We start from the raw sequence: 57,037 nt of genomic DNA, 5'->3' as shown, positions 1-57,037 counted from the left end.
CAGCTTGCCCATTTCTTCCAGGAGCGTGTCGAAGTCGGCACCGTCCTGTGCCATCTCTTCCGAGATTTCGTTGAAGCGAGTGATCTTTTCATAGATCTCGCCAACACCTTCCTGGACGTTGCCCAGGACGGTCTTTTCTTCATTCAGTGGGGGTTCCTGCAGCAGGATGCCTACCGAGTAGCCCGGTGAAAGACGCGCTTCACCGTTGGAGGGAGTATCGATCCCCGCCATGATCTTTAGGATCGTTGACTTACCAGCACCGTTGGGTCCCACGACGCCAATTTTGGCACCGGGGAAGAACGACATGCTGACATTGTCAAGGATGACTTTGTCGCCAACGGCCTTGCGAGCCTTGGTCATCGTGTAAATGAATTCCGCCATGTTCTTAAGGCTAGTCTGTTGCGGGGGTCATTTCCGAATCCACACACCACTATTTTGGGTTGGTGGTGCCCGGATTCACACGAAACCCTCAAACACCACCAGAACACGCGTCTTCAGGCCGCTTCCCCATCCTCGCTTTGCCAGCTCGCTTCAGTGTCGGACGAACGTGACGGGTGCTGCACACGCTCCATTTCGCCGGTATCTGTCCGTACACGGTTGAAGGAACTCGTTCCAAAACGCAGATCGTGACCAATTGAATAAGCCTCGATATCTGCGCTATTCCCTCGCGAGCCATCTGCTCGTTCGAATTCTCGGATCTGCAACTTTCCGAAAATCATTACATGGTCGCCTTGCCCCAGGGATTCCATGGAATTCTCTCCCAGGGCACGGAACGCCGAAACCGCATACCAATTGGTCGGCCCGTCGACCCACTGCCCTGTTTCAAGATCGCGTTTTCGCTCATGCGTCGCTACTCGGAATTTCAAGATAGAAACGCCCTTGGGCGTAATGCTGAGTTGAGGTTCCGTTCCGACAATTCCGCGGATTGTCACAAGATCGCTCATTGGACTGCCTCCTATTGGATACAAATGGCAGAAGCCTTTTCTGCCATTGAATCCGATGATGGCGCACCGCAAGATCCGGTCGGACGCAAAGTCAACGGCCTGTGGATAAATCTTTAGCCCATTGAGGTTTGAATGCGCCTTTCAATAGCATGGCGGCTATGACGATTCCTGGCAAGATCCAGCCGGACCAACCCATGATTGATGCTTTTGTTGCGTCCAAAGGAACTCCCATCACCATAAACAGTGAAACCAATCCCACGCTGGCGTTGAAGGCTCCATGCGCCAAAGCCGCTGGCCATACGGAATCACTGTAGGTACGCAACCAGCCAAGGAAGGCGCCAAATACGGTACACATGCCGCACATAGCCATGACTCCCCACGTGCCCGTAGCCATCGGATAGTTGTAGCCCAGAAGCACCAATGGTGCATGCCAGATCCCCCAGACGACGCCGGATACAAGAATTGATACAAGTTGCCCATAAGGCTGCAGGCGAATCCAAAGCCATCCCCGCCAACCAATCTCCTCTCCTAAAGCAAACAAGGAATTCATGAGGCCAGCGACAACTATCAACCCCGCCTGTCCGAGAAGGTAGATTGTCGGGCCTTCCTGGCCGGAGACAACGCGCAGTACGGTGAAATTCTGCAGATCACCAGGGAAGACCCCTAGCCATGTTCCGATGAAGGGCGCTTGAAGTATGAGCCCGAGCGGAATCACATAGGACAGCACCAGTGCGATGGCAAACTTCCCCGGACGCTTGATTGGCCAGAGCCCAACCTCGGAGGTGAAGCTCGTTAGCCGGCGTTCGACAATGGCAATCACTAGAGCAGCGATGGTCGGGGTAAACATCATTGCCATGGCGATTCCTGGAAGCTTGGCATCATTTATGCCTTCTCCCATCCAAAGCGGCAACGCTACGGCCCAAGCTAAAACCACGCTTAGCACACAGAAGCACACGATGCTCAACACGCTACCGATTCTCAATTTCGGCAACTTAACTACTCCTAATCAGATGATGATCTACATTCGTTTCTCCAGCCTATCGGCCTCAAGTCGTATTTTTGGTGATCAATGAGCTAAACTATTTTCGGTTATGCCTCCGTAGCTCAGCTGGATAGAGCAAGAGCCTTCTAATCTCTAGGTCGCCGGTTCGAATCCGGCCGGGGGTACGAAATAAACCGCCGTTCACTTGGTAATACAAGTGAACGGCGGTTTTCGCATCTATCCAGATCTAGGAATTTGACCAGTGTTAGGCCTCATTTCTAGCTTGAGGCCCTTTCCGGCCGAGCCTGTCAGCCAGCCCTCGTCCTATTTGCCGGCCACTAAATAAGCACCCGCCCAAGAAAGTTCCTTCCAGCGCGTTGTACCCATGCATCCCGCCGCCCCCGAATCCAGAAGCTTCACCGGCCGCATAAAGCCCGTCAAGAACTGTTCCGTCGTATTTGAGGACTCGCCCAGATAGGTCTGTCTGCAGTCCGCCTAATGACTTTCGCGTCAGAATGTGCAGCTTCACAGCTATCAATGGCCCCGCCGCAGGATCGAGTATCCTGTGCGGAGCAACTGCTCGGGTCAAACGGTCTCCGATGTACTTTCGGGCATTGCGGATAGATTGAATTTGGCGATCTTTGCTAAATGGATTTTCAGTTTGCGAATCACGAACCATTAGTTGCTGGTGAAGCCGCATCGGATCAATATGTGCTTCCGGCGCGATTGCATTCATCTTCGTCACGAGCTCCTCGACGGTAGTCGCTGAAACGAAATCCGCACCTTTGTTCAAGAAATCCGTGACCGGCCCCGGAGCACCCTTGCCAAAGAACCGGTCCTTGATAACTCCGGCTTTATCCCGATTAGTCAGATCTGGATTTTGCTCCGACCCTGACAGCGCAAACTCCTTCTCGATAATTCGCTGATTCAGCACGAACCATGAATAGTCGTACTTTCGCGCAGTGGGATCGGTGCGCAGGTATTTCAACGTGCCCAAAGTGTCGTGCCCCGGAAGGCAAGGAGGACGAAGGCGGTTCCCTTCGGCATCGAACCACATCGGGCTTGGACCGGGCAAAATTCTAATTCCATGAGCGGGCCAAATTGGGTTCCAATTCTGGATTCCCTCTGTGTAATGCCACATTCGATCGCGGTTAACAAGACGCGCCCCCACCTCCTGCGAGAGTTCAATGCCGCTGCCGTCAACATAATTCGGAACGCCGGTAATCATGCGCCCCGGCGCGATGCCGAGCCTGTCGGGCCAGAGTTTCCGAACCAGGTCCTGATTTCCGCCTATTCCCCCGGTTGCAATCACCACTGCTTCAGCCGAAAACTCGAACTCCGAAACCACGTTTCTTGACGACTGTTGCCCGCGTGGAGCGTCATCAGGCGACAAGACCTCACCGCGAACGCCGGTAACTGAACCGTCAGTGGTCACCAATCCAGTAACCCTGTGGCGGTTGAGCAACTCGGCATGTCCCGTTTGCAGTCCGTCGAGCACCCTATTCACAAATGGCATCGATACCCCGGTGCCAGTTCCCCAGGCGATGTGAAATCTGGGTACAGAATTCCCATGCCCTTCGGCGCGACCATCGCCGCGCTCTGCCCAGCCCACAACTGGAGTCAGATCTATGCCTTTTTGCTTGATCCAGGACCGTTTTTCAGTAGCTGCGAACTCCACGTAGGCTTTGGCCCAACGTTGCGCCCACAGGTCCTCATCGTCCAACCGGTCAAATTGTGCACTATGCTGCCAATCCGACCAGGCAAGGTCAAAAGAATCACGAACTCCCAAGCGGCGCTGTTCAGGAGTATCAACGAGAAACAGTCCCCCAAAAGACCAGTAAGCCTGGCCGCCGAGATTACCCCTGTTTTCCTGATCCAGGATTCGGACTCTCAGTCCTGCATCAAGTGCCTCGGACGCTGCAACCAGCCCGGCCAATCCAGCACCCACGATGATCACTCCGCATTGTTCGGAACTCAACTTCACGATCCCACCTCTGCACGCAAGAAATTTACGAGTTTTCATCTCGAGCGTACTTCCCGGTGGGCAATGCCACCATACCCGTATTTTCCGCAAAGAAATCTGCTGACTAGCGAGAACTTTCGTTCTTCACCACCGTTTCTCTTCCTGGTCCGGCCGTCGAATCTGTGAATGTCATGATCGTGAGCCGTGCAGCGGCGCATAATCACTCAGAATCCCGACTGAACAGTAACTTATCCCCCTAATTTGAGATAAACTCTAGGAATTGTAGAAATCGAAAGGGACAGTGCCCGATGACCCAACTGGTCGCCCACCTCGCGCGACAGAGAATCACGGAACGCACCAGCATCAATCTAATATTCCTTCTTGCAGGATTATCTTTTGCGACTTGGGCAGGCCGCCTCTCCATTATCGACGCTGTTTTCGATTTCTCTGGCTTGAACCTCGGATCGTTCTTGATTTGCAGCACCATCGGAACTTTGCTCGGAATCTCCCTTATTCCGTCGGTGAGCAAATTCGTTCCAACACGCCGCCTGTTGTGCTGTTTGCCCATCGGATTAGCAGCATGCTTGGTCGTACTGGGCATAGCCATTTCGATAACCGAGGAAGCCACTCTTGCCTACGTAGCCCTGTTCTTTTACGGGCTTACTTTTGGCTGTTTGGACATCATGATGAACGTCAGCGGCGCACAGGTTGAACGTCGTGTCGGCCGCAGCATCATGCCTTCCCTTCATGGGTTCTTCAGCCTGGGAACCCTAATTGGCGCCGGGGTGGCAACAGCAACCATTTCCTTGAATATCTCGAGCCTTTGGCACTTCTCGTTTGTCGCGGTCATCATTCTTCTTCTCGCTTACGTTGCCCATCGAGGTATTACCTGCTGGGAAAACGAAAATTTGGTTCCAATCAACAAGGATGTCCCCCAGAACCGAATTCAATCAACGCACAAAATGGGACTCTTGCTGCTGCTTGGCATAATGGTCGCCGGTTTAAGTTTCAGCGAGGGTGCGGCCAATGATTGGATTGCCGTTACTTCGGTTGACGGGCACGGTTTCAAGCATCAAATTGGCGCGCTCATGTTCACCTTGTTCGTCGCAGCAATGACGCTGGGACGCTTTGTCGGCGGTCGCCTTGTGGACCGCTTCGGCACGAAAAATACACTCCTGATCATGGGAATTATCGGCCTTCTCGGCGTCGGCTTGTTCATCACCGGCACAAGTCCCTCCCTAGTAGGCCTCGGTGCAGCATTGTGGGGCCTCGGTAGCTCGCTCGGCTTCCCCTTGGGCATGAGCATCGCTGCTTCCCGCGGAGAACGCCTGGGTCCAAAAGCGGTGAGCATCGTCAGTGCGTTTGGATATGGAGCAATGCTTGGCGGTCCACCATTTATTGGTTTCGTCGTCGATACCTTGAAGTTGCCTCAGGCCTTATGGATTTGCGCGGTAGTTCTGATTATTTCGTTGTCCTTGACGCCGGCGGTAACCCGCAACCGGAAGCCGTCCGACAAGACGTCCTAGACGGGCAGAACCGCACGCTCCTTGATGTTTCGCATGACTATGGTGCTCGTCAATTTTTCCACGCCCGGTAGATCAACTAGGACCTCGTCGTATACACGCTGGTAATGCGGCAGATCCTTGGCAAAGACTCGCAATAGGAAGTCTGGCTCGCCGAAAAGGCGCTGCGCATCAACTATTAGCTCTTCCCTCTCTACTGCTAATTCAAAATGCTTAAGCTGCGCTCTGTCTTTCAACGTGACGAAAACCAGGGCCTCGAATCCCAGTCCAACCTTCTCCGGGTCAATCACCGCTTGGTAGCCGCTGATGACTCCCCTGCGCTCAAGATCTTTGATCCGGCGATGGCAGGGAGCCACCGATAGCCCAACTTTTGCAGCTACCGCGGTAGCGCTCATCCGTCCGTCATTCTGCAACTCGGCCAAGATCGCACGGTCTAGTTCATCCATGAAATCAGACTACAGCACAAATAATTTGCGCCATTTAACGCCAGAGCAATTTTTTCTTGCCGAAGGGCCGGGTATCCCCAAAGAATCGGCAAGCACATTTCACGATTTTTTCCTTACTGTTATCAGAGCACAGGTTTCTAGATTTGGAGAAGCAATGGATCTCTCGCAGTTCACCGGGTTCCTCTTGGTATCGGTGACGTTGGCGTGCACGCCCGGCGCCGACTGGGCGTACATCATTTCCTCTGCACTGGGCAAAACCAGCTATCGCCCAGCCGTATGGGGATTGCTCTCGGGATACCTGGTTCATACTGCATTGCTGGTGTGCGGAATTGCGGCCCTGGTCGCGAGTTCCCCGTCACTTCTCCTCTGGCTCACGGCAGCCGGATCGGTCTATCTGCTGTGGCTAGGCATTGCGACCCTGCGTTCCTGCAGGAACGCCAGGTTCTTTGATGCCAATGCTCCATCTACCTCCGAAATTGAAGCACTCGATGGCGATTACCCTCGGAGCAATCCCGAACCTACCGATAGCACCGTCGCGCTGTTGGACAAGGTCCGTCATCGATCGCTACGCGGCCAATTCCTCAAGGGCCTGCTCACCAGCGGCACTAACCCCAAGGCACTACTGCTGTATGTGGCCCTCATCCCGCAGTACCTGGATTCATCCCTGGATCTTCCGCTCTCCCTGCAAACCGGCGCTCTTGGGCTTACTCATTTCGCGGTATCGATCCTCGTGTACTTCTCCGTTGCATTGGCTGCCAGGGTGCTGCTTCGCTCCCGGCCCATGGCGGCACGCATCGTAACCATGTGCTCCGGAACCATAATGATCCTCTTGGCCCTGGGCTTGGTCTACGAACAATTCTTCGTTGCATAAGAATTTATTGAACACTGATCAAGACAATTGAACGGTGATCAAGTATGCTCTTAATCGATGGCTCTTCGGTCATCTGTAACGCAAGCATGAATGGCTGTCCGATCATGGAGCCCGCCGTTCAAGCTACGAACCTTGCGCTGGAGCACTCGTGGAACTACCCCCAATTCGATTTGAGAATGTCACTGTCCGCTTTGAAGAGCGCGATGTCCTCAAAGATGTGCGCTTGACTCTCAACGAACAGCGCATCGGCATTATCGGGGCAAACGGTGCTGGGAAGAGTACGCTCTCCCGGCTCATCAATGGCCTCGTTTTGCCTACTGAAGGATCCGTGCACGTTGGCGACCTGAACACTCGGAATCATGCAAAGCAGATCCGCCGCGATGTGGGTTTTGTCTTCCAGAATCCAGCAAATCAAATCATCATGCCGCTGGTCTATGAAGACATTGCGTTCGGACTGAAGAATTTGCAAATTCCCAAAGCAGAGCGCCAATTGCGCGTGCATGAGACACTGGCAGAGCTCAACATCTCGCATCTGGCAGATCGCGAAAGCCACACTCTTTCCGGCGGCGAGCAGCAAATGGTCGCACTCGCTTCCGTCCTTGCCATGCGGCCACGAACCATTGTTTTCGATGAACCCACTACGATGCTGGATCTGCGCAATCGACTTGCTTTCCAACGCGAAATTGCCAAGCTGGCACAACGTGCAATTGTGGTGACGCACGATTTAGAAATACTTGAAGATTTCGACCGCGTTCTCGTGGTCACCGACGGAGCTATCGAATTCGATGGACGACCGGAAGAAGCAATCGCCCATTACCGCCAATGGAGCCACGCATGATCGCGTCCAAGAATACTTCGTATCTAGCGCGTGTTAAGCCGGGATGGAAATTCGGGACATTGCTGGTTCTGAGCATCGGGCTTTACTTGATTAGCTCGTGGCAGGTCTTGCTGCCCCTGTTCATTCTCAGTGCGATACTGCTGCTTTCGGCTAGGGTCGACCTCAAGCAGCTGCGCATGCCACTGTTCTCATTGGCCATGATTCTCGGCATCGTCTTCATTCTTCTCGGCCTGCAAACCGATTGGGCCAACGCCGTGGTCTCGGTCCTGCGGCTGCTGACCATGTGCCTGATGGCCTACGCCGTCAGCCTCACCACAAGCTTTGACGCGATGCTCGAGCTCTTCCAACAGGTTGCCTCTCCATTACGATTCCTTGGAGCTAATCCAGCGCAAATCGCATTGGGATTGTCCATGACAATACGGTTCATTCCGGAGTTGAAAAAGGTATACCTCGAAGTCCGCGAAGCCCAGCATGCTCGGGGTCTGGGCAACAGTCCGTTGGCCGTGAGTGTCCCATTAGTTATCAGATCACTAAAAATCGCTGACGAGACGGCCGAAGCGTTAGACGCCCGCGGCTACGATTCAGCACCTTACCGACGCTAAGCGCATCAGCTACTTCCATCTCGCTCGCACTTCCAAGGAAACACAATGCCAACTCGCACCGACTCAACTTCGCAAACTCGCAATACGGTATACGTCGCAGTCTTTGCCGCCATGATCGCGGCCATGGGGCTCCTTCCCCCTATTACATTGGGGATCATCCCGGTACCCATTACCCTGCAAACCCTGGGTGTCATGCTGGCCGGCGCCTTATTGGGACCTTGGCGAGGTTCGTTGGCCTCACTGGTTGTCGTAGTCCTGTCTTTGGCAGGGCTGCCCTTGTTGGCTGGTGGGCGTGGTGGGCTTGGAGTCCTGTTCGGGCCGACCGGCGGATATCTCATTGGATGGATTTTCGGCTCACTCGTTATTGGAGCCCTCTTCAAATACTGGGTTCTGCGCAACGAAAACAAGGTCGCCCGATTCATGTCCGGACTGGCCTCGGCTCTCGTTGGCGGAATCGTCGTCATCTATCTGTTTGGCGTTCCGTGGACCGCTGCTGTTACCGGGCTTGATCTGGGCACATCCTTGCTGGGGTCTCTCGGATTCCTGCCCGGGGACGTCCTCAAAGCCGTAGTCGCCACCCTGGTGGCCCTGACCGTGCACCGTAGCTACCGCGGGTTGATGAAGTAGCTCGATGGAACTGTGGCAGGCACTGGCAAGGTGGGCCAATCAACGACCGGATCATCTTGCCCTGCTCACGGTTGAAAGCCGGCTGACTTATGCGCAGTTGGCCAGCAGAAGCGGTGCTCTGGCCAAGCGGCTAGAATCCGTTCCAGGCAATCGGATCGCTGTGCACACCAGCGATCCGATTGAGATGGCCATCGCTTTTTATGCGATCGCGCGCAGTGGCAAGACATTGGTGGTGATTGACCCTGCTTGGCCCGGAAATCTGGCCACTTCCATGGCAACCGCTCTTCAATGCGATTTCGTGCTTGAATCGACGGTTCCGCGGCCTTTGCCCGGCGTCCCAAGATTCGCCTTGCCGCCCGAGCCACCCGAGCCCGGTGAATACATTGCGCCCGCGACCAAGACTCATTGCGCTGAAGACCTGCTGATCATTTGTACTTCTGGAAGCTCATCGCGTCCCAAGGCTGTGCTCCGGAGTGCTGCATCGTGGGAAGCGTCCCTGAGTGCCGGTGCCACGATCTTGGGCGCTTCGCCAGATGATTCCACTCTTTGCCCGAGTCCCATTTCCCACGGTCTGGGCCTCTACGCGATGGTCGAGTCCCTGCATACTGGCGGCACCTTCGTGGCTTCCGGAAAATGGGATCAAAAGGGCGTTGCATCATTGCTGGCGCGCGTCAGCTGCACCCGTATCGTCAGCGTACCGACAATTCTAGGCAAGGTGCTGGCCCTGGATGACCCGGCACGGTTCTCCAGCCTGCGATTGGTCATCAGCGGAGGGGAATCCCTGGACCAGGAGACCATGCAAACTCTTCACCAGATGGCTCCCTCGGCGCGCTGCGTTGAATATTTCGGGAGCAGCGAGCACAGCCTCATCGCGTATCGCGAGCGACTGGCCAACCATCCGCGAACTCCCTATTTCGACGGTCAGCTGTTTCCCGGGGTGCAGGCTCACACCCATGAGGCAACGCCGGGTTCAGGCTTTGGCTCGCTCTATATCGATAGCCCGTTCAACGCCAAGGGGTACGACCTTAGCTCGGACTCTGTCATCGCTCGGTGCGGCACAGCAATCGGCATTGGTGATCAGGCGAAGCTCCTGGGTTCAAATCGCATCGTCCTGTCCCGTCGCAACGACGGGATGATGAATCTCAACGGAAACAATATCCACCCGGGCGAAGTGGGCGCAGCGCTTAATGCCGAGGGGCTGGCCAATGCCGTAGTGCGGATCGATGCATCGAGCGCACCAGCCAGGTTGCTGGCCTACACGGTTTCGCCACCCCGCAATCCGTCCGCTCTTCTCACCGGCCTGCAGAAGCATTTGCCCCAGTACAAGATCCCGCACCAAATCATCTACTTGCGATCGTGGCCCGAGACCTTCAGCGGAAAATTGAATGCCTCGGCTTTGGACTTCCAGGATCTGGACATTGAACGGAGCGACTGGCTCAGATGAATGACGCCTTCATTATCAATGCAGCACGCACGCCCATCGTTAGAGCAGGCAAGGAGTATTCCCGCATTACCGCAGACCAACTGCTGGCTCGGGTGATCAACGCGCTAATAGATCGAAGCGGCATCTCCCCTGCGGATGTAGACCACGTATTTGCCGGCAATGCGGCGGGACCGGGCGGAAATATAGCGCGAGTGTCTGCTTTGGCGTCGGTGCTGCCCAAGACCGTCAGCGCGACCAGCATCGATGCCCAATGCGCCAGTGGACTGGACGCAATTGCCGCCGCTGCGCGGATGATACGTTGCGGTGAAGCGCATGTCGTGGTGGCCGGTGGCGTGGAGTCGGTGAGTACCGCGCCATGGCGGGTTGAAAAGCAAACCTCCGTAATCCAGCCTCCGCGCCTCTACTCGCGTGCCCGATTCACTCCAGAGCGAGACCCGGACCCCGAAATGGGCGAAGCTGCGGAGAATATTGCCCAGTCCTACGGCATTGCACAAGAGCGGCAAGATTCTTTCGCATTGCAGAGCCACCAACGTGCGCTGCGCGCTCAAGCGGCTGGACTCTTTGATCGCGAGCTTGTCACCGTGGATACAAGCAACGGGCAAGTAGCGGCCGACACCTGCCCCAGGCCCGGACTGACACTTCGCAAGCTCGCTGCGCTCAAGCCGGCATTCCTACCCGGTGGCACCGTGACTGCGGGAAACTCCTGCCCGATTAACGATGGTGCAGCCGCGGTAATCTTGGTGAGCGAACAAATGCGCCAGAGACTGAACCCAACCTTCGCAATGCGCTACCTTGCTTCTGCTTCAGGTGCTTGCGATCCCGGCATTCTCGGCATGGCGGCGGTACCGGCGTACCGCAAGCTCATCGGCCTGCTGCCATCCGCTGCTGCTTCCAGCACTCCACTGATCGAGTTCAACGAAGCCTTTGCGGTCCAGGCCCTGGCATGCCTCGATGAGCTAGGGATCACCGAGGTGACGGTGAACCAGGGTGGCGGGGCCTTGGCGTTGGGACACCCCTACGGTGCTAGCGGCGCGATTCTTGCGACTCGGCTGTTCTGGCAGGCCAACCAGGCACGGATACCTGGGCAAAGGGCGATCGCGCTCATGGCCGCCGCGGGTGGCACCGGAAGCGCGGTTGCTTTCGAGTCAGTACCGCATTGAGCCCTTGGGGCATTGGCCTAGATGTTGAACCCCAAGGCCTGCATCTGATTCCGGCCGTCGACAAGGTTCTTCAGCACTTCATCAATCTGCGCTTCGAGTAGATCGGTCAGCGGGCAGGCAGGCGTCGTCAACGTCAGGTCGATTTCCAGGACTGAATCGCCGTCGAAACACCGTCCGTAAAGCAGGCCCAGGCCAACAATGTTGACTCCCAGCTCGAGGTCATTCACGTCCTTGGGTGCTTCGTCGATTTCTGCGATCGGCCACGTTGCGCTCTCATGTGCACCATTTGCGGCTTCGGACATGCGCTGCTCCCCGATTCTGCCCCGGGTACCCCTTTCGCTTTCGGCTCTTCCACGAGATACCTGAAGGAATGCAGGCCCCTCGGGCGTTAACGAACAGAACCGCTCACCCCCGTAGGGAGCAAGCGGTTCTGCTTGAAACAGCCTAAATTAGATGTTGAAGCCCAGGGCTCGCATCTGATCGCGACCGTCATCGGTGATTCGTTCTGGGCCCCAAGGCGGCATCCAGACCCAGTTCAAACGGTGGTCGTCCACAACGCTCTCCAGCGCCTGGCCGACCTGCTCTTCGATAATATCGGTGAGCGGGCAAGCGGCGGTTGTCAGCGTGAGGTCCAGCAAGAGTACGCCGTCATCCGCGTACTTCAGGCCGTACAGCAAACCCAGGTCGACAATATTGACACCCAGTTCAGGGTCAATGACGTCCTTGAGCGCTTCCTCAACGTCTTCCAGAGGAGTCGTAGCGGCTCCCGTGCTCTGTTCGGTCGATTCGCTCATGATTGTAACCTTAGGCCTTGACGTTCAGGTAACGGTCGTAGCCTTCTTCTTCCAGACGGTCAGCCAGTTCCGGGCCGCCCTGTTCTGCAACTCGGCCATCCACGAACACGTGCACGAATTCTGGCTTGATGTAGCGCAGGATGCGGGTGTAGTGGGTGATGAGCAGGGTGCCCATTTCGTTCTCGTCCTGTGCGCGGTTAACGCCCTCGGAGACAACCTTCAGAGCGTCGACGTCCAGGCCGGAGTCGGTCTCGTCCAGAACTGCGAACTTGGGCTTGAACAGTTCCAGCTGCAGGATCTCGACGCGCTTCTTCTCGCCACCGGAGAAGCCTTCGTTGACGTTACGGCCAGCGAAGTCGGCATCGATCTTCAGCTTGCTCATAGCTTCCTTGACGTCCTTGGTCCAAGTACGAAGCTTTGGAGCTTCGCCGTCGATGGCGGTCTTGGCGGTACGCAGGAAGTTGGTCATGGTTACGCCTGGTACCTCTACCGGGTACTGCATAGCCAGGAACAGGCCAGCCTTGGCGCGCTCGTCGACGCTCATCTCCAGGACATCTTCACCATCGAGGGTGATGGAGCCGGAGGTGACGTTGTAGCGCGGGTGGCCAGCGATGGTCGAAGCCAAGGTCGACTTGCCCGAGCCGTTAGGGCCCATGATTGCGTGGGTTTCGCCGGTCTTGATGGTCAGGGTTACACCCTTGAGAATTTCCTTCTCGCCCTGCTCGGTGTCAATCGAGACGTGCAGGTCCTTGATTTCCAGAGTAGACATACGTCGTTCCGTTTCTTTCTAAAAAGCGCTAAGGCTAAAAAGCTGGTGAAGCGAGCACTACCTAGTTCTCGGTAGCAGCCAATTCTTCTTCGATGGTGTCGGTCAGTCGCTCCTGCAGAGCCTCATCGCCGATCTGCTGAACGATTTCGTTCAGGAATCCGCGAACTACCAAGCGGCGTGCGGTCTTTTCATCGATGCCGCGAGCCATCAGGTAGAAGAGGTGCTCATCGTCGAAGCGGCCGGTGGTCGATGCGTGGCCAGCACCATCGATCAGACCGGTTTCGATTTCAAGGTTCGGAACCGAATCAGCGCGGGCGCCATCGGTCAGAACCAGGTTGCGGTTGGCTTCGTAGGAGTCGGTACCAACAGCAGCCTTCTGGATCAGCACATCGCCAACCCACACGGTGTGTGCGTCCTTGCCCTGCAGCGCACCCTTGTACAGCACGTTCGACTTGCAGTTGGCCACAGCGTGGTCAACGAACAAGCGGTGCTCCAGGTGCTGGCCGGCATCTGCGAAGTACAAGCCGTAGAGCTCGATCTCAGCGCGTTCGCCGGTGAAGCGAGCCGACGGGTTCACGCGAACCAGGTCGCCACCGAAGGAAACAACAATGTGCTTGAACGAAGCGCCAGCAGCTACCAGCGCCTGCTGCGAGGAAGCGTGAACGGCGTCATCTTCCCAAGCCTGCAGGGAGATCACGGTCAAGCGGGCGTTGGCCTGGACGTCGAACTCGACGTTCTGTGCCAGCACTGCCGAACCGACGTGGTCCAGCACAACAGTAGCCTCGGAATTTTCCTCGGCAACAACGATGAGGTGCTGAGCCGCCGCTGCCAGCGACTCGCCGGTGATGCGCAGGGTTGCGTTGGCACCTTCGGCGTTCTTCGGGATCGTCACAACGTGGGTCTCGGAAGCGAACTTCCAAGCGTTGGCCGACACGCGGTCATCCGGGGTATGCGCAACACCGTTCAGCGCGTCGCCAGCCGGAACAACCGACAGCTTGGCGATTCCGTTGCCGGCGAGCTCTATCTTGGGAGCCGCGCCGGTGAGGTCATCGCTGTGCAGGCCCTTCAGGCGCTTGAGCGGGGTGAAGCGCCAGTCCTCTTCACGACCGGTCAGCTTGGCGAAGTCATCTACATTGGTGCTGGTCAGTCGACCGGCACGCGATGAATCGGGAATTCCAACTCCGCCGCCGTGGCTGTGCGCCTTGGTGGAGGCACCGGCCAGCGGCGAGCTGTCGTTGTCGTTGATCGGCGAAAGGTCTTCGCCCTCTTCGGTGAAACCAGGAATCGATGGTGCGCCGATGCGCGCCTTCTCTGCTGGGATATGGGTGGTGGTCTCCGACATTCTTAGCCGACCGATCCTTCCATCTGAAGTTCAATAAGGCGGTTCAGTTCCAGCGCGTACTCCATAGGCAGCTCGCGTGCGATTGGCTCAACGAAGCCGCGCACGATCATTGCCATGGCCTCGTCCTCGGCCATGCCGCGGGACATCAGGTAGAACAGCTGCTCTTCGGAAACGCGCGAGACGGTCGCCTCGTGGCCCATGGTTACGTCGTCCTCGCGGACGTCGATGTACGGGTAGGTATCCGAACGCGAGATCTGGTCGACCAGCAACGCGTCGCAGACCACCGAGTTCTTGGTGCCCTTGGCGCCTTCCTGGACCTGGACCAGGCCGCGGTAAGCCGAGCGGCCACCGTTACGAGCCACCGACTTGGCCACAATGGCCGAAGAGGTGTTCGGAGCGATGTGGACCATCTTGGATCCGGTGTCCTGGTGCTGGCCCTCGCCGGCGAAGGCGATGGACAGGGTCTCACCCTTGGCGCGTTCGCCAACGAGGTAAACGGCTGGGTACTTCATGGTGACCTTCGAGCCGATGTTGCCATCGACCCATTCCATGGTGGCGCCTTCTTCGCAGACGGCACGCTTGGTCACCAGGTTGTAGACGTTGTTCGACCAGTTCTGGATCGTGGTGTAGCGAACGCGGGCGTCCTTCTTCACGATGATTTCCACAACGGCAGAGTGCAGCGAATCCGACTGGTAGATCGGTGCGGTGCAACCCTCGATGTAGTGAACGTAGGAGCCCTCATCAGCGATGATCAGGGTGCGTTCGAACTGGCCCATGTTTTCCGTGTTGATGCGGAAGTAAGCCTGCAGCGGGATCTCCACGTGTACGCCCTTCGGGACGTACACGAACGAGCCGCCGGACCACACGGCAGTGTTCAGCGAAGCGAACTTGTTGTCGCCCGCTGGAATGACCGAGCCGAAGTACTCCTGGAAGATCTCCGGGTGTTCCTTCAGTCCAGTGTCGGTGTCAAGGAAGATGACGCCCTGGGCTTCAAGGTCTTCACGCAGCTGGTGGTAAACAACCTCGGACTCGTACTGGGCGGCAACGCCAGACACCAGACGCTGCTTTTCAGCCTCTGGAATACCCAACTTGTCGTAGGTGTTCTTGATGTCTTCTGGAAGTTCTTCCCAGGAGGTCGCCTGCTTCTCGGTGGAACGCACGAAGTACTTGATGTTGTCGAAATCAATACCCGAGAGGTCTGGACCCCAGGTAGGCATTGGCTTGCGATCGAAGTACTTCAGCGCCTTCTGGCGACGCTCCAGCATCCATTCTGGCTCGGACTTCAGGGCGGAAATATTCGCCACTACGTCCTTGTCGACGCCACGGCGCGCATTTGCACCCGCGTCGTTCTTGTCTGACCAGCCGTATTCGTAATTGCCGATTCCGTGGAGTTCGGGGTTCTTCTCCAGAATTTCGGAAATTACACCCGGGTCGGCAGACTCCTGTGCAATCTGATCCGTCATCGCGGCCTCTCCTGCTTCGTGAACTGAATTCGAGTTCTTTTCTCAGCGCGCATTGGCGCCTTTTCACGCCCCACAGGGATGTGGGTCGTGCACACGTGTCCTCCACCGGCCAAGGTCGACAGTCGTCGGACGTCGACGCCTAGCAAGCGGGCGAACATTTCCGTTTCCATGTCGCAAAACACTGGAAACTCTCGTGCCAAGTCTTGTATCGGGCAGTGTCCCTGGCATAGCTGCACGCTATGCATCAGGGCAGTTGCCACTTTGGTATCCACTTTTCGGGTGTATCCCACGAATCCATCTGCACTGAGCAAATTGCCCAGCACCTCGGCTCGTGCTTCCAGCCCTTCAACGCCGACCAGCGCCTTGGCGTATCGGTCTTCCATTGATGCGAAGCGGTTACGCGCAAACTTGCGAATCGCGTCCTCTCCGGCCGCATCGCCGAGCATCTTCAATGCGTCGGAAGCAATCTCCAGGTAATCGTTGCCCAACTTCGTCTGCCCGCGGTGCGAAAGCACGTAGCGACGCGACGGACGTCCAGCACCGGTTTTCTGGTTGGCTACCAGTTTCACCTCTACGAGTCCCGATTTTGAGAGCGCGTCGAGGTGACGGCGGACCGCAGCAGGCGTGAAGCCCAGCTTGCTTCCAAGCTCGGCAGCACTGACCGGCCCGTCCTCGAGTACTGCATACAGGACGCGGTCGCGCGTACGCTCCTCGGTATCCCCAACTGCGCCAACTGTCGCGGCAGTGGAGCCACTAGCTGATTCTGAATTTGATGAATACACAACACAATCATGCGTAAATTTTTGCTCTAGGTCTAGTAAGGAAGGACTTACTAAGGACATGCTTGCCCGACTAGTGCGTTACTTGAATCGAACCTCTGACACTCCCATTGTCCCGCCCACCTCAACGGAACTCGAGGGTTGGTGACAAAACACTCAGCTCAGCCAGTTCGACATGTCGTAGAATGTTTCAGTGTCTTCTGTAACTCCCAGCCTTGTCATCAACGAGCTGGCTAAAGATTTAGGTCCAGTCCCCGCCTTGGACAATCGCATGTTGCGAGTCCTGGAGTCGGTGTCTCTAAAAGCTTATCCGGGTCAGGTCACCACGCTTTTAGGAGCTAACGGAGCCGGCAAATCCACGACCCTCGCTTGTGCCCAGGGGCTGCTTCAGCCCGAAGGCGGAACCGTCGAACTCCTGGGCCAGAACCCCTTCGGCGACAATCCCGAATTGCGTTCCCGCGTCGGAGTCATGCTCCAAGACGGAGGGTTGCCACCCTCAATGCGACCGGTTCCGCTCTTGAGACACGTCGCTTCCCTCTATCAGAAGCCCATTGATATTGATGCGTTGATCACACGGTTGGATCTCGAATCATTTGGCACCCGCACGATCCGCCGTCTCTCTGGTGGCCAGAAGCAGCGCGTCGCCTTGGCCCTGGCGCTGGCCGGAGATCCGGAAGTGCTCTTCCTCGATGAACCAAGTGCTGGGCTGGATCCGCAGTCCCGCCAGGTAGTCTTCGACCTCATTGCCGAACTTCGCGATGCAGGAAAGGCCATCATCCTCACCACCCACCTCATGGATGACGCGCAACGCCTCAGCGACTACGTCTACATCATCGACAAGGGCTGCACCGTGGCGCAAGGCACTGTGGCCGAGCTGACGGCCCGCGCTGCCGAAGACCAGGACACCCGCCCGGTGTCCTTCTCCGCCCCAGCAGGGCTGCGCCTACCTGAACCACCGGCAGGATTGCACCTGGAGGAGACCGGAGCCGGCCAATACCGGCTCGACGGGGTCAACTCCCCCGAACACTTGAACTGGCTAACCCATTGGTGGCTCCAGGAGGGCATTTTGCCAACCGAGCTCAACTTGCAGTCACGAAGCCTCGAAGACGTTTTCCTTGAAATCGCACAGAAGGAGGGAAGGGCATGAGCCAAACACAGGCACGCTCCAATGCTGTCTCGCCACTGCGCCGAATCCTGAACCAGGGTAAATACGAATCCATCCAGATGCTCAGCAATGGCGAACAGCTCATTCTCGCTGTTGTCATGCCGCTCATTGCGCTCTTCGTGCTCACCCTGACCGATCTGGTCAAGGATGTCGCAGACCGCAGCATTGATGCCGCCGTTCCTGGCGTCTTGGCCTTGTGCGTCATTTCGACGGCTTTCACCGGGCAGGGAATTGGCACCGGATTTGACCGCCGCTATGGCGTGCTGACCATGTTCTCCACTACGCCGCTGGGGAAAACCGGACTGATTTTCGGCAAGGTCATTGCCGTGCTGTCGGTCCTGCTGATCCAGGTCGTCTTAATCTGCTCTGTCTCCTTGTTGTTCCTGGACTGGCATCCGAACCCTTGGGGCATTGCTCCGGCTATACTCTTCCTGCTCTTGGGCGCAGCCGCGTTTACCGCGCTAGGCCTGCTGATTGCCGGCACCGTCCGCCCTGAAGCGACGTTGGCGATCACCAACCTTGCCTGGATCGTGCTGGCCGGTGCCGGCGGTGTCCTCTACCCCTTGAGCATGGCCCCTGATTGGGCCCAGCCAACCCTGAATGCGCTGCCATCGGCAGCGCTGGGCGATGCCATGCGCGATGCCCTGATCCACGGCCAGTTCAGCATTGCTGGCCTTATCTTCTTGATCCTTTGGTCAGCAGTTGGCTCCTTTGCAGCCATCAAGCTGTTCAAATGGAGCTGACCACCACCCAAATTCCGAAAAGGGAGATTTCAATGTCTTCAGCCCAAGCCACCCAGAGCTGGGCCGATAAACTGCCCACGAAGGTCACTCGCCTCGTGCATGGTCTCGCGATCGCATCCCTGATCTCGCAGATTGGCATTATCGTCACCGGTGGAGCCGTACGCTTGACGAATTCGGGCCTCGGCTGCTCCCACTGGCCCAATTGCGTTCCCGGTTCGATGACCCCTGTCCCGGAAATGGGCATCCATGGAATCATCGAGTTCGGCAACCGCCTGCTGACCTTTGTCCTGCTGGTCATCGCTGTCGCGTTCCTGATCTCCATCTGGAAGATGCGCCCTACCCACCGCACCCTGTTCAAGCTGTCCATCGGCTTGCTCGCCGGCATCGCGTTGCAGGCACTCATCGGAGCCATCACCGTGTGGACCGGACTGAACGCTTGGGTCGTTTCGGTGCACTTCCTGATTTCCGGCGCACTGGTCATCATGGCAACATTCCAGGTGAACCGCACCGCCAAGGAACTGAAGAACCGCAAGTGCGATCAGAGCAGCAAGTCGATCCGCCAGCTCTCCTTCGCCGCATGGATCTTCTCCCTGCTCGCAGTGGCATTCGGAACTATCGTGACCGGCACCGGACCGCATGCAGGCGATGCCGATGCCCCGCGCCACTTGTTCGATCCGCTGCTGGTAACCCGCATGCATACTGCTCCGGTGTACTTGCTCGTTGCCGCAACCATCGTGGTGCTGATTCTGGCCTACAAGCAGGGCGGAAACATCCAGCTTCGCATCGCCATCTGGTGGCTTGTCGCGGCAATTGCGGTCCAGGCAGCAATTGGCTACATCCAGCATTTCAATGGGCTGCCAGTCGCCCTGGTACTCTCCCACATGCTCGGCGCGAGCTTGCTGCTTGCCGCCTCCGCAAACGTCTGGGATCGGGCTGCCATCCTTCCGGAATACCAGCGCAACGATTCCTAGAATCCTGAGTAAATGACTGGGGGTTGCCCTGCACTGGATGTGCAGGGCAACCCCCAGTTGCTTAACGCTGTTCCCCGGCCGTTCCACGGCGCGTGAACCACATCAAACCATAAAGTCCAAAGAAGAAATAGACTGTTCCGGGTAGCCAGAATGCCGCAAGCAGCAGCCCTTGATCCACGGTGGAAACCGCAAGAAGGGCGGCACCGTTAGCGCAGGTAGCCCATAGAGCAATCCGGGAATTGGACAAGAACCCGATGCCGCAGGCCAAGCCCAGGGCAAGGTATGCGTACACGGCGACGTTCGGCTCGATACTCGTGAACGATGCGGCTCCCAGAAGCACGACTGGCAATAGCAGTGCAGTGCCACCAATGATGCGGATCAATTTCGAACGCGGTTCTCGATTCACCGATTTGGAAGAACGCCCATTGATTCCGACTAGCATCCATGCTGCGACCATTGACGGGATATAGAAGATTCCACTGCTGGTAATGAATCCGGCAACGAGCGCTGTCATGCACAAGGCCGCCGCGTAGCCGTAGATTCGTGCCGCTTTTCCCTTCATGACCGCGGTGGCCGCTACGCCAAGTCCGAATATTGCGAAGATCAGCAGTTGCAATGCGCCTTGCTCATATATCGAGTCGTAGCTACTGCCCTCACCTTCTGGCACAGAAGCGCCAAAAATCAGGTCACCCAGGGTATCTGCCAGAGTCGTATCGATGATGGAGACAAGGACACCGAGGACCAGTGCCACCGCACCGAGCACCAAGCTATTCCTGCGTAGGATGGCCCGCTCCTGCGGAGCCGCGTACTCGGCCATCAGAGGGGCTGCAACAGTTTCAGGACTGCCTAGCGCGGCGAGGATTTGGTCATCATCCCTGCCTAGGGCTCGGCCATCCTCGATATGCTGCGCCACATCCTCCAGAAGCTCTAAGCCCATATCCCTTGGAGCACCGCGCAGGAGCTTCCCCAATTCCCGCAAATACGCTTCCGCACTGTACTGCTCAGCTGTCGATGCCATGTTGCTCTCCAAGTAGATCGGTGACTTGCATTGAAATTGCTTCCCATACCCCGCGGAACTCGCCAACCATCAGATGCCCGTGCTCGGTAATGGTGTAGTACTTCCGTTTGCGTCCCGACGCGCCTTCTTCCCAGTAGGTTTCTACCAGCCCAGTGGCTTTCATGCGCGCCAGCAACGGATACAGGCTCCCCTCGCCGGCGGTAAGCTTCCGCGCGGTGAGCTCTTCTGCCAGCTCCAACCCGTATTTATCTCCGCTGGCTAACGAAGCCAGCACACAGTACTCAAGGACGCCCTTGCGTATATTCGTGGCGATTTTCTCGCGTTGATCGGACATGCGATAACCATACCTTGCGTAGCAAGACTTGCATAGCAAGATCTAGTCTTATTTCCCTCGATGAGAGTAATTTCTGCCTAAACGCATAGTGCGCATGCATTGGCCGATGCGAAGGGCAACTACGCTCGAACGCAGAAAAGCGCCCTTCATGGAATCCATTTTCATTTGGATTCCAGGAAGGGCGCTAACCGACGCTCAGCTGCGGCGTTGAACCTAGCCGAACAGCGGGCTACCCACGAACGGGTCAATGGCCAAGGCCAGGAATACGATCGACAAGTAGGTAATGGAGATATGGAAGACCTTCATGGCCTTGCGGTTGATCTCAGCCGGCTTATGGTCGCTCTGCGCTTCGCGGTAGAGCACGTGCGATTCGTAGACGAACCAGATGCCCGCGCCACCAGCGATTGCGGTGTAAACGATTCCTGCGCTACCCAGTGGGACCAGCAGCATCGAGCAAACGACAGTGGCCCAAGCGTAGAGCACAACCTGTACCGAAACGCGGCGAGCGTTGGCGATCGCGCCCAGCATAGGCACTGAAGCCGCGTTGTAGTCATCCGCATACTTCATGGACAGCGGCCAGTAATGCGGCGGGGTCCAGAGGAAGATCACCAGGAACAGGATGATCGCTGGCCATTCAATTGTGTTGGTCACTGCGGCCCAAGCGATCAGCACAGGCATGCAGCCGGCGATGCCACCCCAGACAATGTTCTGAGCGGTACGGCGCTTGAGGATCAAAGTGTAGAACACGACGTAGAGGAGGATTGCAGCCAGGCCCAAGGCGGTCGTCAGCGGATTGGTGCCAACCCAGAGAACCACCAGGGAGGCTATGGCCAATACCCAAGAGAAGACCAGTGCTTCCCTCGGGGTGAGGTCCCCAGTGACTAAAGGGCGCCCCTTGGTACGCTTCATCAACTTATCCATATCGCGATCGATATAGCAGTTGAATGCACCAGAAGCACCTGCGGCCATAGCTCCACCAACAAGGGTGGAGATCATGAGCCAGACGGAGGGGAAACCCCGTTCGGCAAAGATCATGGTCGGAAGGGTGCTCACTAGCAGCAACTCGATTACGCGAGGCTTCGTCAACGCCACGTAGGCATTGGCCTTGCGCTTCAGAAAATCGCCGGCATTTTCATCAGGCTGACGCGATGCGCGGGGCACTGATGCTGCGGCGACACTTTGAGTCTTCAATTAAACGCACTCAGTTCTTCACGGGTACAAGACAGACACTGTCATTCTACGCTGGATAGAAATTGATTGAAACTCCCCAGGAGAGGATCACAGTTGAAAAATGGTGATTTGGCTCAATTCAAGACGCTACAATCGCCTGCCCGGCGGCTAGCCATGCACCTTTGCGGCTTCACGCTCCCATCGGATTCTGCTCCTCGAACCGATCTTCCGCAGGCAGCCCCCGCCCCAACCAGCGTTTCCCGCGTACCGTTGCAGCACGCCAAAGTCGACAAGCCGGGAGCCTTCGATGGAATAACCCCGCGCGGCGGGAGAACTCATCCAGTTCCAAATGCCCAACAGCATTTCGGCAGATTGCGCGCGGTCCCCGGACCCTGCTCCCAAATGAACAAAGATGGCAACTGATGGCCGCTAGTGGAACAAATCTTGTTCTTTGTAGCGTTGGCTGGTTGCCGTGCACCGGCTGGCAGAAGTGCCCGGCCACCCATATCCCCCGGCTGCCACCTGCGCACGAATGCGCAGAATGCCTGAGCAATTCGCTCACGCCGTGGCATGAATAGCCGTATCAAGTCCACCTTCTGCGCAAACCGAATAATTCTGTGTCATCTTGCTAAATCCAACGCCCCAATACGCCTTTTCGCGATAGAGTTGACTCAGATTGCGCCGTCGCGACCTGCATCCCTCTGAATAAAGCACAGCCGGAGGAAGCAGGAGGCGACGGCGTATTGCGTGTCAGCGGGAGATATCTCCCGTCCAAGCCTGAATGGAAGGAACGCCGCTGTGGCGACTGAATCCTTAGTTGAAGAATTCTCACTGACCGAGTTGGACCGTAAGGCCATCGACACCACCCGTGTCCTGGCAGCCGACGCCGTCGAAAAGGTTGGCAATGGCCACCCCGGTACCGCAATGAGCTTGGCTCCGGCCGCCTACTTGATTTTCCAGAAGCACCTGCGCCACGATCCGAAGGATCCGAACTGGATCGGCCGCGACCGTTTCGTGCTTTCCCCGGGCCACACCTCGCTGACCCTGTACCTGCAGCTGTTCCTCTCGGGCTACGGTCTGGAGATGGAAGACATCGAAGCGCTGCGCACCTGGGGCGCCAAGACCCCGGGCCACCCGGAGTTCGGCCACACCGCCGGCGTTGAGATCACCACCGGTCCGCTGGGCCAGGGCCTGGCTTCCGCCGTTGGTTTCGCCTACTCCCAGCGCCGCATGCGCGGCCTGCTGGATCCAGCTGCCGAGGCAGGGACCAGCCCGTTCGACCACACTGTCTACGTCATCGCTTCCGATGGCGACCTGCAGGAAGGCGTCACCTCCGAGGCCTCCTCGCTGGCCGGCCACCAGGAACTGGGCAACCTCGTTGTGATCTACGATGACAACAAGATCTCCATCGAGAACGACACCGACATCGCCTTCACCGAAGACGTGCTGGGCCGCTACGAGTCCTACGGCTGGCACACCCAGCGCGTGGACTGGACCGTCACCGGAGAATACGTCGAGGACATGGCCGCACTCGATGCTGCTGTGCGCGCCGCGAAGGCCGAGACCTCCCGCCCATCGATCATCAGCCTGCGCACCATCATCGGATGGCCATCGCCGACCAAGCAGAACACCGGCGGCATCCACGGCTCGAAGCTGGGTACCGAGGAAGTTTCCGGCCTGAAGACGATCCTGGGCTTCGACCCCGAGAAGAACTTCCAGATCGAGGACGATGTACTGGCTCACGCCCGCGAGGTCGTAACCCGCGGTGCGCAGCTGCACACCTCGTGGAACGAGACCTTCGAGGCCTGGAAGTGCGCCAATCCGGAAGAAGCCGCCCTGCTTGAGCGCCTGCAGGCTGGCGAATTGCCAGAGGGCTGGACCGAGAAGATCCCGACCTTCGAGCCAGGGTCCACCATGGCTACCCGCGCCGCGTCGGGCAAGGTCATCAACGCGATCGCCGATGAATTGCCAGAACTCTGGGGCGGCTCTGCCGACCTCGCCGGTTCGAACAACACCACCATCGAGACCGCGAAGTCCTTCGCTCCCGAGCGCCGCTCCACCGATTCCTGGTCCGCCAGCCCGTACGGCCGCGTGCTGCACTTCGGCATCCGCGAGCACGCCGCCGCCTCGATCGTGAACGGCATCGTGCTCTCCAGCCCGACCCGTGCATTCTCCGGAACCTTCCTGATCTTCTCGGACTACCAGCGTCCGGCGATCCGCTTGGCCGCGCTGATGGGTGTCCCCTCGATCTTCGTGTGGACCCACGACTCCATCGGCCTGGGCGAAGACGGCCCGACCCACCAGCCAGTGGAGCAGCTCGCTTCGCTGCGCATCATCCCCAACTTCGACGTCGTCCGCCCAGCGGATGCCAACGAAGTCGCCTACGCATGGCGCGGCATCCTCGAGCTGACCGGCACCCCTTCGGGCATCGTCCTCTCCCGCCAGAACCTGCCAATCTACGACCGCGCGGCCACCGGCTTCCGCGGCGCCGAAGGCACGCTGAAGGGCGGCTACATCCTCGCCGAGGCTGTGCGCGATGGCGCGGAGACCACCCCGGATGTCATCTTGCTGGCCACCGGCTCCGAGGTCGAGCTGGCTATCGAAGCCCGCGAAGCCCTGGCTGCCAAGAACGTCGCGGCCCGCGTCGTTTCGCTGCCGTCGCTGGAATGGTTCGCCAAGCAGGACGCGGCCTACCGCGAAGAGGTCCTGCCGGCAGCCATCACCGCCCGCGTTTCGGTTGAAGCCGGCGTGGCCCAGGGCTGGCGCGAGCTGGTCGGCGCGCACGGCGAAATCATTTCGCTGGATCACTTCGGCGCTTCCGCCGATTACAAGAAGCTGTACTCCGAGTTCGGCATCACCACCGAGGCTGTTGTAGCCGCTGCCGAAACCTCCATGCAGAACGCTGCCAAGTAAGGAACCGAAGTAAAGATTATGAGCAACCCGAATACCCAGGCCCTGTCCGATGCCGGCGTCTCCATCTGGCTGGACGACCTTTCGCGTGAACGGCTGACCAGCGGCTCGCTGGCCAAGCTGATCGAAGAGAAGAACGTGGTCGGCGTGACAACCAACCCGGCAATCTTCGCGGCATCGCTGTCCAAGGCAGAGGTGTACGGCGAGGCCATCGCCGAGCAGAAGCACCGCTCGGTGGAAGACGCGATCACCGAAATCACCAGCGACGACGTGGCAGCTGCCTGCGACCTGTTCAAGGGCGTCTACGAGTCCTCCCAGGGCTTCGACGGCCGCGTGTCCATCGAGGTCGATCCCCGCCTGGCTCACGAGACCGCACCAACCATCGCCCAGGCCAAGGCCCTGTACGAACGCGTGAACCGCGAGAACGTGCTGATCAAGATCCCGGCAACCGTCGAGGGCCTGGAAGCCATCACCGAAACCATTGCCGCCGGCATTTCGGTGAACGTCACCCTGATCTTCTCGCTGGAACGCTACCGCGAGGTCATCAACGCCTACCTGCTGGGCCTGGAGAAGGCCCACGCTGCCGGCGTGGACCTGTCCAAGATCCACTCGGTCGCTTCCTTCTTCGTTTCCCGCGTGGATTCGGAAATCGACAAGCGCCTGGACGCCATCGGCACCGATGCCGCGGCCGCCGTGCGCGGCCAGGCCGGCGTGGCCAATGCCCGCCTGGCTTACCAGGTCTTCGAAGAGTCCTTCGCTTCGGCACGCTACGAGGTGCTGGCAGCTGCCGGCGCCAACGTCCAGCGTCCGCTGTGGGCTTCGACCGGCGTGAAGGATCCTGCCTACCCATCGACCCTGTACGTGACCGAACTGGTCGCGCCGCAGACCGTGAACACCATGCCGGAGAAGACCCTGGACGCCACCGCGGCTGAAGCCGAGGTGCGCGGCAACGCGATCGCCGGCGGCTACGATGCGGCCAACCGCGTGCTGGACAAGCTCGCTGCACTGGGCATCGACTACAACGAGGTCGTGGACCTGCTCGAGGTCGAAGGCGTTCAGAAATTCGACGTCGCATGGAACGAGCTGCTTGAGGACATGGCTGTGGCATTGAAGGGAGCCAAGTAGATGGAGCTTGGTCTGGTAACCTCCGGCGAGGCCCTGGCCTCCGTCGATGCGTTGCTCCCGAAGCTGATCGAAGCGAAGATCGGCAGCCGCATCGCCGCCCAGGACCCGACCATTTGGGGTCCTGAGGCAGAAGCTGAATCGGCCATCCGCCTCGGTTGGGTCAACCCCTTCGAGGCAGCTGGCAAACTGATCCCGCAGATCCTGGATCTGCGCGATGAGCTGCAAGAAGAGGGCCTTACCCGCATCGTGCTGTGCGGCATGGGCGGCTCCTCGCTGGCTCCTGAGGTCATCACCGCCCATGACGAGGTGGAACTGGTCATCTGCGACACCACCGATCCGTCGATGGTCAAGCAGATCGTGGAAACCGACCTGCAGCGCACCGTCGTGGTGGTTGCTTCCAAGTCGGGTTCCACCGTGGAAACCGATTCGCAGCGCCGTGCGTTCACCGCAGCTTTCCAGGCTGCCGGCATTGATCCGGCGACCCGCTTGGTGCTGGTCACCGATCCGGGCTCGCCCATGGATAATCCTGATGGCGTGCGCGCGGTATTCACTGCGGATCCGAATGTCGGCGGGCGCTACTCGGCGCTGACCGCTTTCGGCCTGGTCCCTTCGGGCCTGGCCGGCGCGGACATCGAAGCCCTGGTTGAAGAATCCGGGCTGATCAACGATGTGCTGGCTCTGGACGACGAGGACAACCTCGCGCTGCACCTGGGTGCCGCCATGGCTACCGCGGGCCGCGACAAGCTGCTGATTGCCTGTGTGGGCGATGCCCTGCCGGGCTTCGGCGATTGGGCCGAGCAGCTGATCGCCGAGTCCACCGGCAAGGAAGGCAAGGGCGTGCTGCCTGTTGCCGCGCATGTGGATGCACCGGAGCTGGCGAACCCGGCTCAGGACGTGCTGCCGCTGTTCGTCTACGACGCGCTGCCTGAGGATTTCGACGAGGACGCCACCGCCGTGCACTTCAGTGCACCGCTGGGCACCGCCTTCATGATCTTCGAGTACGCCACCGCCGTGGCCGGCTACCTGCTGGGCATCAGCCCCTTCGACCAGCCTGATGTCGAGGCCGCGAAGATCGCCGCCCGTTCCATGCTCGATGCTCCGGCGCAGAGCGCACCGGATGCAGTGGACGGACCAGTTGAGCTCTACGGCACCGGGGCCAAGACCTTGGAGGCGGCTGTGGAGCAGCTCGCCGCGCAGCTTCCGGCAGACGGCTACCTCGCCATCCAGGCATACCTGAACCGCAATGCGGACCAGGAGCTTGCCGCGCTGCGCGATCTGCTCGCCAAGAAGACCGGCCGTCCAGTCACCTTCGGCTGGGGTCCGCGCTTCTTGCACTCCACCGGCCAGTACCACAAGGGCGGCCCGGCACAGGGCGTGTTCTTGCAAGTCACCGCGGATCACAAGGAAGACCTTGGGATCCCGGAGCGTCCGTACACCTTCGGCGGCCTGATCACCGCCCAGGCGATCGGCGATGGCGCAGTACTGGCTGACGCCGAACATAACCGCCCAGTGCTGCGCGTGAACCTCACGGACCGCGCCGCCGGAATCGCTGCCCTGCTAGAGGCAGCGAAGTAAGGCACTATGAGCAACCCACTACGCGACGCCCGCGACCGGCGGCTTAACCGCATTGCCGGTCCGGGCGCGCTGGTGTTCTTCGGAATCACCGGCGACCTTGCCCGCAAGAAACTCATGCCAGCGGTCTACGACCTGGCTAACCGCGGACTGCTTCCCCCGAATTTTGCGATTGTCGGCTTCGGCCGCCGCGACTGGACGGCGCAGGACTTCGCCGACCAGGCCCGCGAATGGATCCTCGCCAGCGCCCGCACCCCCTTCAACGAAACCGTGTTCGCCCAGCTGGCCGCCGGCATGCGCTTCATCTCCGGCGCCTTCGACGATGATGGCGCCTACGAGAAGCTGGCCGCGACCCTGGACGAACTGGCCGAATCCCGGTCCACCGGGCGCAACCACGCTTTCTACCTCTCGATCCCGCCGAGCTGGTTCGAGGTTGTCTGCCAGAAGCTCTCCGAGCACAAGCTGGCCAAGGACAAGAACCCGGGCTGGGAACGCGTGGTCATCGAGAAGCCCTTCGGCCACGACCTGCAAAGCGCCCGCGAACTGAACGAGATCGTGGAGTCCGTGTTCCCGCCGGACGCGGTGTTCCGCATCGACCACTATCTGGGCAAGGAAACCGTGCAGAACCTGCTGGCTTTGCGTTTCGGCAACCAGATGTTCGAGCCGCTGTGGAACAACAAGTACGTGGACCACGTGCAGATCACCATGGCCGAGGACATCGGCATTGGCGGCCGCGCCAGCTACTACGACGGTGTGGGCGCGGCCCGCGACGTCATCCAGAACCACCTGCTCCAGCTGCTGGCGCTGACCGCCATGGAGGAACCCATTTCCTTCGACGCGGACCACCTGCGCAGCGAAAAGGAGAAGGTGCTCACCGCCGTCCAGCTGCCCGAGGACCTGGGCGCGGCCAGTGCCCGAGGCCAGTACACCTCTGGCTGGCAGGGCGCCGAGGAGGTCGTCGGCTTCCTCGACGAGGAGGGCTTCAACCCGAAGTCCAAAACCGAGACCTACGCGGCGGTGCGCCTGAACATCAATACCCGCCGCTGGTCCGGGGTGCCGTTCTACCTGCGTGCCGGCAAGCGCCTGGGCCGCCGCGTCACCGAAATCGCGGTGGTCTTCAAGAAGGCGCCGAACCTGCTGTTCACCGACCACAAGGACGACGAATTCGGCCAGAACGCGTTCGTGATCCGCGTGCAGCCCGATGAAGGCGCGACCATCCGCTTCTCCTCCAAGGTGCCCGGCACCCAGATGGAGATCCGCGATGTGACCATGGACTTCGGCTACGGCAACGCCTTCACTGAATCCTCGCCCGAGGCCTACGAGCGGCTGATCCTCGATGTGCTGCTCGGTGAGCCGCCGCTGTTCCCGCGCCATGAGGAAGTCGAGCAGTCCTGGCGCATCCTGGATCCTTTCGAGGAGTTCTGGGCCTCGCAGCCCACCCAGCCCGATCCCTACGCTCCGGGCTCCTGGGGACCCGAAAGCAGCGATGAGCTGATGGCCAAGGATGGAAGGACCTGGAGACGACCATGATGATCGATCTTCCCAACACCACCACCTCCAAGGTGGCCAAGAAGCTGATCTCCTCGCGCCGCACCCACGGCGTGGTAGCGCTCTCCCGCGTGATGACCCTGGTGGTCATCACCCGCGAGGGGTTCGCCGAGAACGCGATCGAGGCGGCCAACTTGGCCAGCCGCGAGCACCCCTGCCGGATCATCGTGGTGGTCCGCGGCAACAAGTCCGAGGCCAACCGGCTGGACGTGCAAATCCGCGTGGGCGGGGACGCCGGCGCCTCCGAGGTGATCGTGATGCGCACCTACGGCCCGGATGTCGTGGCCGACGAGGCGCTGATCTCCGCACTGCTGCTGCCCGATGCGCCGATCGTGGCCTGGTGGCCGCATGGCGTGCCGCAGGATCCGGCCGGCACCGCGCTGGGCAAGCTGGCGCACCGCCGCATCACCGATTCGGCGGAAACCGAAGACCCCACCGCCGCGCTGTTCAGCCGCATCGAGACCTACCAGGCCGGCGACACCGACCTCGCCTGGACGCGGCTGACCCTGTGGCGTGCCCAGCTGGCGAGCATCATCGACCTGATCGGCACCGAGGGGCTCTCGGGCATCACCGTGAAGGGCTCGGATAATTCCCCGTCCACCACCTTGCTGGCCGCCTGGCTGACCCTGTGCCTGGACGTCCCGGTGACCATCGCCGCGGACAAGTCCAATGGCGGGCTCTCCAGCGTCCGGTTGGCACGCGAAGCCGGCGACGTGGAGCTTTCGCGCCCTTCCGGCGCGGTAGCCCACCTTTACCTGCCCGGATCGGCCCCGCAACGCATCTCCCTGCCACGGCGTTCGGTGGCCGAATGCCTGGCCGAAGAGATGCGCCGCCTGGACGCCGATGACGTCTTCGGCGAGGTCATCACCAAGGGCCTGAACCTGACCAACCTGAGGAGCATCAGATCCAGTGATCGCTAGGCAAATACTGATCCATGAGAACCCGGAAGCTACCGCCCACGCCATTGCGGCCCGGCTGATCACCTCGATCGCCGATGCACTGGCCGCCCGCGGAGTTGCCCACGTGGTGGTGACCGGCGGTTCGCTGGGCATCGCCGCCCTGGAAGCCGTCGCGGCCAACCCCGCCAAGGCCTCGGTCAACTGGTCGCAGGTGCACTTCTGGTGGGGCGACGAGCGCTTTGTCGCCACCGATTCAGCAGATCGCAACGTGCTGCAGGCCGCAGCCCTGTTCGACGCGCTGGATGAATTGGGCCTTGACCGCGCCACCGTGCACGCCATGGGCGCCAGCGACAAGTACGAGTCCGCCGAGCAGGCCGCCGCGGCCTACGCCGAGGAACTGGCCGGGGAAGCCGAAGACAGCGCCTTGAACCCCGCGTTCGATGTGCTGATGCTGGGCATGGGCCCGGACTCGCATGTCGCCTCGCTCTTCCCGAACCACACCCGGTCCGACGAGCCAGGAGTCATCGCGGTCCACGACTCCCCCAAGCCGCCTGCGCACCGCGTCACGCTCACCATGGGCACCATCAACACCGCCAAGGAGGTCTGGCTGATCGTGGCCGGTGCCGACAAGGCGCCGGCGCTGGCCAAGGCCCAGCACGAGGTCAACGAGACCGCTGTCCCGGCCTCCGCCGTGCACGGCACCCAAGCGACCCGCTGGATCATCGACCGCGCCGCGGCCACCTTGCTCTAGCCTGCACCGCATCGCCGGTGCCGCGATCCTGCACTCCAGGATCACGGCACCGGCCTTTGCTTTCCCCTCGCCACCTGCCCGAAAGGTTCCCATGCATTCCGCCCCGCTGCCCGATGCCGCGCAGCCATCCCGCAAGGTCACGGTGATCGGCGCCGGCGTCATCGGGCTCTCCACCGCCCATGAGCTGGCTGCCGCCGGCCACCAGGTCACCGTCATCGCCGACCAGCTGCCGCTGCAGACCGTCTCCGCGGTGGCCGCAGCCATCTGGTTCCCGTACCACTCGGAGAACTCCGCAGCCGCCGATCTGCTGCTCGCCCGTTCGCTGGCACGCTTCGAGGAGCTCTCCGGCATCAAGGAAACCGGCATCGACCTGCGCCGCGGCCTGAATCTGGAAGCGTCCCCGGAGGAAGACCGCTCTTGGGCACAGATCGTCGCCAACGCCGCCGAAGCCCCAGCAGAAGACATCCCGCGCATTGCCGCCGCCGGCATGCGTGCCACCGTCCCGGTGATCACTATGCCTCTCTACCTCTCCTGGCTGCATGAACAAGCCTTGGCCAAGGGCGTCAAGTTCATCCAGCGCACCATCGGATCCATCGACGAGGTGCAGGAAGAGGCCGACACCGTCGTATTGGCCACGGGCCTGCGTGGCGGCGAACTCACCGGGGATGACGGCACTGTCTACCCCATCCGAGGCCAGGTGATTCGCCTGGCAAACACCGCAGGGTTGGTCCACTGGCTCTGCTATGACGAGCATCCCCAGGGCGTCACCTACATCATTCCGCGCCGCGATGACATCATTGTTGGCGGTACCGACGTGGCCAACGACTTCAACGCCGAGGTCGACCCGCAGACCGCCACCGACATGCTGCGCCGTGCCATCGGCCTGGTCCCCCAGCTGGCCGGCTGCGAGATCCTGGAGCACAAGGTGGGGCTGCGCCCGGCACGCGAGACGATCCGCTTGGAGCGCGTCGACGGGCACGCTGTGCCTGTCATTGCGGCCTACGGCCACGGCGGGGCTGGGGTCACCCTTTCCTGGGGTACCGCACAGCGGGTCGTGGAATTGCTCGGTACCTAGCAGTACCAGCGGCAAACCGGCAGCCACGCGTTTTCCGCGTGGCTGCCGGTCTGCTTTAACCGGCGGCGGGACTGTGGCAGAACGGACCAGGCGCTCCCGCAGGTCCGCTATCAACTACGGGCCAAGTGACGGGAATCACCATTGACACCCGCTTTTCCGAGCGTATTATTTCATTCGTACTACTCGTCCCACGGTTTCGCGAGACGTTATTTCGACCATTGCGATCTCCATGAATCTTCCCAATGCGCGGTCCGCCGCGCAGCACAGCGTGCTGGCCAAACCCGCACGCGCAGTAGCCGTCGCCTTTGCCGGCGCAATCCTCATTGGCGGATTGCTCCTGTCTTCACCGGCGGCCAACACGCAAGGCACCTTCACATCCTTGGTGGACGGGATCTTCACCGCGACGTCAGCGGTGTGCGTCACTGGCCTGACTGTCTTGGATACGGCAACCCACTACACCCTCTTCGGCAAGATCGTCATCCTGGTCCTGATCCAGGTCGGCGGCCTGGGCCTGATGCTCGTCGCATCGTTGCTGAGCATGCTGGTCATGGGCCGCATCGGCTACCTCACCCGGCTCTCCACGCAGCGCGAAAGCTCCGCCGTTTCGGGCGCCGACGTGCGCACCTCGGCATTGATGATCATCAAGCTGTCACTGGCCATCGAATCCGCAGTGGCCCTCGTCTTGGCCCTCCGCTTCTGGCTGGCCTACGACTACGAACCCGCCAGGGCGATCTGGCATGGCCTGTTCCATGCGGTCTCTTCCTTCAATAACGCGGGATTCGCCCTCTACTCGAATAACCTGATGGATTTCGTCGCGGACCCGTGGCTATGCATCCCCATCAGCATCGCCATCATCCTCGGCGGCTTGGGCTTCCCGGTTCTGGTCCAGCTCAGGCATCACTGGCGGAATTCGCTGAAGTGGACGATGAACACTCGCCTGGTCCTGCTCATGACCGCATTGCTGCTGCTTGGCGGCACCATCTTCATCACCGCCATGGAATGGTCCAATCCGAAGACGCTGGGCGAGCTTGAACCTGCCCAGCGGATCCTGGCTGGATTCTTCCAATCGGTGCAGACACGTACCGCTGGCTTCAATTCCATCGATATCGGCGCGATGCATCCAGCCTCCTGGCTGGGCATGGATGTGCTGATGTTCATCGGCGGAGGGCCTGCCGGCACCGCCGGCGGCATTAAGATCACCACGGCTGCGATCCTGCTGTTCATCATCATGACCGAACTTCGCGGCGAGACCGCCGTCAATGTCCTAGGCAAGCGCCTGTCCCGCTCGGTGCACCGGCAGGCCATCACGGTGGCGCTGATGGGCGTAGCGGCGGTATTCGTCGGCACCATGGGCCTGCTGCTGCTGACCGGCTATTCCCTGGACCGCTGCCTCTTTGAAGCCACCTCCGCATTCGGCACCGTCGGGCTGTCCACCGGCATTACCCCGGATTTGCCGGACCCTGCCAAGGGCATCCTCATTGCATTGATGTACCTGGGCCGCGTCGGGGTCCTCTCGCTGGGCTCCGCGCTGGCCCTGCGCGATCGAAAAGCGCTCTACGAACTCCCCAAGGAAAGGCCTTCAATTGGCTAAGCTACTGAATTTTCGAAATGACGCCAAGGGCCTGTCTAAGGCGGACTCCGTTGCAGTGATCGGGCTCGGGCGATTTGGCGAATCCCTGGCCCTGGAACTGATGAAGTCCGGTACCCATGTCCTGGGCATTGACGTGCACGAGAACATCGTCCAGTCCCTGAATGGGGAATTGACTCAGGTGGTTCGCGCCGACGCCTCAAGCCGGGAAATCCTTGAACAGCTCTCGATCCACGAGTTCGACCGCGTGGTGGTTGCCGTAGGCAGCCACCTGCAGTCATCCATCCTGTGCTGCTCGCTCTTGGTCAGCATGGGGATCCCGCAGATCTGGGCCAAGGCGCAGGACGATCGGCACGGTCTGATCCTGGAGCAGCTCGGAATCCACCACATCGTCTACCCGGAGAAGGATATGGGCAAGCGAGTCGCCCACCTGGTGCGCGGATCCATGATGGACTACCTGGAAGTCGATCCAGGCTATGCCATGGTGAAAATGAGCGCACCAGCCACATTGCACGGTGTGAAACTCAGTGATGCCGGGGTACGCAATAAATACCGGGTGACCATCGCTGCCACGACCAATGCGGCCGGCGAATGGAAGAACACGGACGGAAACACCGTCCTGCAGACCGGAGACAAGATCCTCGTGCTGGGATCGATTGCCGATACCGAGAAGTTCGGGCAACTGGCCTGAGACGCGCAATAGGCGCCTTCCACATGATGTGCAAGGCGCCTATTGACTGCTACGGAAGGGTACTGCCTAGGCTTCGATGCTGAATCGCAGGACCAGAGCGAGGCCGATAATCACGGCACCCCAGATCAGACCAAGAATAATGGTGATGCGGTTCAGGTTGCGCTCGGCTACACCCGAAGATCCCATTGAGCTGGTCATGCCGCCGCCGAACATGTCGGACATACCGCCACCACGGCCCTTGTGCAAAAGGATCAGCAGGGTCAGCAGGACGCTTGTAATGCCCAGCAATACCTGCAAAATGATCTTGATAATATCCAAGTCGACGGTTCCTTAGTTAGATTCAGTCGGTGACGAGATGATGCTCGAACCTGACAATATTAGCAAATTCCTCGGCATCCAGGCTGGCACCGCCAACCAACACGCCATCAACATCGCGTTCGCGCATGATCGATGCGGCATTTGCTGCCTTAACACTACCGCCATAGAGCAGTTGAGTCTTCTCGGCAATCTCTGCACCGAAGCGTTCAGCCAGCGCACCGCGAATTGCGGCGCACATTTCCTGCGCGTCAGCTGGTCCGGCAACTTCGCCCGTACCGATGGCCCAGACTGGTTCGTAGGCGATGACCAGGCTTGCGGCCTGCTCAGCGGTTACGCCTTCCAGCGACTGAGCCAACTGGTCCAGGGTGAATGCCACATGCTCGCCGGCCTTGCGTACTTCCAGGCCTTCGCCGACGCAGAGCATCGGGGTCAGGTCGTGGCGGTAGGCAGCAGCCAGCTTGGCGGCAATCACCTGGTTGGTTTCATTGTGGTACTCGCGACGCTCGGAGTGGCCTACCAAAACGTAGGTGCAGCCGAGCTTCTTGAGGAACTGGCCCGAAATTTCACCAGTGTACGCACCTGAGTCCTGTGCGGACAGATCCTGGGCACCGTAAACGATATCCAGTTTGTCGCCCAGGGTCAGTGTCTGCACGCCGCGGATGTCGGTGAAGGGAGGGAACACTGCGACCTCGGCACGATCGTAATCGTGTTCATGGTCCTTCAGGGTCCACGCCAGCTTCTGCACCAGGGTGATGCCCTGGACGTGGTCCATGTTCATCTTCCAGTTGCCGGCAATCAGCGGCTGGCGCACAAAGGCGCCGTTCTGCGAAATGGTCATTATTAGCCTTCCAATGCGGCAACACCCGGCAGGGTCTTGCCTTCGAGGTACTCCAGCGAAGCGCCGCCACCGGTGGAGATATGGCCGAAGTCATCCTCCGAGAAGCCCAGTGCGCGCACGGCTGCAGCGGAATCGCCGCCGCCTACGACGCTGAACGCTTCCGAGTCCGCCAGAGCCTGCGCGACGGTACGGGTACCTTCGGCGAAAGCAGGGATCTCGAAGACGCCCATCGGGCCATTCCAGAACACGGTATTTGCGCTGGTGATGTAGCTTGCGAACAGTTCAGCGGACTTTGGTCCGATGTCCAGGCCAAGGCCGTTGGAGCCGAAGCTGGCTTCTTCGATCATGTCTGCGGCCAGCACCTCGTGCTCTGCGTCGGCACCGAACTTGCTTGCCACTACGACGTCGCTAGGCACGATGATGTCGCAGCCGAGCTTCTCGGCCCGCTGCAGGTATTCCTGGCAGGTCGCGATCTGGTCTTCTTCAAGCAGCGAGCTGCCAATGGCGAAGCCCTGCGCCTTGAGGAAAGTGAAGGCCATGCCGCCACCGATCAGCAGCTGATCGGCCTTGCCCAGTAGGTTGTCGATGACAGCGAGCTTGTCCGATACCTTGGACCCTCCGAGCACCACAACGTATGGGCGCTTCGGGGCCTCGGTCAGGGTCTTGAGGACCTTGACCTCGGTAGCAACCAGGTCGCCCTGGTAGCTAGGGAGCAGACTGGCGATGTCGTAGACCGAAGCGTGCTTCCGGTGCACAGCACCGAAAGCGTCGTTCACGTAAGCGCCGTTCTGACCGGTCAGCGCAGCCAATTCCTTGGCGAACTCTTCGCGCTGCGCATCATCCTTGGAGGTTTCGCGAGCATCGAAGCGGACGTTCTCCAGAACCAGCACGGAGCCCTCTTCGAGGTTTGCCGCCAACTGGCGAGCGGAGTCGCCCACCACGTCTTCGGCAACAGCTACGTCGAAGTCAGCCAGTTCGTCCAGGCGGTTAGCCGCAGGAGCGATGGAGTACTTGGCATCGACCTGGCCCTTGGGGCGTCCCAAGTGGGCCATTACGATGACCTTTGCGCCAGCTTCAGCCAGCTTGCCGATGACTGGCAGCGACGCGCGGACGCGGCCATCATCGGTCACAGTTGCACCGTCGAGCGGTACGTTCAGGTCACTGCGGACCAGAACGTACCGTCCGCGGACGCCGTTGTCAGCGATCAATTCGTCAATGGTGTGAGAAGACATGTCTCTAGGTTATCGACTAGAGGCTGGATCCCACGAATTCAACGAGGTCAACAAGTCGCGAGGAGTAGCCCCACTCGTTGTCGTACCACGCGACGACCTTCACGCTGTTGCCCATCACGGTGGTCAGACCGGAGTCGAAAACTGCCGAGTGGGGGTTGGTCACGATGTCCGAAGAAACCAGTGGATCGGTGGAGTACTCAAGGTATCCGCTCAATGCACCCTCGGCACCTGCCTTCTCGAATGCTGCGTTGATTTCTTCCACAGTTGCGGTGCGGGCCAGGTTCACGGTCAGGTCGGTGGCCGAACCGGTTGGAACTGGTACGCGCATAGCGTAACCGTGCAGCTTGCCCTTCAGCTCTGGGAGCACCACGCCGATGGCCTTTGCGGCACCGGTCGAGGTCGGGATGACGTTCAGCGCCGCGGCGCGGGCACGGCGTGGGTCGCTGTGCGGTGCATCCTGCAGGCGCTGGTCTGCGGTGTAAGCGTGGATGGTGGTCATCAGGCCATCAACAATGCCGAACTCTTCGTTCAGCACCTTGGCTACTGGAGCCAGGCAGTTGGTGGTGCATGACGCGTTCGAAATGATGGCGTGGTTTGCAGGATCGTACTTGTCCTGGTTGACGCCCATCACGATGGTGATGTCTTCATTCTTGGCAGGAGCCGAGATGATGACCTTCTTTGCGCCAGCAGCTACGTGCTTCTTGGCGTCTTCTGCGTTGGTGAAGAATCCGGTCGATTCAATGACGACATCGACGTTCAATTCGCCCCATGGAAGGTTGGCTGGCTCACGCTCAGACAGAACCTTGATACGGCGTTCTCCGACGACGATGGTATCGCCGTCCACGGATACCGGCTCGCCCACTGGGCCGAGCACGGAATCGAACTTCACCAGGTGAGCAAGCGAATCGATTGAACCAAGGTCATTGACGGCGACGATTTCAATGTCTGCCTTATGGGCCAGAACTGCACGCAGGAAGTTGCGTCCGATACGACCGAAACCATTGATTCCAACACGGGTTGTCACGTGACTATCTCCTCTAAATGGGATGATGATGCCACGACCGCACGCGAGCGGAGGTGGCCTTCTTTAAGAGGACACTCCGTTGTGCCGTGCTTGCGGATCCCAACGAATTGCCGGGATCCGCAACACACTTGAAACATACTACGCTACATTAGCGCAGAATGTGAGCTAACTTACCAGATAAGTCTTACTTACCTGGAAGGATCAGCGCTGCTGCGCCGTTGCGGGCAGCTTCGAAACGAGCCTGGACATCTGCCCAGTTCACGATGTTCCAGAATGCCTTGACGTAGTCAGCCTTGACGTTGACGTAGTCCAGGTAGAAGGCGTGCTCCCACATGTCCAGCATCAGCAGCGGGGTGGTTGCCACTGGGATGTTGCCCTGCTGGTCGTACAGCTGCTCGATGACCAGCTGGCCGCCCAGTGCGTCGTAAGCCAGCACTGCCCAGCCCGAGCCCTGCAGGCTCATGGCCGAAGCGGTGAAGTGGCCACGGAAAGCGTCGAACGAACCGAAGAAGTCGTCGATGGCCGCTGCCAGCTCGCCCTCAGGCTTGTCGCCACCCTCTGGGGACAGGTTGTTCCAGAAGATCGAGTGGTTGGTGTGGCCACCCAGGTGGAACGCCAGGTCCTTGGACAGCTTAGGGATATTGCCGAATTCGCCCTTTTCGCGAGCTTCAGCCAACTGCTCCAGTGCCGAGTTTGCGCCAGCAACGTAAGTTGCATGGTGCTTGGAGTGGTGCAGTTCCATGATGCGAGCCGAGATGTTCGGCTCCAGTGCGGCGTAGTCGTACTGCAGTTCTGGCAGTGAATAAACAGCCATGATTCTCCTCAATCTTCTCAATTGGTTGAATCTCCGCGGGAGGGCTCCCGCGGGGACATTTTAATGTTCCAGTTCATCTCCTGGAACGCTGGACTCCGTACCTGGTATTCCCAGATCGCTCGCCTTTTTATCCGCCATAGCCAAAAGGCGGCGGATTCGGCCAGCGATGGCGTCCTTGGTCATTGGCGGTTCGGCCATGCGGCCGAGCTCATCCAAGGAGGCTTGCTTGTGCTCAAGGCGCAGCAGTCCCGCATAGCGCAAGTGCTCGGGAACCTCGTCGCCCAAGATGCCCAGTGCACGCTCAACGCGGGCACCGGCAGCTACCGCTGCCTGGGCACTGCGCCGCAGGTTGGCGTCGTCGAAGTTCGCCAAGCGGTTCGCCGTCGCGCGAACTTCCTTGCGCATGCGCCGTTCTTCCCAGACCATGAGCGCATCGTGAGCGCCCATGCGGGTCAGCAGTTGGGCGATGGCATCGCCATCACGGATCACAACGCGGTCCACACCGCGCACTTCACGCGCCTTGACCGTCAGTCCCAGGCGGCGAGCTGCACCGACCAGCGCCAAAGCGGCTTCTGGCCCAGGGCAGGTGATTTCCAAAGCGGAGCTGCGTCCGGGTTCGGTCAACGATCCGTGGGACAGGAATGCGCCGCGCCATACAGCTTCAGCGTCGGCGGTGGAACCGTTGACGATCACCGAGGGCAGGCCGCGTACCGGCCGGCCGCGCTGGTCAAGCAGGCCAGTTTGGCGTGCAAGCACTTCGCCGTCCTTGGAAACACGCACAATGTAGCGGCTCCCCTTGCGGATGCCCGATCCGGAAACCATGACGATTTCGGCATCGTGGCCGTACAGCTCGCCGATAGCAATCTTCAACCGCCGGGCCGTCGCCGCGAGGTCCACTTCTGCTTCGATGACAATTCGTCCGGAGACGATGTGCAGCCCGCCGCTGAAGCGGAGCATGGTCGAAACCTCGGCCTTGCGGACCGATGGCTTGCGAATCTCTACCCGCGACAGCTCGTCTTTGACGGAAGCCGTCAATGCCATGAATCAAACTCCCTTACTTGGATCTTCCTAAGACCCGATCGCGGTAAACACCTCGTGATAGGCCGCCGCTAGTCGCAACGGGTCGTGCACAGCACGACCGTCAGATACTCCTACTGTACTAAAAAAGACACGCGCACCGAGTTTTTGCGCTGCCAGCTCAAATCGATCCCTGTTAAGAATCTTTGATTCGTCGGCAATAATTGCATCGAATTTGACCTCGGGTGCGTAACGTCCCAGCACCTCCAAGTGCGCCGCGGCGTCCATCCCGGAAGTCTCTGCCGTATCAAAGGCCAGGTTCATGGTCAGCAGCTTCTTGGCCGTGGTCGATGCCAGGGCCTGGCGCATATCCGGCAGCAGCAGATGCGGGAGCACCGAGGTGTACCAGGAACCGGGACCGAGAATCACCCAGTCCGCCAGATCGATGGATTCCAGCGCTTCGGAGCAGGCCGGCGCATCGGACGGTTCCAGGTACACGTGGGTAACCAGGCCGCCGGAACCGGCGCGAGCCAGCTTGGCCTGCCCATCGATTCGGCGACGCACCAAGGTGTCGTTCACCGGGTCGGATTCAAGAACCTCGCCATGGATGGACAGCGGAACCGTGCTCATTGGCAGGACCTGCCCGCGCGCGCCAAGCAGGGCACCTGCCCAACGCAGGCCAGCTACCGGGTTATCGAGCAACTCCCACAGCGCCAGGATCAGCAAATTGCCAACGGCATGGCCGTTCAATGGCTCGTCGGCGTTTTCGGTCGATTCAAAACGGTACTGCATGACATCGCGCCAGGTACGGCCCCAGTCATTGTCGTCGCACAGCGCAGCCAGCGCCATGCGCAAGTCTCCCGGGGGCAGCACATCGAAGGATCCCCGAAGCCGCCCGGAACTGCCGCCGTCATCGGCCACCGTTACTACGGCGGTGAGGTCGGTAGTCAGACGGCGCAGGGCAGAGAGCGACGAGGACAGCCCGTGTCCCCCGCCCAAGGCCACCACCGATGGGTTGCGGTAATCATCACTTCGAGTCAGTCCCTGGATCGGGATCGGACCTGTAGCAAAGGCCATGGCGGCTACTCACGCCCCAGATCACGGTGGCTGATATTCACCCTGACGTTCGGGAACTGCGCCAGGCGCCGGCCCAGCTCAATGGTGGTTGCTACCGAGCGGTGCTTGCCGCCGGTGCAGCCCACGGCAATAGTCGCGTAGTGCTTATTCTCGCGGCGGTAACCTTCAAAGACCGGTTCCAATGCCTTGAGGTAGTTCTCGATGAACTCGCTCGTGCCTTCCTGGCTCAGCACATAGTCCGACACTTCCTTGTCCTTGCCTGTCTGCGGGCGCAGTTCAGGTACCCAATGGGGGTTGGGGATGAAACGGACATCTGCCACGTAGTTGGCATCAGCGGGCAGGCCGTACTTGAACCCGAAGCTCATCACGTTGATGCGCAGGATGATCGGCCCGGATTCGCTGAACAGTTCGTTGACTGCACGTGCCAGGTCGTGCACCGACATGGTCGTGGAATCCAAGATGATTTCGGCAGCTTCACGCAATTGATCGGTGATCCCGCGTTCGCGCTTGATGCCGTCGACAATGCGGCCGTCATCCTGCAGCGGATGCGGCCGGCGACCCTGCTCGAAGCGGCGGATCAGCACCTCGTCGCTGGCGTCGAGGTAGACCAGGCGGAACTTCACCCCGCTGGCTGTCAGGTTCGCCAAGGCATCGCGGATTTCCGGGAACATTTCCTTGGAGCGCACGTCCATCACGACGGCCATCTTCGGGATGGAGCCCTGCGAACGGCTCATCATCTCCGTCAAGGGTCCAAGCATGGCCGGTGGAAGGTTCTCCACTACGTACCAGCCCTGGTCTTCCAGAGCATGCGCGACTGTGGTGCGACCGGCACCTGACATGCCGGTTACGATCACGAGTTCGGACTCAGGGGGTTTTACTGCTTCATACTCAGCGGTCATATCACAAGGCTAGTCGACAATTTCGCCTGTAGTCATATTCACACCGGTTAATGAAGCGTCTTCTAGGGACTCTTTGATGGAAGTCGCAAGTTTTTCACCGACTCCTGGCACGTCCATCAGCTCCTCGATGCTCGCCGCACGGATCTTCTTCATCGACCCGAAGTGCTTGCGCAGGGCAGCCTGCTTGGACTTGCCCAGCCCCGGGATCGCGTCCAAATCCGAGGCGATCATGGATTTAGCACGCTTGGCGCGGTGGAAGTTGATCGCAAAACGGTGCGCCTCGTCGCGAAGCCGCTGCACCAAATACAGGGCAGCTGAGGCACGCGGCAGGATCACCGGGAACGGATCGTCGGGCAGCCACAGTTCTTCCAAGCGCTTAGCCAGGCCGACCACAGGAATGTCATCGATTCCCAGGTCGTCCATGGCCTTCTGCGCCGCGGCCACCTGGGGCGGTCCGCCGTCAACGATCACCAGAGATGGCGGGTAGGAGAATCGCTTCTTTTCCTGCTCACAGGTTTCTTCATCCATTTCCCCGGTTGCAAAGCTCTTGGGGTCGATCTTCTCCTTCAGATAGCGGCTGAAGCGACGGTAGATCACGTCGTACATGCTGGCGGTATCATCGCGTGCTGCATCACCGGTGATGGAGAACTTTCGATATTCGCTCTTCTTGGGCAATCCATCTTCAAAGACCACCATGGAAGCAACCACGTTGGTGCCTTGGGTATGCGACGCGTCATAGCATTCGATGCGCAGCAGTGCTTGTTCGGCTCCCAGTGCATCCTGCAGTTCCTGCATCGCCAGCGAACGCGTGGTGATATCACCTGCTCGCTTCGACTTGTGCAGGCGCAGCGCTTGCTCCGCGTTCTCCACGACCGTGGATGCCAGTGCCGCCTTGTCGCCGCGTTGGGCGACGCGCAAGGAGACCTTGGAACCACGCAGCTCAGTGAGCCAGGTCGTGACATCCTCAATGTCTTCGGGCAGAGTCGGAACCAGGATTTCCTTGGGAATCCGGTCCGCGTGATCAGCGTAGACCTGGGTGAGAAGCTGCTCGACGAATTCAGCGCCGGTGGTATCCGCAACCGTTTCGACGACCCAGCCTCGTTGCGAACGGATACGGCCGTCGCGGACATGGAATACCTGCACGGCAGCTTCCAATTCATCGCCATGAATACCGAAGATATCAGCTTCGGTACGGTCATCAAGGACCACGGCATTGCGTTCAAAAACTCTGTTCAGTGCGGCAATGTCATCGCGATAGCGGGCGGCCTTCTCGTATTCGAGTTCGGCCACCGCCTCTTGCATCTTGGCGCTCAGGGCCTTGGTGAACTTAGTCGCCTCACCGCTCATGAAGGTGCATAGGTCATCAGCCAGTTGCCGATGGTCTTCTTCGCTGATGCGCCCCACGCAAGGTGCCGAGCATTTGTCGATGTACCCCAACAGGCAAGGACGACCCGATGCTTCGGCACGCTTGAACACGCCCGGCGCACAGCTGCGCACAGGAAAGACCCGCAACAGCGTATCGAGGGTTTCCCGGATGGCCTTGGCCGGATAGAACGGCCCGAAATACTTCACGCCCTTGCGCTTGTCCCCGCGCATCACCAGGGCGCGCGGGTACTTTTCGTTCAAGGTGACAGCAAGATACGGGTAGGTCTTGTCATCACGGAAAACAATGTTGAACCGGGGATTGTATTCCTTGATCCAGGAGTACTCCAGCTGCAGCGCTTCCAATTCGGAACCCACCACGGTCCACTCCACGCTGCCGGCGGTGAATACCATGGCCCGGGTTTTGGGCGTGAGCCGGTCAGGATTGGCGAAGTAGGAGGTCAAGCGGTTGCGCAGGACCTTGGCCTTGCCAACGTAGATGACACGGCCGTGTTCATCGCGGAAACGGTACACGCCCGGTTTCGTGGGAATGTCCGAAGTTCTCGGACGGTAACTTGCCGGATCAGCCATGGTCTATTTCGCGTCCGGTGGCAGCTGGTTGTAGGAATCGACGCGTTCCTGGCCGGAAAGCTCGGCAATCGCATCAACGATCCGGTCCGTGGCCTGGCGGCGCTGCGGCAACGGGTGCTTGCGTCCGAGCTGGTCGAAGTACAGCGGCTCGCCATAGTGGATATGGAATTTGGCAGGACGGAAACCCTTTGAACCAGCAGGCTGCAGCTTCTCCGTGCCGATCAAGCCCACCGGTACCACTGGTACACCGGTGGTCAGCGCCAGCCAGCCCACGCCGGTGCGTCCGCGGTACAACTTGCCATCGCGCGAGCGAGTGCCCTCGGGGTAGATGCCGATGCCCTTGCCGCCTTCGACGATTTCCACCAGGGAATCGAGGGCGGCAACCGAAGCGGCCTGTTCGCCACGCTGCACCGGAATGGATCCCACGGATTCGAAGAAGGTCTTCATCACCTTGCCCTTCAGTCCCGGGGTGGTGAAGTATTCCGCCTTGGCGAAGAACGCCACGTCGCGCGGGGTCAACGCCTGAATGATCAACGAGTCGAAGAAAGACAGGTGGTTGGAGGCGACAATGAAGCCGCCTTCCTTGGGAACGTTCTCAAGCCCGGTCACTTCCGCACGGCATACACCGTGGATGACGCCCCGAATCGACGAACGGGTCATGGTGTAGATGCTCATCTACTTTGCACCTTCCTGCATGAGGTCATCGTCGAGGTTCAGCGTGTTTGCCAGCTGTGCTCCGAGCAGGAGCTCAGCAAGGTCCCGGGTTGTCGCCACAGTTGCGCCTGCCTGCTGCAGTTCATCGTCCTGGGCAAAGCCCCACGCGACGCCGACCGAAGCCACCGAATTCTCGCGGGCGGCATCCCAATCGTAGTAGCGGTCACCCACAACGACGCTGCTCGCCGGGTCCAGCTGCCCGTGCTCCAAAGCCTCAGCGACAATGTGCGTCTTGCTCGAACCCATGCTCCCGTGCTCATCCGCGTTGCCGTGAATCGCATCGAGATGCTCATCCAGCCCCTTGCGTGCAATGAGCTGGCGCGCAATGTTGATGGGCTTGGCCGTGGTCACTGCGACGTAGATCCCGGCCGATCGCAACGCGTCCAGGAGCGCCACAATGCCCGGGTAGATCACGGATTCTGCCATGCCCACCTCGGCATAGCGGGCGCGGTAGGCCGCGATGATGGAGTCGATGTTCTCGTCGGTGACGCCGTCAAGCGTACGCAGCCCGATTTGGAGGGGCGGGCCTACCAGCGCTTCAACTCGTGCTTCGCCCGGATCGGCCAAACCATGGGAGGTGACCGCGTGGCGGATACCCGAAGTTATGGCACCGGCAGGGTCCACGAGGGTCCCATCCAGATCGAAGAGCACACTTGTTACCGACATATTCACCTAGCCATCTTCCCATGAAGCGGACGCGGGTTAGCAATCCATAACTGAAATCGCATATGTCGAACATTCTCCGCCAGGCATTACAGGATCTCGGAGAGGAACTTCCCGGTGTGCGATTCACTCACCTTGGCCACCTTTTCCGGGGTGCCAGCAGCCAGGATCGTGCCGCCGCCTGAGCCGCCTTCCGGGCCGAGGTCGATGACCCAGTCAGCCGACTTGATGACATCCAGGTTGTGCTCGATGGTCAACACGGTGTTGCCCTTGTCGACCAATCCCTGCAGCACCTTGAGCAGCTTGCGGATATCTTCGAAGTGCAGACCGGTGGTCGGCTCGTCCAGGACGTAGATGGAGCGGCCATTGGAACGCTTCTGCAGTTCCGCAGCCAGCTTCACGCGCTGGGCCTCGCCACCGGAGAGGGTGGTTGCCGGCTGACCCAGGCGCACGTAGCCCAAACCCACGTCCACCAGCGTGCGCAGGTGGCGGGCGATCGGGGTGAAGGCACTGAAGAACTCGGCGCCTTCGGCAATCGGCATATCCAGCACATCGGCAATGTTCTTGCCCTTGTACAGCACCTGCAGGGTTTCGCGGTTGTAGCGGGCGCCCTGGCAGACCTCGCAGGGCACGTAGACGTCCGGCAGGAAGTTCATCTCGATCTTCAGCGTGCCGTCACCCGAGCAGGATTCGCAGCGTCCGCCCTTGACGTTGAAGGAGAAACGGCCCGGCTGGTAGCCGCGCAGCTTCGCCTCGTTGGTTTCCGCAAACAGCTTGCGGATGTGGTCGAACACGCCGGTGTAGGTCGCAGGGTTCGAACGCGGGGTCCGGCCGATGGGCGACTGGTCAACGTGGACCACCTTGTCCAGGTGTTCCAGGCCCTGCACGCGGGTGTGGCGGCCGGGCACCTGCTTGGCGCCGTTGAGCTTGTTGGCCAGCACCTTGTACAGGATGTCGTTGACCAGGGTGGACTTGCCCGAGCCGGACACGCCGGTCACCGCGGTCAGCACGCCCAGCGGGAACTCCACCGACACGTTCTGCAGGTTGTTCTCGTTGGCACCGACCACCTTGAGCTTGCGCTCCTTGTCGATCTTGCGCCGCTTGGACGGGATGTCGATCTGCTTGCGGCCCGAAAGGTAGTCTCCGGTCAGCGACTTGGTGTTCTGCTTCAGGCCCTCCAGGGATCCGGAGTGCACCACTTCGCCGCCGTGCTCGCCGGCGCCCGGGCCGATGTCCACGATCCAGTCGGCTTCGGCAATGGTGTCTTCGTCGTGCTCCACCACGATCAGGGTGTTGCCCAGCGATCGCAGGTGCAGCAGGGTGTCGATCAGGCGGCGGTTATCGCGCTGGTGCAGGCCGATGGACGGCTCGTCCAGAACGTAGAGCACGCCGACCAGGCCCGAACCAATCTGCGTAGCCAGGCGAATGCGCTGCGCCTCGCCGCCGGACAGGGTGCCAGCAGCGCGTTCCAGGGTCAGGTACTCCAGCCCGACGTCCAGCAGGAACTTCATGCGCGCGTCGATTTCCTTGAGCACCTGCGCGGCGATCTGCGCCTCGCGTGCGGTGAGCACGATCGTGGAGAGGAATTCCGCGGCGCTGCGCAGGTCCATGGCGGCAACTTCAGCGATGGAACGCCCGCCCACCAAGACCGAGAGCGACGCCGGGTTCAGGCGCGCGCCGCCGCAGGTAGGGCACGGGATCTGGCGCATGTACTGCTCGTAGCGGTCGCGGGCGTGATCCGATTCGGTTTCCTGGTGCTTGCGGTGCACGTAGGAGATGACGCCCTCGAAGCCGGTGGAGTACTTGCGCTCGCGGCCGAAGCGGTTCTTGTACTGCACGACCACCTTGTGGTCCTTGCCATTCAGGATCGCTTCGCGGGCGGCAGCCGGCAGCTCCTGCCACTGGGTATCCATGGTGAAGCCCAGCTCATGGCCCAGGCCTTCGATCAAGCGGTTCCAGTATTCGGTGGTTGCCTTGCCTAGCGACCATGGGGCGATCGCGCCCTCGGCCAGGGTGACCTCGCCGTCCGGAACGATCAGGTGCTCATCGACCTCCAGCTTGGTGCCGATGCCGGAACAGGCCGAACAAGCACCGAACGGGTTGTTGAAGGAGAAAGTGCGCGGCTCGATCTCATCGATGGCCAGCGGATGCTCATTGGGGCAGGCCAGGTTCTCGGAGAACGCGCGCACGCGCTGGGGATCATCCTCGTCCAGGTCCACGAAGTCGGCCAGCACGCGTCCTTCGGCGATGCCCAGGGCCGTTTCGATGGAGTCAGTCAAGCGCTGGCGGGCATCTTCCTTGATGGCCAGGCGGTCGACGACCACCTCAATGGTGTGCTTGACCTGCTTGGCCAGCTTCGGCGGATCGTTCAGCTGGATGGTGGTGCCGTCAACGCGGGCACGGGCGAAGCCCTTGGAAGAGAGCTCCGCGAACAGGTCGACGAATTCGCCCTTGCGCGAACGCACTACCGGGGCGAGGATCTGGAAGCGGGTTTTCTCCGGTAGCTCCATCAGCTGGTCGACGATCTGCTGCGGAGTCTGCTTGGAGATCGGTTCGTGGCAGATCGGGCAATGCGGACGGCCCACGCGTGCCCACAGCAGGCGCATGTAGTCGTACACTTCGGTAATCGTGCCCACGGTGGAACGCGGGTTGCGGCTGGTCGACTTCTGGTCTATGGACACCGCTGGCGACAGTCCCTCGATGAAATCCACATCGGGCTTGTCCACCTGGCCGAGGAACATGCGGGCGTAGGCAGAGAGCGATTCGACGTAGCGGCGCTGGCCTTCGGCAAAGATGGTGTCGAAGGCCAAGGAGGACTTGCCCGAGCCGGACAGGCCGGTAAAGACAATCATTGCGTCACGCGGGAGATCAATGTCCACGTTTTTCAGGTTATGCTCGCGTGCACCCTTGACGACCAGGCGAGTCAGATCAGTTCTTTTACTCTGCGATGAAATAGCCACGAGGCAATACTAATCGAAAACTACTTCGAATACGTGTACGAATGGACGCAACTCACAGTTAATTCTCCAAACCCCTGATCCGGCGCACGGCGAGCGCTATGCGTGCCCGGCCACCCACCCGGAATGTCGACCGGTGAGCCAGCGTCCCCATGAATCCAGATCGGACCACGACCTCCCTATGGAGGTACCGGTTGCCCTTGGATTCCCGCTTGTGCCTGTCACGTGTGCGTCCCATCCCCAAGTTCGCAGCTATCTCGTAGATGCCAATGAGCGGCGAGCGCATGCTCTGTGTTGCACGAGCGGGAAAACGGATAAAATTCGACGTTCGGTTCACGCCGCCAACCAGGGGCACCGCAACCGCTGATCCGCAATGCAACAACATAGCGAACCTGGCCAAATGTTCCGCGCAATGGCATCGTCCGCGGTGCATGTCATCCGACAGCAATTGTTTTCTGTGCAAGCATTCGACATCATGAGGCAGCGCCACACCGTTCCGTTTCGCGCCCCCCTCACCGGTCACTACACGGACGGGGCATACGGAACGGCCGGTGTTCCTGTAAATCCATGAAACTTCTGCGATGCGAGTCAGCACGTGGCGCGATCCTATTTGTGACCGGCTTTCGGGACACTTTGAGAAAAGTGAGCACTAAGCAACACTGAACGAACCTACAACGTGAATCTGCTCGACCGATAGTAGCGTTGCAATACTTATGGATGCAGGGTTACTCGCACAGCCCGAACAACCTGCAGTCACCAATCATCTACGTCAACAGGAAATCAACATGCAAACTACCGAAGCCGCGCAACGCTGGGCGACAACATGGGCCAACGCTTGGCCACTCAAGGACGTGAATGCAATTGTCCAGTTGCAAGCTGATGACGGCGACCACTGGGCCTCGATGTTCAGACGATTACGTGGGCCTAACGGGCTGCGCACTTATCTAGAGGAATGCTTCGCGGAGGAAACCCAACCGGCAGAAACATGGTTCAGCGAACCAATCGTCAACGGAAGTTCAGCTTCCGTCGAGTACTGGGTCGTGATGTTCATCAAGGACCAGCCAATGACCGTCTCGGGATGCACTGTGCTTTCATTCGACGATTCAGGCTTAGTAACAACAGCGCGAGACTACTCACACGTCAAAGACGGGCACCACTTGCGACCTGAGCTTCCATTCAGCGCCTGACATCACACTCTGTCCCGTTCAAGGTTCCGTTCACGGGCGGCACAGCACTAAGGAGCAAAGACATGAGGCGTTGTCAGCTTTGAACACTCACACCAGCCGTCGATACGTTAGCTGAACCTCTTGAGCTTCCACTGCCGTCCGTGATTACTCGGCATGCAGAGATAAGACCGTCGAAAAATGGAGCTTTCACGAACCACCAGCGGTTCCGAGCTGAGGACAAAAGACGCTACATCGTCAATCGTTTCTTCCGCGAATTCAATGACCTCGTCCAACCCTTCAGGAATCGTTTGGTATCCGATATATCGCTCATCGTAGACGAGTTCCGGTGACTCGCTTCCCAACACTAGAGTGAAGACGCCAAGTCTAGGGCCCTGAAGATCTAAGTGGATAGAGTGTTTACGATCGTAGGCTCGACCACTGATATCCTCCGGTAAGGTCATGATGACCTCCTCAACCCGAGCCCTCAGCAGGGCGAGGTAATTCAGAACCTTTGGGTCATCTCTCATGGATCGAACACTATATCCCTCTCGTTTGAAATGCGTTCAAGTGTCTGAGCAATACAGGAACGATCGCATCCGTTCCCGGAGGAGGTCCCGGAACGGTCGGTTCAGAGTGCGCGATCTCGGCATGCCCCAGGGCCGAGAGGACAAATAGAAGCGCTTATTCTTGGGGATACTCTCCCTCAACATCCGAAGCTCCGATAGGTTTGTGGCATGAATAACCTTTCGATTCGCAAAGCCACCCTTGATGATGTTCAGGCTATCCGGTCTATCGGGATTCTTACATGGCCAGCAACATACCTTGGTTTCACGAGCCCGGATTTCGTCATGGATAATCTCAATACCTGGTGGTCACACGACTCTGTCAGTGCTTCAATCACCGATGATACGACGTACGTTGCTCTGCAGAATGGCGAAGCCGTTGGAACTCTAACGGTCGGGCAGTTTGAGGGCGAACCTGTCATATGGAAAATTTATGTGTTGCCGGAATCCCATGGCCACGGCATCGGCACCGAACTAATGAACACAGCACTTGATGCCTTCGGCCGCACTCAAGATCTGAGGATCGAGTTCGTGAGAGGCAACCCGTCGGCCCAGGCATTCTATGAACGGCGTGGCTTCAGATTCGATTTCGAAGAAAAAATGGCGGAGGGGCTGGCTACAGTCTGGCTTCGACGACCAGCTGGCCGGGTCACCTGAGGACTAGCAACGTTCCCACAGAGGGTTCGACTTAACGAACACTGAGCTGTTGTGCAGACAGCCTGTGAATTCGAGATCGATAGCGGGTATTCGCTGTCACGAAGTCACCGAGAGCGGGAGATCAGAGTTCGTCGAAGTAGGGCTCCTCTGATCCGGGAAGCAGCGGATGCGACGCAATGCTGAAACTCTCGTCCCAATCATCCGGCCTGTGGGGCCACGCCTCGACCAGCCATTTTGGCGGATTGGTCGAGTATCCAACAGTGACCCTTTTAGCTTGCAGGTCCCAGAACGACGAGCCCGGGTCAAACCGGCGAACCCCTTCTAAATACAGGTATTGAAAGGGGCGGACCTTTGACGCCAGCACTATCCCCTTGAGAGACCCAATAATGGTAAAACTCACGACCTCGGGCCAAGCGCCAGCAGGTGCAACGACCTCTATGCTCCCCGATTGATTGATTTCGATCTGGTCCAGCTGGGTCAGCCTGTCCCAGGCCCTAGGGTCTGCGGCACCCTTCACGCGTTTCAATAGGACCTTGCGCACTGTTTCCGCCATGTGCCTGAGCAGATCGAGAGTTCCGCCTTCGATCTCCATATCTTGCAGGTGAGGGGAAGCAATGAGTTGCTCGGTGGCCCCTTGCGCGTACGGCATGAGCAATCGGGTCAAGGCCATGACTCCATTTCCCGAACCGCCATAGGGCAGTATGCCGTCGCATTGATGAATGATTAGTGATGAGAGCAACGGCAGGTTCTCAATCCCCGTCAAGTCAAGGTTGCCATCATCATCCAAGTCGATTGAAACAGCTTGGACATCCGGCGCTATGGCACCGACCTCGTCCGCGAACAATCCAGTTTCGGGTAGTTGGCGGATGTTGGCGAAACGAAGCCGTGCATAGGAATCCTGGGACATCCGGACTTTTTCCACTTTGTTGTTCCAAATCAGCCCCGAAGCCGATTCATGTCTAACCGACATGCCTGCCCTTCCTGTTTCATTCGGATTTTCCGCAGCTTCGGCACAACTATTACTAGTCGCCCGTTACCTTGCTGGCAGCTAATCAACCCCGGGAAATATTGGAGCTGCCAACAGCCAAACATACCTCTGTGCCATTTCGCATTCATCAGGTTCCACCTGCGGCTGGTTCCCGGATTCACTTCCAGAGGCGCCTTGGGTCTACCTTGGCAGGGAACTAAATGCCGCGCGCAAGTACTTCACCGCGGTCGCTTCGTCGACCGACCACAGTTGGGCGATGCGGGCCAGATCGGCGGCCGCATCGCTGACTTCCTGCTCTGCACGATTCTCCGCGGCTTGGACCACGGTTCCATGGCGGCCGCGGGTGACCACTGCACCCTGCAGCTCAAGTTCCTTGTAGACCTTGGCGACGGTATTCACCGCGAGGTTCAAGGTGCCCGAGAGCGCACGAACCGACGGCAATTTGGTGCCCGGAGCTAGTTTGCCCTTGGCGATAGCTGAGAGGATCTGCTCGCGGACCTGCTGATACGGCGCCACGCCCGAGTTCGGCTCGATCTTGATGAATTCCAGTTCGGTCATCCTGCACTCCATCCTTTGGACTGTGTTTGGCATTTATCCGAGCCTATCGCGTCAGCCGGGATCTGCACCGTAGTCTGGTTGCATGAACGAACTATTGCTGAACGATGTGACCGTCCGTTGGGTCTCAGTATCCGACATGGCAAACAACGTGTACCTGGTAACTAATCGGAAGACCGGCGAACAGCTGCTGGTGGATGCGGCGGATGACATGCCGGCCATCGAGCGGCTCATCCAGGCGGCCAGTGAAGACGCGAGCGATCCGCGCCTTATCGGCATCGCCACGACGCATCAGCACTGGGACCACGTGCGCGCGTTGGCCGAAGCCGTGGAGAAGTACCCGGTGCCAACCTACGCCGGTGCAGACGATGTCGCCGGCATCGCTGAAGAATGCGGGGTCAAGATCGAGCATGCGCTGAACCACGGCGACCAGCTGAAGCTGGGCGATGTGATCATCGAGGCGATCCACCTGCGAGGGCATACACCGGGTTCGCTCGGCTATGCGCTGGTTGATTCCTCCGGCCAGCCGGTAGTGCTCAGCGGCGACAGCTTGTTCCCCGGAGGCGTGGGCAACACATGGAAGGACCCGCAGCGGTTCCTCTCTTTGCTCACCGACGTCACCGAACGCATCTTCGACCGCTTCCCGGACGAAACCAAGGTTCTGCCGGGGCACGGAGATTCGACGACACTGGGGACAGAACGCCCGAATTTGGAGCAGTGGCGCGAACGCGGGTGGTAGCCCTTTGACTGCATTGCCAGCGGCATCCGTGCCGCTGGCAGCAGCGTTTAATGGTGCGGGACCTCTTCCAGCTGATGCTTGCAGCCGGAACAGATCCGTATAATCACCACTTGTGAATTCACGGTCCTCCGCACCAATTTCCGTCTTCCCTTCGCGGACAGCCATCATCGTCGCGGTTCTCGCCGTGCTGGCGATGGCCTCCTATCCGTTGCGTGATGCCTTGTACCTGGGGATTTCAGGAACTGTTGCCCAGTCGGCGCTGCTCTCCGCAGCGGCTGTGTTCTTTTCCGAGATCTTGCTCTTGATGCTGATGGCCGGGGCCTGCACGCTCGCCGTCCTGTGCTGGTTCCGTAATCGAGTTGCGTTTTGGCGCCTGGTTTCAGGCGCGATTGGTGCGGTAGCGGCCTATGGCCTGAGCGAGCTGGCCAAGATCCTGGTCGCCGAGGAACGCCCCTGCCGCGCCCTGGATGCTCTCACCGCAGTGGCATGCCCGGAAGCAGGCGACTGGTCCTGGCCCTCCAACCATTCGGTCGTCGCCGCCGGCGTCGCCGCAGCCTGCACGCTGGCCCTTCCGAAGCTGGCCAAGTACGCGATACCGGCCGTCTTGCTCATTGCCCTGTCCCGCGTGGGCGTAGGCGCCCACTTCGTCCACGATGTCTTCTCCGGGGTGGCGTTGGGCATCCTGGTTGTCCTGGTCTGCGTCCGCGTGCTGCCCGGCATCGTGCAAAGGTGCCTGGCGGGAAGCAATCGCTGAGCCAGCTCACCCTCGAAGCGCTCTGACGATGCCGAGCCTGGAGCAAATCAGCCGAGCTTGTGCCCGATCATGAAAATCCTGCGGAACGGGAAGTTCGTCAGGACGGTACCGTCCTGCGAAGCAAATGACGGGTAGTGCGTGGAGACTTCGGCCCGGTAGTCGTTTTCGAACTCCCGATAGTCTTCGTCGCTGAGCGTGTGGCGAATGGGCAGCAGCGCCGTCCCGCGAACCCAGTTCAGGATCGGGTCCTCCCCCGCGAGCAGCTGATGGTAGGTGGTTTCCCAGACATTAGCCTGGAACCCCGCGTCCAGGAAGATCCGCTGGTATTCGCCGGGCTCGCCCACCACGTCGTCATGGCGCAGCACCCCTGCCAGCTGGCCGGACCACTTCGGGCTGTCGGCAACTGCGCGCATCACCGCATGCGACGGAGAGCCGAAATTGCCCGGGACCTGGATGGCCACGTTCGCTCCGGGCTTCAGGTGCTCCAGCCAACCGGCCAGCAACTCGCGGTGCCCCGGAAGCCATTGCAGCATCGCGTTGGAGAACAGCAGGTCCGTGTCGGAGTCAGGGGTCCACGCCGTGGCATCGGCCAGCGCGAAGCCCAGGTTTTCCTCGTGCTCGCTCTGCGTGGCCCTGGCGATCATCTCCGGTGAGGAATCAAGTCCGGTGACCTGCGCTTGCGGCCAGCGCTGGGCCAGCAGCCGGGTCATATTTCCCGGCCCGCACCCCAGATCGATGACCTTCGACGCGTCAACCGAGACCAGCTGCCCCAGCAAATCCAGGTACGGGCGGCCCCGGTAATCGGAGAATTCGGTGTATTTCGTCGGATCCCATTTCATATTCCCGAGCCTAAACGAGAGGCGCACGCAACAACTAGCCCCCAGTCACAGTTCTCAACCGATAGGCTAGGAACATCATGTTGCTCACCGATTATCTGCCAGCAGACGCCAAGAACGTATCCGACGACGAAATCTACGAGGCTTTCGGCCAATGGGTCGCGACCCGTGGCATCAACCTCTACCCCGCACAGGACGAAGCGTCGATGGCGCTGGCCGGCGGCAACAACGTCATCCTGGCCACGCCCACCGGCTCGGGCAAGTCCATGGTTGCCATCGCAGCCCACTTCTACGCCATGGCCCGCGACCAGATCAGCTTCTACACCGCGCCGATCAAGGCGCTGGTCTCCGAGAAGTTCTTCGACCTGTGCAAGATCTTCGGCGCAGAGAACGTCGGCATGGTCACCGGCGATTCCTCGGTGAACGCCGACGCCCCGATCATCTGCTGCACCGCTGAGATCCTGGCGAACATCGCCCTGCGCGAAGGCTCCAAGGCGGACGTGGGCTGCGTGATCATGGACGAGTTCCACTTCTACGCCGATCCGCAGCGCGGCTGGGCCTGGCAGGTGCCGCTGATCGAACTGCCGCAGGCGCAGTTCCTGCTGATGAGCGCCACCCTGGGCGATGTCACCCGCTTCGAGCAGGAACTCGAAGAGCGCACCGGCACCCCGACGGTGACCGTCGCGCACACCGAGCGCCCAATCCCGCTGCACTTCTACTACTCCATGGAGCCGGTGCAGGAGGCCGTGGAGGAACTGATCAAGACCAAGCAGGTGCCGATCTACATCGTGCACTTCTCGCAGCTCGATGCCATCGACCGCGCCACCGGGCTGATGAGCGTGAATGTGGCCACGCGCGAGGAGAAGGAAAAGATCTCCGAGATGATCGGCGGATTCCGCTTTGCCGCCGGGTTCGGCAAGACGCTGAACCGCCTGGTGCGCCACGGCATCGGCATCCACCACGCCGGCATGCTGCCCAAGTACCGCCGCCTGGTCGAGCAGCTGGCACAGGCCGGCCTGCTCAAGGTCATCTGCGGCACCGACACCCTGGGGGTGGGAATCAACGTGCCGATCCGCACCGTGGTGATCACCGCGCTGTCCAAGTTCGACGGCACCCGTACGCGCATCGTGAACGCCCGCGAATTCCACCAGATTGCCGGGCGCGCGGGCCGCGCAGGTTTCGATACCGCAGGCACCGTGCTGGTGCAGGCTCCGGAGCATGCGATCGAGAACCACAAGGCCATGGAAAAGGCGCTGAAGAAGCACGGCGAGGGCTCGTCCAAGCTCAAGCAGATCCCGAAGAAGAAGCCGCCGCAGAACTTCGTGACCTGGGGCGAGAAGACCTTCGAGAAGATCGTCGAGGCCGCCCCCGAGACGCTGAAGTCCTCATTCCAGGTCTCGCACTCGATGCTGCTGAACCTGCTGGAGCGCGAGGACAATTCGTTCGAGGCCGCCCAGCGCCTGCTCAGCGAAAACCACGAGACCCCGGCGTCCCAGCGCAAGCTGAAGCTGCGCGCCCTGGGAATCCTGCGCGAACTGATCGCCACCGAGGTGGTCGTGCGCCGCAATGAGCCAGACGAATACGGCAACTACTATGAGCTGACCGTGCACCTGCAGCAGAACTTCGCGCTGAACCAGCCGCTCTCGCCCTTCGCGCTGGCCGCCCTGGACCTGCTGGATCCGGATTCGGCCAGCTATGCGCTGGATGTCGTTTCGGTGATCGAGGCGACCTTGGAAAAGCCGCGCCAGGTGCTCTCCGGCCAGGAGAAGAAGGCCCGCGGCGAGGCCATCGCCGCGATGAAGGCCGAAGGCATGGACTACAACGACCGCATGAACGCACTGGATGAAATCACCTATGCGATGCCGCTGGCCGAGAAGCTGGAGAGCGCCTTCGAGCAGTACCGCTCCGGCGCGCCGTGGCTCTCGGACTTCGAACTGGCGCCGAAGTCGATCGTGCGCGACATGTACGAACGCGCCATGGGCTTCTCCGATTTCGTCCAGTACTACCAGCTGGCCCGCTCCGAGGGCGTGCTGCTGCGCTACCTCACCGATGCCTACAAGGCCCTGCGACAGACCGTTCCCCAGGACGCGCTGCGCGAGGACCTCGAAGACCTGATCGAATGGCTCGGCGAGATGATCCGCCAGATCGACTCCTCGCTGCTGGACGAATGGGAAGAGCTCTCCCGCGGCGAGCTGAGCGAGGCAACCGAAACCGCACCGCCTCCGGCACCGGAAAAGCTGACCAGCAATGTGCGCGCCTTCCGCGTAATGGTCCGCAACGAGATGTTCCGCCGCGTGAAGCTGTTCGCCGATGAGCAGGACAAGGCCCTGGGCGAGCTCGACGGGCATAGCGGCTTCGACGCGGACACCTGGGCCGATGCCATGGACGGCTACTTCGACGAGCACGAGGACATCGACGACGGTCCCGCCGGACGCGGCTCGAAGCTGTTCATCATCAAGGACATGCCCCAGCGCACCTGGGAGGTGCGCCAGATCTTCGCCGACCCATCCGAGCACCACGACTGGGGCATCACCGCCACCATCTCGCTGGATGACTCGGACGAGGCCGGCGAACCTGTGGTCAAGGTGACTTCGGTGGGCCGCCTGGACTCCTGATGCCCGCCATCAGCTACGCCATCTTGCGGCGCGCCGACGAAGTCCTGCTTCAACTGAGGTCGGGAACCGGCTACATGGACGGGTTCTGGAGCACGGCGGCCGCCGGGCACGTTGAGCCCGGCGAGGCTGCCGTTGCCGCCGCCGTTCGCGAAGCCCGTGAGGAACTGGGCATCCGGATCGCGGCAGACCAGCTCCAGCCGCTGTGCACGGTGCACCGCTACCTGCAAGCGGGCAGCGGCGCCCAATCCCCTGTGGATTTCTTCTTCCTGGCGCGCCAGTGGGACGGTACTCCGCGCCTCATGGAACCGGAGAAAGCCTGCGAGCTTCGCTGGTTCCCGCTCGATGCCCTGCCGCAGAACCTCGTTGCGCAGGAACAGCTGGTACTTTCCCGGCTGGATTCCGGCTTGCCGCCAATTATCTGCATGGGATCCGGCACGGCGCTGGACCAGCCCCGGCATCTGGGCTAGTCGCGCACTCGATGCCCGAGGCATCTTCCCGGAGTCCGGTGGCAATGCCGCGGACAGTGCCGTAGGGTATGGCCATGAACGGGT

At 60.0% G+C, this 57,037-nt stretch carries 55 protein-coding genes and 1 tRNA gene (2 of these 56 running past the window's edge); 27 read left to right on the top strand and 29 right to left on the bottom strand.

Annotated features, from left to right (window positions below):
• The 3 genes from ettA to ACIOTN_RS03745 all read right to left on the bottom strand — a co-directional run.
• On the bottom strand, positions 1-381 hold the 5' portion of the coding sequence (gene ettA / locus ACIOTN_RS03755; RefSeq protein WP_105661447.1) for an energy-dependent translational throttle protein EttA. It extends 1,302 nt beyond the left edge of the window; 381 of the gene's 1,683 nt are visible here — the first part of the coding sequence; it begins with the start codon at positions 379-381; the stop codon falls past the left edge of the window.
• Positions 382-494: 113 nt separating this feature from the next.
• A complete protein-coding gene (locus ACIOTN_RS03750) occupies positions 495-944 on the bottom strand; it encodes a single-stranded DNA-binding protein (RefSeq protein ID WP_105659229.1) in 450 nt (149 codons plus the stop codon).
• Positions 945-1,035: 91 nt separating this feature from the next.
• Positions 1,036-1,911 carry a lysostaphin resistance A-like protein gene (locus tag ACIOTN_RS03745; RefSeq protein WP_402734794.1) on the bottom strand — a complete coding sequence of 292 codons (876 nt, stop codon included), beginning with the start codon at positions 1,909-1,911 and terminating at the stop codon, positions 1,036-1,038.
• Positions 1,912-2,037: 126 nt separating this feature from the next.
• Between ACIOTN_RS03745 and ACIOTN_RS03740 the strand changes: the two genes are divergently transcribed.
• A tRNA-Arg gene (locus ACIOTN_RS03740) sits at positions 2,038-2,111 on the top strand.
• A gap of 80 nt (positions 2,112-2,191) precedes the next feature.
• Here the strand turns inward: ACIOTN_RS03740 and ACIOTN_RS03735 are convergent.
• Positions 2,192-3,904 carry an FAD-binding dehydrogenase gene (locus ACIOTN_RS03735; RefSeq protein WP_286134578.1) on the bottom strand — a complete coding sequence of 571 codons (1,713 nt, stop codon included), beginning with the start codon at positions 3,902-3,904 and terminating at the stop codon, positions 2,192-2,194.
• 293 nt (positions 3,905-4,197) lie between these two features.
• Here ACIOTN_RS03735 and ACIOTN_RS03730 point away from each other — a divergent pair, with 293 nt between their 5' ends.
• The gene (locus ACIOTN_RS03730) at positions 4,198-5,415 is read left to right on the top strand and encodes an MFS transporter (protein WP_105659215.1); all 1,218 of its coding nucleotides are present in this window, start codon (positions 4,198-4,200) and stop codon (positions 5,413-5,415) included.
• On the opposite strand, the gene ACIOTN_RS03725 is transcribed toward ACIOTN_RS03730, so the two are convergent.
• Positions 5,412-5,858, bottom strand: a complete 447-nt coding sequence (locus tag ACIOTN_RS03725) for an Lrp/AsnC family transcriptional regulator (RefSeq protein ID WP_105659214.1) — start codon at positions 5,856-5,858, stop codon at positions 5,412-5,414. The two genes, ACIOTN_RS03730 and ACIOTN_RS03725, sit on opposite strands and share 4 nt — an antisense overlap.
• A gap of 154 nt (positions 5,859-6,012) precedes the next feature.
• On the opposite strand from ACIOTN_RS03725, the gene ACIOTN_RS03720 reads away from it, so the two are divergent.
• The 6 genes from ACIOTN_RS03720 (at position 6,013) to ACIOTN_RS03695 (ending at position 11,400) form a co-directional block, all read left to right on the top strand.
• On the top strand, positions 6,013-6,729 hold the full coding sequence (locus ACIOTN_RS03720) for a LysE family translocator (RefSeq protein WP_105661450.1): 717 nt from the start codon (positions 6,013-6,015) through the stop codon (positions 6,727-6,729).
• Between the two features lie 148 nt (positions 6,730-6,877).
• The gene (locus ACIOTN_RS03715) at positions 6,878-7,567 is read left to right on the top strand and encodes an ABC transporter ATP-binding protein (protein WP_332486819.1); all 690 of its coding nucleotides are present in this window, start codon (positions 6,878-6,880) and stop codon (positions 7,565-7,567) included.
• A complete protein-coding gene (locus tag ACIOTN_RS03710; protein ID WP_402734793.1) occupies positions 7,564-8,169 on the top strand; it encodes an energy-coupling factor transporter transmembrane component T family protein in 606 nt (201 codons plus the stop codon). Before ACIOTN_RS03715 ends, ACIOTN_RS03710 begins: the two co-directional genes overlap by 4 nt.
• A 45-nt stretch (positions 8,170-8,214) precedes the next feature.
• Positions 8,215-8,796, top strand: a complete 582-nt coding sequence (locus ACIOTN_RS03705) for a biotin transporter BioY (protein ID WP_332728176.1) — start codon at positions 8,215-8,217, stop codon at positions 8,794-8,796.
• 4 nt (positions 8,797-8,800) lie between these two features.
• Complete coding sequence (locus tag ACIOTN_RS03700; protein ID WP_402734792.1) at positions 8,801-10,240, top strand: class I adenylate-forming enzyme family protein; 1,440 nt, start codon at positions 8,801-8,803, stop codon at positions 10,238-10,240.
• The gene (locus tag ACIOTN_RS03695) at positions 10,237-11,400 is read left to right on the top strand and encodes a thiolase family protein (RefSeq protein WP_400342458.1); all 1,164 of its coding nucleotides are present in this window, start codon (positions 10,237-10,239) and stop codon (positions 11,398-11,400) included. The genes ACIOTN_RS03700 and ACIOTN_RS03695 overlap by 4 nt, the downstream gene beginning before the upstream one ends.
• A gap of 17 nt (positions 11,401-11,417) precedes the next feature.
• Here the strand turns inward: ACIOTN_RS03695 and ACIOTN_RS03690 are convergent, their stop codons facing one another.
• From ACIOTN_RS03690 to ACIOTN_RS03665, 6 genes are all read right to left on the bottom strand, one after another.
• On the bottom strand, positions 11,418-11,702 hold the full coding sequence (locus ACIOTN_RS03690; protein WP_105656642.1) for a metal-sulfur cluster assembly factor: 285 nt from the start codon (positions 11,700-11,702) through the stop codon (positions 11,418-11,420).
• A 147-nt stretch (positions 11,703-11,849) separates the two neighbouring features.
• Complete coding sequence (locus ACIOTN_RS03685) at positions 11,850-12,194, bottom strand: metal-sulfur cluster assembly factor (protein WP_133834193.1); 345 nt, start codon at positions 12,192-12,194, stop codon at positions 11,850-11,852.
• 10 nt (positions 12,195-12,204) lie between these two features.
• Positions 12,205-12,963: a Fe-S cluster assembly ATPase SufC gene (gene sufC / locus ACIOTN_RS03680; protein ID WP_105656644.1), complete on the bottom strand. Its 759-nt coding sequence runs from the start codon at positions 12,961-12,963 to the stop codon at positions 12,205-12,207.
• A 61-nt stretch (positions 12,964-13,024) separates the two neighbouring features.
• Positions 13,025-14,305, bottom strand: coding sequence for a Fe-S cluster assembly protein SufD (gene sufD / locus ACIOTN_RS03675; RefSeq protein ID WP_332728173.1), 1,281 nt, complete (start codon positions 14,303-14,305; stop codon positions 13,025-13,027).
• A 2-nt stretch (positions 14,306-14,307) separates the two neighbouring features.
• Positions 14,308-15,768 carry a Fe-S cluster assembly protein SufB gene (gene sufB, locus ACIOTN_RS03670; RefSeq protein ID WP_133834195.1) on the bottom strand — a complete coding sequence of 487 codons (1,461 nt, stop codon included), beginning with the start codon at positions 15,766-15,768 and terminating at the stop codon, positions 14,308-14,310.
• Positions 15,765-16,610: a metalloregulator ArsR/SmtB family transcription factor gene (locus ACIOTN_RS03665; RefSeq protein WP_286134094.1), complete on the bottom strand. Its 846-nt coding sequence runs from the start codon at positions 16,608-16,610 to the stop codon at positions 15,765-15,767. Before ACIOTN_RS03665 ends, sufB begins: the two co-directional genes overlap by 4 nt.
• A gap of 130 nt (positions 16,611-16,740) precedes the next feature.
• Between ACIOTN_RS03665 and ACIOTN_RS03660 the strand changes: the two genes are divergently transcribed.
• Genes ACIOTN_RS03660 through ACIOTN_RS03650 form a run of 3 tightly spaced genes read left to right on the top strand, consistent with a single transcriptional unit; the run spans position 16,741 to position 19,426 of the window.
• Complete coding sequence (locus ACIOTN_RS03660; protein WP_133834196.1) at positions 16,741-17,694, top strand: ABC transporter ATP-binding protein; 954 nt, start codon at positions 16,741-16,743, stop codon at positions 17,692-17,694.
• Positions 17,691-18,455 (top strand): ABC transporter permease, encoded by a 765-nt coding sequence (locus ACIOTN_RS03655; protein ID WP_332486804.1) that lies wholly within the window; start codon positions 17,691-17,693, stop codon positions 18,453-18,455. The genes ACIOTN_RS03660 and ACIOTN_RS03655 overlap by 4 nt, the downstream gene beginning before the upstream one ends.
• Positions 18,456-18,487: 32 nt before the next feature.
• Positions 18,488-19,426 (top strand): COX15/CtaA family protein, encoded by a 939-nt coding sequence (locus tag ACIOTN_RS03650; RefSeq protein WP_332503464.1) that lies wholly within the window; start codon positions 18,488-18,490, stop codon positions 19,424-19,426.
• 61 nt (positions 19,427-19,487) lie between these two features.
• On the opposite strand, the gene ACIOTN_RS03645 is transcribed toward ACIOTN_RS03650, so the two are convergent.
• The 3 genes from ACIOTN_RS03645 to ACIOTN_RS03635 form a co-directional block, all read right to left on the bottom strand.
• Positions 19,488-20,444 carry a DUF1700 domain-containing protein gene (locus ACIOTN_RS03645; protein ID WP_402734791.1) on the bottom strand — a complete coding sequence of 319 codons (957 nt, stop codon included), beginning with the start codon at positions 20,442-20,444 and terminating at the stop codon, positions 19,488-19,490.
• Positions 20,428-20,778, bottom strand: coding sequence for a PadR family transcriptional regulator (locus tag ACIOTN_RS03640; protein ID WP_105656651.1), 351 nt, complete (start codon positions 20,776-20,778; stop codon positions 20,428-20,430). Before ACIOTN_RS03640 ends, ACIOTN_RS03645 begins: the two co-directional genes overlap by 17 nt.
• 213 nt (positions 20,779-20,991) lie before the next feature.
• A complete protein-coding gene (locus ACIOTN_RS03635) occupies positions 20,992-21,939 on the bottom strand; it encodes a heme o synthase (RefSeq protein ID WP_105656652.1) in 948 nt (315 codons plus the stop codon).
• 807 nt (positions 21,940-22,746) lie between these two features.
• Between ACIOTN_RS03635 and tkt the strand changes: the two genes are divergently transcribed.
• The 9 genes from tkt (at position 22,747) to ACIOTN_RS03590 (ending at position 34,107) form a co-directional block, all read left to right on the top strand.
• Positions 22,747-24,861, top strand: coding sequence for a transketolase (gene tkt / locus ACIOTN_RS03630; protein ID WP_402734790.1), 2,115 nt, complete (start codon positions 22,747-22,749; stop codon positions 24,859-24,861).
• An 18-nt stretch (positions 24,862-24,879) separates the two neighbouring features.
• Positions 24,880-25,983, top strand: coding sequence for a transaldolase (tal, locus tag ACIOTN_RS03625; protein WP_105656655.1), 1,104 nt, complete (start codon positions 24,880-24,882; stop codon positions 25,981-25,983).
• Positions 25,984-27,558: a glucose-6-phosphate isomerase gene (locus tag ACIOTN_RS03620; protein ID WP_133834202.1), complete on the top strand. Its 1,575-nt coding sequence runs from the start codon at positions 25,984-25,986 to the stop codon at positions 27,556-27,558.
• A 6-nt stretch (positions 27,559-27,564) separates the two neighbouring features.
• On the top strand, positions 27,565-29,085 hold the full coding sequence (zwf, locus tag ACIOTN_RS03615) for a glucose-6-phosphate dehydrogenase (RefSeq protein WP_105656657.1): 1,521 nt from the start codon (positions 27,565-27,567) through the stop codon (positions 29,083-29,085).
• Complete coding sequence (locus tag ACIOTN_RS03610) at positions 29,082-30,023, top strand: glucose-6-phosphate dehydrogenase assembly protein OpcA (protein ID WP_105656658.1); 942 nt, start codon at positions 29,082-29,084, stop codon at positions 30,021-30,023. Before zwf ends, ACIOTN_RS03610 begins: the two co-directional genes overlap by 4 nt.
• Entirely contained in the window at positions 30,013-30,753 is a 741-nt protein-coding gene (gene pgl, locus ACIOTN_RS03605; protein ID WP_133834203.1) for a 6-phosphogluconolactonase, read from the top strand. The genes ACIOTN_RS03610 and pgl overlap by 11 nt, the downstream gene beginning before the upstream one ends.
• Before the next feature lie 91 nt (positions 30,754-30,844).
• Positions 30,845-31,828 carry an FAD-dependent oxidoreductase gene (locus tag ACIOTN_RS03600; protein ID WP_402734789.1) on the top strand — a complete coding sequence of 328 codons (984 nt, stop codon included), beginning with the start codon at positions 30,845-30,847 and terminating at the stop codon, positions 31,826-31,828.
• Positions 31,829-32,057: 229 nt separating this feature from the next.
• A complete protein-coding gene (locus tag ACIOTN_RS03595; protein WP_133834205.1) occupies positions 32,058-33,419 on the top strand; it encodes a TrkH family potassium uptake protein in 1,362 nt (453 codons plus the stop codon).
• Positions 33,412-34,107, top strand: coding sequence for a TrkA family potassium uptake protein (locus ACIOTN_RS03590; RefSeq protein WP_181148794.1), 696 nt, complete (start codon positions 33,412-33,414; stop codon positions 34,105-34,107). Before ACIOTN_RS03595 ends, ACIOTN_RS03590 begins: the two co-directional genes overlap by 8 nt.
• 66 nt (positions 34,108-34,173) lie before the next feature.
• Here ACIOTN_RS03590 and secG read toward each other — a convergent pair whose 3' ends face one another.
• The 12 genes from secG to uvrA form a co-directional block, all read right to left on the bottom strand.
• Positions 34,174-34,425: a preprotein translocase subunit SecG gene (gene secG, locus ACIOTN_RS03585; protein WP_105656662.1), complete on the bottom strand. Its 252-nt coding sequence runs from the start codon at positions 34,423-34,425 to the stop codon at positions 34,174-34,176.
• A 22-nt stretch (positions 34,426-34,447) separates the two neighbouring features.
• Positions 34,448-35,263: a triose-phosphate isomerase gene (gene tpiA, locus ACIOTN_RS03580; RefSeq protein ID WP_105656663.1), complete on the bottom strand. Its 816-nt coding sequence runs from the start codon at positions 35,261-35,263 to the stop codon at positions 34,448-34,450.
• Positions 35,264-35,265: 2 nt separating this feature from the next.
• Entirely contained in the window at positions 35,266-36,495 is a 1,230-nt protein-coding gene (locus ACIOTN_RS03575) for a phosphoglycerate kinase (RefSeq protein WP_133834207.1), read from the bottom strand.
• A 16-nt stretch (positions 36,496-36,511) separates the two neighbouring features.
• Complete coding sequence (gap, locus tag ACIOTN_RS03570; protein ID WP_402734788.1) at positions 36,512-37,519, bottom strand: type I glyceraldehyde-3-phosphate dehydrogenase; 1,008 nt, start codon at positions 37,517-37,519, stop codon at positions 36,512-36,514.
• A gap of 184 nt (positions 37,520-37,703) precedes the next feature.
• Complete coding sequence (locus ACIOTN_RS03565) at positions 37,704-38,333, bottom strand: superoxide dismutase (protein ID WP_105656666.1); 630 nt, start codon at positions 38,331-38,333, stop codon at positions 37,704-37,706.
• A gap of 60 nt (positions 38,334-38,393) precedes the next feature.
• Positions 38,394-39,374 carry a DNA-binding protein WhiA gene (whiA, locus tag ACIOTN_RS03560; protein WP_105656667.1) on the bottom strand — a complete coding sequence of 327 codons (981 nt, stop codon included), beginning with the start codon at positions 39,372-39,374 and terminating at the stop codon, positions 38,394-38,396.
• A 27-nt stretch (positions 39,375-39,401) separates the two neighbouring features.
• Positions 39,402-40,427 (bottom strand): uridine diphosphate-N-acetylglucosamine-binding protein YvcK, encoded by a 1,026-nt coding sequence (gene yvcK, locus ACIOTN_RS03555; RefSeq protein WP_105656668.1) that lies wholly within the window; start codon positions 40,425-40,427, stop codon positions 39,402-39,404.
• Between the two features lie 5 nt (positions 40,428-40,432).
• Complete coding sequence (rapZ, locus tag ACIOTN_RS03550; protein ID WP_105656669.1) at positions 40,433-41,326, bottom strand: RNase adapter RapZ; 894 nt, start codon at positions 41,324-41,326, stop codon at positions 40,433-40,435.
• 9 nt (positions 41,327-41,335) lie between these two features.
• Entirely contained in the window at positions 41,336-43,279 is a 1,944-nt protein-coding gene (gene uvrC / locus ACIOTN_RS03545; protein WP_402734787.1) for an excinuclease ABC subunit UvrC, read from the bottom strand.
• Between the two features lie 3 nt (positions 43,280-43,282).
• Positions 43,283-43,954: a 1-acyl-sn-glycerol-3-phosphate acyltransferase gene (locus ACIOTN_RS03540; protein WP_105656671.1), complete on the bottom strand. Its 672-nt coding sequence runs from the start codon at positions 43,952-43,954 to the stop codon at positions 43,283-43,285.
• Positions 43,955-44,659, bottom strand: coding sequence for an HAD hydrolase-like protein (locus ACIOTN_RS03535; protein WP_286134095.1), 705 nt, complete (start codon positions 44,657-44,659; stop codon positions 43,955-43,957).
• Positions 44,660-44,745: 86 nt separating this feature from the next.
• Positions 44,746-47,616, bottom strand: coding sequence for an excinuclease ABC subunit UvrA (gene uvrA, locus ACIOTN_RS03530; RefSeq protein ID WP_286134096.1), 2,871 nt, complete (start codon positions 47,614-47,616; stop codon positions 44,746-44,748).
• 782 nt (positions 47,617-48,398) lie between these two features.
• On the opposite strand from uvrA, the gene ACIOTN_RS03525 reads away from it, so the two are divergent.
• Positions 48,399-48,800 (top strand): nuclear transport factor 2 family protein, encoded by a 402-nt coding sequence (locus tag ACIOTN_RS03525; RefSeq protein WP_181148795.1) that lies wholly within the window; start codon positions 48,399-48,401, stop codon positions 48,798-48,800.
• A 713-nt stretch (positions 48,801-49,513) separates the two neighbouring features.
• Complete coding sequence (locus tag ACIOTN_RS03520) at positions 49,514-49,999, top strand: GNAT family N-acetyltransferase (protein WP_105656676.1); 486 nt, start codon at positions 49,514-49,516, stop codon at positions 49,997-49,999.
• A 121-nt stretch (positions 50,000-50,120) separates the two neighbouring features.
• On the opposite strand, the gene ACIOTN_RS03515 is transcribed toward ACIOTN_RS03520, so the two are convergent.
• Together ACIOTN_RS03515 and ACIOTN_RS03510 are read right to left on the bottom strand one after the other, a co-directional pair.
• Positions 50,121-50,969 (bottom strand): hypothetical protein, encoded by an 849-nt coding sequence (locus ACIOTN_RS03515; protein WP_402734786.1) that lies wholly within the window; start codon positions 50,967-50,969, stop codon positions 50,121-50,123.
• 198 nt (positions 50,970-51,167) lie between these two features.
• Complete coding sequence (locus tag ACIOTN_RS03510; RefSeq protein WP_105656678.1) at positions 51,168-51,545, bottom strand: GntR family transcriptional regulator; 378 nt, start codon at positions 51,543-51,545, stop codon at positions 51,168-51,170.
• Positions 51,546-51,627: 82 nt separating this feature from the next.
• Between ACIOTN_RS03510 and ACIOTN_RS03505 the strand changes: the two genes are divergently transcribed.
• Positions 51,628-52,281: an MBL fold metallo-hydrolase gene (locus ACIOTN_RS03505; protein ID WP_105656679.1), complete on the top strand. Its 654-nt coding sequence runs from the start codon at positions 51,628-51,630 to the stop codon at positions 52,279-52,281.
• Positions 52,282-52,393: 112 nt separating this feature from the next.
• A complete protein-coding gene (locus ACIOTN_RS03500; RefSeq protein ID WP_219844113.1) occupies positions 52,394-53,035 on the top strand; it encodes a phosphatase PAP2 family protein in 642 nt (213 codons plus the stop codon).
• Between the two features lie 47 nt (positions 53,036-53,082).
• Here the strand turns inward: ACIOTN_RS03500 and ACIOTN_RS03495 are convergent, their stop codons facing one another.
• Entirely contained in the window at positions 53,083-53,874 is a 792-nt protein-coding gene (locus ACIOTN_RS03495; protein ID WP_105656680.1) for a trans-aconitate 2-methyltransferase, read from the bottom strand.
• A gap of 77 nt (positions 53,875-53,951) precedes the next feature.
• Here ACIOTN_RS03495 and ACIOTN_RS03490 point away from each other — a divergent pair, with 77 nt between their 5' ends.
• The 3 genes from ACIOTN_RS03490 to ACIOTN_RS03480 all read left to right on the top strand — a co-directional run.
• On the top strand, positions 53,952-56,486 hold the full coding sequence (locus ACIOTN_RS03490) for a DEAD/DEAH box helicase (RefSeq protein ID WP_402696038.1): 2,535 nt from the start codon (positions 53,952-53,954) through the stop codon (positions 56,484-56,486).
• Entirely contained in the window at positions 56,486-56,953 is a 468-nt protein-coding gene (locus ACIOTN_RS03485; RefSeq protein WP_332486769.1) for an NUDIX domain-containing protein, read from the top strand. The genes ACIOTN_RS03490 and ACIOTN_RS03485 overlap by 1 nt, the downstream gene beginning before the upstream one ends.
• Before the next feature lie 74 nt (positions 56,954-57,027).
• Positions 57,028-57,037 carry the beginning of a hypothetical protein gene (locus ACIOTN_RS03480; RefSeq protein WP_332486767.1) on the top strand. 182 nt of this gene lie beyond the right edge of the window, so the window shows 10 of its 192 coding nt (coding positions 1-10); it begins with the start codon at positions 57,028-57,030; the stop codon falls past the right edge of the window.

This window comes from Glutamicibacter sp. NPDC087661, assembly GCF_044743275.1.
Lineage (GTDB): Bacteria > Actinomycetota > Actinomycetes > Actinomycetales > Micrococcaceae > Glutamicibacter.
This window is presented reverse-complemented; position numbering and strand designations above follow the sequence as displayed.

What these genes read in the sequence shown, in the direction of transcription:
- ACIOTN_RS03690 (WP_105656642.1), bottom strand. Translation starts at nt 11,702, where the DNA reads ATGTCCGAAGCCGCAAATGGTGCACATGAGAGCGCAACGTGGCCGATC.
- ACIOTN_RS03540 (WP_105656671.1), bottom strand. Translation starts at nt 43,954, where the DNA reads ATGAGCATCTACACCATGACCCGTTCGTCGATTCGGGGCGTCATCCAC.
- ACIOTN_RS03505 (WP_105656679.1), top strand. Translation starts at nt 51,628, where the DNA reads ATGAACGAACTATTGCTGAACGATGTGACCGTCCGTTGGGTCTCAGTA.
- ACIOTN_RS03595 (WP_133834205.1), top strand. Translation starts at nt 32,058, where the DNA reads ATGAATCTTCCCAATGCGCGGTCCGCCGCGCAGCACAGCGTGCTGGCC.
- ACIOTN_RS03710 (WP_402734793.1), top strand. Translation starts at nt 7,564, where the DNA reads ATGATCGCGTCCAAGAATACTTCGTATCTAGCGCGTGTTAAGCCGGGA.
- ACIOTN_RS03730 (WP_105659215.1), top strand. Translation starts at nt 4,198, where the DNA reads ATGACCCAACTGGTCGCCCACCTCGCGCGACAGAGAATCACGGAACGC.
- uvrC (WP_402734787.1), bottom strand. Translation starts at nt 43,279, where the DNA reads ATGGCTGATCCGGCAAGTTACCGTCCGAGAACTTCGGACATTCCCACG.
- ACIOTN_RS03685 (WP_133834193.1), bottom strand. Translation starts at nt 12,194, where the DNA reads ATGAGCGAATCGACCGAACAGAGCACGGGAGCCGCTACGACTCCTCTG.
- ACIOTN_RS03510 (WP_105656678.1), bottom strand. Translation starts at nt 51,545, where the DNA reads ATGACCGAACTGGAATTCATCAAGATCGAGCCGAACTCGGGCGTGGCG.
- ACIOTN_RS03725 (WP_105659214.1), bottom strand. Translation starts at nt 5,858, where the DNA reads ATGGATGAACTAGACCGTGCGATCTTGGCCGAGTTGCAGAATGACGGA.
- ACIOTN_RS03525 (WP_181148795.1), top strand. Translation starts at nt 48,399, where the DNA reads ATGCAAACTACCGAAGCCGCGCAACGCTGGGCGACAACATGGGCCAAC.
- ACIOTN_RS03565 (WP_105656666.1), bottom strand. Translation starts at nt 38,333, where the DNA reads ATGGCTGTTTATTCACTGCCAGAACTGCAGTACGACTACGCCGCACTG.
- ACIOTN_RS03620 (WP_133834202.1), top strand. Translation starts at nt 25,984, where the DNA reads ATGGAGCTTGGTCTGGTAACCTCCGGCGAGGCCCTGGCCTCCGTCGAT.
- ACIOTN_RS03535 (WP_286134095.1), bottom strand. Translation starts at nt 44,659, where the DNA reads ATGTCGGTAACAAGTGTGCTCTTCGATCTGGATGGGACCCTCGTGGAC.
- tpiA (WP_105656663.1), bottom strand. Translation starts at nt 35,263, where the DNA reads ATGACCATTTCGCAGAACGGCGCCTTTGTGCGCCAGCCGCTGATTGCC.
- ACIOTN_RS03485 (WP_332486769.1), top strand. Translation starts at nt 56,486, where the DNA reads ATGCCCGCCATCAGCTACGCCATCTTGCGGCGCGCCGACGAAGTCCTG.
- ACIOTN_RS03705 (WP_332728176.1), top strand. Translation starts at nt 8,215, where the DNA reads ATGCCAACTCGCACCGACTCAACTTCGCAAACTCGCAATACGGTATAC.
- ACIOTN_RS03640 (WP_105656651.1), bottom strand. Translation starts at nt 20,778, where the DNA reads ATGTCCGATCAACGCGAGAAAATCGCCACGAATATACGCAAGGGCGTC.
- tal (WP_105656655.1), top strand. Translation starts at nt 24,880, where the DNA reads ATGAGCAACCCGAATACCCAGGCCCTGTCCGATGCCGGCGTCTCCATC.
- ACIOTN_RS03575 (WP_133834207.1), bottom strand. Translation starts at nt 36,495, where the DNA reads ATGTCTTCTCACACCATTGACGAATTGATCGCTGACAACGGCGTCCGC.
- ACIOTN_RS03515 (WP_402734786.1), bottom strand. Translation starts at nt 50,969, where the DNA reads ATGTCGGTTAGACATGAATCGGCTTCGGGGCTGATTTGGAACAACAAA.
- ACIOTN_RS03610 (WP_105656658.1), top strand. Translation starts at nt 29,082, where the DNA reads ATGATGATCGATCTTCCCAACACCACCACCTCCAAGGTGGCCAAGAAG.
- ACIOTN_RS03600 (WP_402734789.1), top strand. Translation starts at nt 30,845, where the DNA reads ATGCATTCCGCCCCGCTGCCCGATGCCGCGCAGCCATCCCGCAAGGTC.
- ACIOTN_RS03665 (WP_286134094.1), bottom strand. Translation starts at nt 16,610, where the DNA reads ATGTCCTTAGTAAGTCCTTCCTTACTAGACCTAGAGCAAAAATTTACG.
- zwf (WP_105656657.1), top strand. Translation starts at nt 27,565, where the DNA reads ATGAGCAACCCACTACGCGACGCCCGCGACCGGCGGCTTAACCGCATT.
- ACIOTN_RS03655 (WP_332486804.1), top strand. Translation starts at nt 17,691, where the DNA reads ATGAGCCAAACACAGGCACGCTCCAATGCTGTCTCGCCACTGCGCCGA.
- ACIOTN_RS03750 (WP_105659229.1), bottom strand. Translation starts at nt 944, where the DNA reads ATGAGCGATCTTGTGACAATCCGCGGAATTGTCGGAACGGAACCTCAA.
- ACIOTN_RS03650 (WP_332503464.1), top strand. Translation starts at nt 18,488, where the DNA reads ATGTCTTCAGCCCAAGCCACCCAGAGCTGGGCCGATAAACTGCCCACG.
- sufD (WP_332728173.1), bottom strand. Translation starts at nt 14,305, where the DNA reads ATGTCGGAGACCACCACCCATATCCCAGCAGAGAAGGCGCGCATCGGC.
- ACIOTN_RS03520 (WP_105656676.1), top strand. Translation starts at nt 49,514, where the DNA reads ATGAATAACCTTTCGATTCGCAAAGCCACCCTTGATGATGTTCAGGCT.
- ACIOTN_RS03495 (WP_105656680.1), bottom strand. Translation starts at nt 53,874, where the DNA reads ATGAAATGGGATCCGACGAAATACACCGAATTCTCCGATTACCGGGGC.
- ACIOTN_RS03720 (WP_105661450.1), top strand. Translation starts at nt 6,013, where the DNA reads ATGGATCTCTCGCAGTTCACCGGGTTCCTCTTGGTATCGGTGACGTTG.
- ACIOTN_RS03490 (WP_402696038.1), top strand. Translation starts at nt 53,952, where the DNA reads ATGTTGCTCACCGATTATCTGCCAGCAGACGCCAAGAACGTATCCGAC.
- rapZ (WP_105656669.1), bottom strand. Translation starts at nt 41,326, where the DNA reads ATGACCGCTGAGTATGAAGCAGTAAAACCCCCTGAGTCCGAACTCGTG.
- ACIOTN_RS03695 (WP_400342458.1), top strand. Translation starts at nt 10,237, where the DNA reads ATGAATGACGCCTTCATTATCAATGCAGCACGCACGCCCATCGTTAGA.
- ACIOTN_RS03700 (WP_402734792.1), top strand. Translation starts at nt 8,801, where the DNA reads ATGGAACTGTGGCAGGCACTGGCAAGGTGGGCCAATCAACGACCGGAT.
- whiA (WP_105656667.1), bottom strand. Translation starts at nt 39,374, where the DNA reads ATGGCATTGACGGCTTCCGTCAAAGACGAGCTGTCGCGGGTAGAGATT.
- ACIOTN_RS03645 (WP_402734791.1), bottom strand. Translation starts at nt 20,444, where the DNA reads ATGGCATCGACAGCTGAGCAGTACAGTGCGGAAGCGTATTTGCGGGAA.
- sufB (WP_133834195.1), bottom strand. Translation starts at nt 15,768, where the DNA reads ATGACGGATCAGATTGCACAGGAGTCTGCCGACCCGGGTGTAATTTCC.
- sufC (WP_105656644.1), bottom strand. Translation starts at nt 12,963, where the DNA reads ATGTCTACTCTGGAAATCAAGGACCTGCACGTCTCGATTGACACCGAG.
- yvcK (WP_105656668.1), bottom strand. Translation starts at nt 40,427, where the DNA reads ATGGCCTTTGCTACAGGTCCGATCCCGATCCAGGGACTGACTCGAAGT.